Raw genomic sequence first — 57,671 nt, 5'->3', positions numbered from 1 at the left:
TACTATCTGTGGTGCGACCACCGCGCCAAGGACGAAGCGGCGTTGATCACCGAGGTCGCGAACCGCGAACGGCTGCCGGCCATCGACTACTGCGGCGGCGTGTATTCCTCGGAGTGGGGCTTTGCCAAGCTGCTCCACTGGCTGCGCCACAACCCCGACAAGCGCGACCGGTTCGTGACGGCGCTCGAGCACTGCGACATGGTCGCGGCGACGCTGTGTGGAGAGACCGATCCCGAGCACGTGGCGCGCAGCGTCTGCGCCATGGGACACAAATGGCTCTGGAACGCCAAGCTCGGCGGACTGCCCCCCGAAGCATTCCTGGTGCACGTCGATCCGCTGCTTGCCGGGGTGCGCGCCAAACTCGGCGGCCGCTACCTGACCTCGGATCACATTGCCGGCCGATTGAGCCCGGACTGGTCCGTCAAGCTCGGGCTCCGCGCCGGAATTCCGATTCCCGTGGGGGCGTTCGATGCGCACTGGGACGCACTCGGCGCCGGCGTGACCGAGGGCGACGTCGTGAACGTGGTCGGCACGTCCACGTGCATCATCGCCGTTGCCCGCGATACCGGCTGCATTCCGGGATTGTGCGGCGTGGTGCCGGGCTCCGTGGACCCCGGCCTGGTGGGAATCGAGGCGGGTCTCTCGGCCGTGGGCGATATTTTCGAGGCGATCGCGAACCGCGCCGGCAGCCGCGTCCGCGATCTGGCCGCGGGGCTCGACGCGTACCGGCCCGGCCAGACCGGCCTGCTGCGCCTCACGTGGGACAATGGCGATCGAACCGTGTTGGTGAACGCGCGGCTGGGCGGCGTCACGCTCGGCTGGAACCTGCACCACACCGCTGCCGACGAATTGTTCGCGGCCATCGAGGGCACGGCGTTCCACACGCGGGTGATTCTCGAGCGCATGGCCGAGTACGGCGTGCCAATCGAGCGGGTGATTCAGGGCGGCGGCATTCCGCAGAAGAATGCGGTGCTGAATCAGGTATACGCGAACGTGATGAACAAGCCGATGCTCGTGCCGGAGCGGCCGATCACGAGTCTGGGTTCGGCGCTGTTCGCGTTTCTGGCGGCGGGCGTGTTCCCGTCGATCGTCGAGGCGCAGCGCGCGCTCTGTCCACCGTTCCGCGAGGTGAAGCCCGATCCGGCGGCCCGCGCCACGTACGACCGACTGTATGCCATGTGGCACGACCTCTACTTCGCGATGGGCACGCCGGGCTCGGCGCCGATCGCGATGGGCGACGTGCTGCCGGCGTTGCGCGAAATCGCGGCCGCGGAAAAAGCATCAAGAATGGAAGGTTCTTCCGGATGAAACGGATGCTCCCGATACGGAAAACGGCGAACAGATCGTGAGGGCTTCACGGGAAGTCCGGATCCTCGGGCGGGCCGAGTCTTCCCTTGAACCCCCTCGGGCAGTATCCGACGCATCCGCGCAATCCGGAGCATCCGGCCAAGAGCCTTCGTTCTGGATGCTCGCCCACCCAAGTTATTTCTTCTGCCCGTAGTACGCGTCGGGGCCGTGCTTGCGCAGGAAGTGCTTGTCGTGCAGTGAGGCATCGATGGCCTGTGCGTCGGCGTCGAGCGTGACCGTGTGGTACGCCATCCGTGCCACCTCCTCGAGCACCGCCGCCGTCTGCACGGCTGCCTCGACGTTCGGGCCCCAGCAGAAGCTGGCATGACTGGCCACGAGCACGGCCGGCAGACGCAACGGATCGATGTCCACGAAGCGGCGGACGATCGCCATGCCCGTGTTCGTCTCGTATTCCGACACGATCTCGTCGGCAGACAGGTCCTCGGTCAGCGGAACCGGCCCGTGAAAGTAGTCGGCGTGGGTGGTACCGAAGCACGGGATCTCGCGACGCGCCTGGGCCCACGCCGTTGCGAAGTGAGAGTGCGTGTGCACCACCCCGCCGATGCCGTCGAACGCCCGATACAGCACGAGGTGCGTGGCGAGATCGGACGAGGGGCGGAGCTTGCCGTTCACGACGTTTCCACTGAGATCGGTGATCACGAGGTCCGCGGCGGTCATCGCGTCGTACGCGACACCGCTGGGCTTGATGACCACGAGCCCGCGGTCGCGGTCAATGGCGCTGGCGTTGCCAAACGTGAAGGGCGCGAGGCCGAGTGCGCCGAGGGCACGGTTGGCGTCGAGGACGGCGTTGCGGAGAGAGGGAAGCATCGAATCGTGAAAGGGGTGCGTGGTGGAAGTTGACGCCGGTGGGAATGGGCGCAAGCGGTGGGCTACGTGTCCACCTCCGGTGCCACGCGCATCCACCGCGCGATCACCGTGGCCACCGCCAGGTCCACCGACACGTTGGTCACCGTGCGGAGCGCGTCGGGAATGGCGTCCACGGCAAGCAGAATGCCGATCCCTTGGGGGGGAATGCCGGCCACCAGGAACACCGGGAGCTGCGTCCATGCGCCGTTGGGAACCCCCGGCACGCCGAAGCTGGTGAGCACCGAGGTGGCGATGACCGGGAGCATCCGCGTCGCGCCGAGATGGATGCCGTACACCCGGGCGATGAAGATCGCGCCGCCCACCGAGGCGATCGGTGCCGCCACCTTGAGCATGGCCGTCGCAAGCGGAAGCACGAGCCCGCTCGCCTCCGGCGGGAGTGCCAGGTCGTCTTCGGCGGCGCGCATGAGCGACGGGAGACTGGCCAGCGACGACCGCGACCCGAACGCGATGGCCTGCGGGGCCGCGAGCGCGCGTGCGAACCGGCGCAGTGGGGTACCCCCGAGCGTGCCCGCGAGCGCATACGCACCGGCCGTCACCACCAGGCAGAGCAGCGCCACCACCAGCATGTAGCCGCCCAGCGACCGCAGGACGTCCAACCCGATATGCGCGGCCACGGGAAGCACGAGCGCGAACACGCCGATCGGGCCCACGCGGAGCACCCACTGGACGATCACGAGAAGCGCGTCGGACACGGCGCGGCAGAGCCGGACGATCGCCCCGCGATGTTCCGCGTCGATGCGCGTGGTCGCGAAGCCGAACAGCAGCGAGAACACGATCAGCCCGAGCATGGCGCCGTCGGCCGCGGCCTTCACCGGATTCTGTGGGACGATGCTCACGAGGAGCGACGCGAAGGTGGGTTGCGCGGCGGCCGCACCGGCGGCCGCCGGCGGCGTGGGAAGGGCGCCTGCCGGCACGAGCGCCGACAGCAGCACCGGTGCGAGCAGCGCGCAGAGGATGGCGCTGGCCGCGACCACCCCCACGAACATGCCGAACGTCGCGGTCGCCCCGCGCGCCGCGTTCTTGCGCTCGGCCGATGCCGCCGCCGCGACGATCACGTTGGCGACCACGAGGGGCACCACGGTCATCAGAATCGCGTTGATCCAGATCGTTCCGATCGGCGCGGCGATGGCCATGACCTGGTCGGCGACGCCACCCGGGACAGCGGCCGCGAAGAGTCCGGCGATTGTGCCGAGCACCACGGCGATCACCATCTGCACGGACAGCTTTTTCATGCGGAGTCGGAGTTAGAAGGCGGCGCCGAACGCGATCTCGATCACGGGCGTCTGCCGCAGGGATCGCGTGCCGAAGGTAACCGTCACGGGGCCCGGCGCCAGCATGCTGCCTATGGTCAGGCCGCCGCCCGTGATGTACCCGCTGTGGCCGGCTGACGCAGGCCAGCGGTCGAAGACGTTGCCGGCGTTGCCCTGCACCGTCACGAACAGGTTGTCGCGGAGCTCGACGCGCGCTCCACCCTGGACCGCGGCCACGACGGTGCCCTGCGCAGACTGCGGGCTGAGCCCGAGGAAGGGAATGAACTGCGAGGCCCACACCGTCGAGGGTGCGCTGCCCCCCAAGAAGAAGCGGTCGTGCAACGGGAGATCGGTACCCGCCGCGTAGCCGACGTCCACCCGGCCGAGCAGGGCCACGCTGGATCCCGCGGGGAGCACCCCCTGCGCGCCGACGTACTCCCGCACGAACTCGCGGGAGTCGAGCGCGCGTTCGGCCTGGAGTAGCACTTTCCCGCCCGCCGTGGGCGCGAACAACCGATTGTAGGTGTCCAGGGCAAGCTCGCCACCGAACGTGGTATACGAGAGCGGACGGAGTGCGAATAGACTGTCGGCGCCGCGTACCCCGTCGGTGGACCGTCCGTACGTCAGTTCCGCGCCGATGTATCCCGCGTGTCCGAGCACGCGCGCGATCTGCGCCGACACTTCCGAGACGTCGAGCATCGGGGCACCCGGGGCGCCGGCCGGGCGCACATGCGGCAGCGCCGTCCGCGTGAATGTGGCCCGGTAGGTTTGCAGAAAGGTGGCCTCGGGACCGGCTCCGAGGAGAAACCGGCCGTCGTACTGCAACTCGTCGCCCAACCGTGCCGTGAGCATCGCCCTGGAACCGGGGGTGAGCCAGTCGTTGACCGTTGCGCCGACGAGCAGCGCCGCGCCGCGCGGCGTGTCGTAGCGGACGCCCACGCCCACCACGTCGCGGTTGCCTTCGGTGAGATCGAGCAGGAGGTCGTCACCCCCGGCGCGGTGAACGACGCGGAAGCTCACCTCGTCGAACCGGCCCGTGGAATACACCCGCTCCACCGCCGCGGCGATATCGGCTTCGGTCGCCCACGTGCTGTCCTGCAGGCCGACGGCGCTGCGGACCAGCGCGTCGGCGCCGGCGCTCACCTGCGTCCAGCTCAACTGCAAAATGAAGACCGAATCGGGACGAGGGAGCGGAGGCCTGGGCGGGATCACGCCGCGGACGTCGTGCTCCGAATCGGCAATCGCGACGAGAGCCGCGCGTTGGGCGAGTGCCGCAGCCCGCCCGCGTGCAATCCACTCCGCTGCCTGGCCGAAGTCGAGCGACGGAATTCCGTTCACGTCGGGATCGATCACCACGTTGCAGAGCGGACGCTCGACGCGATTCACCGCCTGGACGCGAAACGACACCGTCTGATCCATCACGTCGATGAGCGAATGCAGGCTGTCGGCGGGCGATGGGCGTTCGGAGACGTCCACGCAGATCAGGAGATCCGCGCCCATCGCCCGTGCGTCCTGGGCTGGGATGTTGCGGACCACCGCGCCGTCCACGACCGGCGTTCCGTCCGGAAGCAGCACGGGCGCGAACGCTCCGGGCACCGCGGCGCTGGCCTCGATTGCCTGCGCCAGTGACCCATGGCGCAGCAGGATCGCCTGCCCCGTGTTGAGGTTCGTGACCAGCGCGCCGAACGCCGTGGGGAGGCTGTCGAAATCGGTGATGCCGTGCACCGGCCACGTGTAGCGCTCCAGATGCTCGGCGATTGCCTGCCGCGGCACGACGGATTCCGGAAGCACGATGCGCGCATGTTCCAGCGGAAAGGTGAGCATGTACCGTTCGTTCGCCGCCCGCTCGGCGGGGCTCTGCTGGCGCCGGTCGGTGGGGCGGTGGAACAGATCGTTCCAGTCTTCACGCGTGACCAGGCTGTCGAGTTCCGTGGGGGTGTAACCGGCGGAGTACAGCCCGCCGATGATGGCGCCCATGCTCGTGCCGGTAACGATGTCCACGTGGATGCCGAGCTGCTGCAGTACCTGGAGCACGCCGATGTGCGCGAACCCCTTGGCACTGCCGCCACTCAGCACCAGCCCGACGCGTGGATGCGGGATATCGGGGAGCGGCGTAGCCGTCTGCGCGGCACTCTCCCGTGCGCACAACGCGAGGAGTGCCGACGCGCTTACGCAACGAAGGGTACGGCGGAGATGCACGGCGGACGGGTTACCGGTGTAAGCTGAAGCTTCGGTAGGAGGCCGGCCGGCCGCAAGCGGTTCCCGCGTTCAGGAATCGTCAGGTCGAGCGGAGGAGGTCCACCGGGTCGGCGCGGGTGGCGCGACGCGTCGGGGCGATGCAGGCGGCGAGGGAAGCGGCGATCACGACCGTCTCCGCTGCGGCGAGGGCAAGCGCGCCCAGCCCGCCCGCGGCCTGAAAGGCTCCGAACCCGATGACCAGCGACGCCGTCGCACCCACGGCGGTGCCGCCCAGCACCATTTCCATGGCGTCGCGCACGACGATGCGCAGGAGGTCAGGCGTCTGCGCGCCGAGGGCGGTCCGCATGGCGAACTCGCGCGTGCGGAGCCCGACGGCATGGTTCAGCACGCCGTAGATGCCCACCGCTGAGAGCAGGAGTGCAAACGCGCCGAGCGCGACGAAGAGCAGCGTCGTGAGCCGGTAGATGCGCAGCCCTTCTTCATATTCGGCCCTTGGCGACCGGAATTCCGAGACGATTCCGCCCGCCGGCACCGCGGCCCGAGCGACGTGATAGACGGCAGCGGCCATCTGCCTGGGCGGTCCCGACGTGCGAACGTCGAGGCTCGCGGCCTGGCAGCCGAAGTGTCGCGCCACGGTGAGCAGCGGGGTGTCGTCGCGTGTCGAGTCGGCGTTGCTCACGCGCGGCGCCACCACGCCGACCACCCGCACCCAGGGCGCGTTGGACGCGGCCGGTCCGAGCTTGATCAGTCGTCCCACCGGCGACGAGAGGGGCCACAGCTTCGCGGCCAGCGCCCGGTCCACGATGGCCGCACCCGTGCCGTGCACGTCCCCCGGTTCGAAGTCCCGGCCGGCGACGATCGGGAACTCGAACACGCGGAAGTATTGCGATGTGGTCAGAGTATATCCGATGGACGTCCCCCGCCCCAACGGCAGCTCGATCGGGGTCCCGGGCTCGTCCGACGTCACGATGTTTCGCGTCGGATACGCCGTGCGCGACGCCGCGGCGTACCGGACGCCCGGAATGGCCGTGATCCGAGCGGTCATGTCCTGCCAGAGTTGCTCGTGAGCCGCCACGGAGTCGCACGATTGGCGCGGCATCACGTACCCACCGAGCATGTGGTCGGCGTCATATGAGAATTGGAAACTCGTCTCTTTGTGCAGGATGCCGAGCCAGAACATGGCCACGATCATCACCATCAGGGCGGTCGCGATCTCACCCACAACCACCAGCCGGTACAACCGGCTCTTCCGGCCGGTGCTCGACGATCCGCCATCCTTCATCGCGTCGTTGACGTTGGCCCGCGCCGCGTGCAGGGCCGGAGCGAGACCAGCCACGAGGATGGTCGCCGCCGTGACGAGAATTCCGATCGCAACGATGCGCCAGCTCACGTGTGGCGTGGTGAAGCCCAACTCCTGGATCATCGTGGGGACGTGGCCCTCGGCAAGCTGCACGCCCCAGACGGAGAGTAATACTCCCCACGTGCCACCCAGGCCGGCGAGTAGCGCGCACTCGACGAGCACGTGCCGCACGATGGCCCCGCGGTTCGCGCCCAGTGCCATCCGCACCGCCAACTCCCGTCGCCGGGCGAGTCCGCGGGCAAGCATGAGATTAGCGAGGTTGAGGCAGGCCACGACCAGCACGAGCGTCGTGACGATCGCCGCCAGGACCGCGCCGTCGGCGGGCCGGCCCTTGCCGGGCATCAGCGATTCCAGGCGGTAGTCGAAGTCCAGGCGTTTGCCGTCGTACCGCGAGGCCATCTGGGCGGCGAGCGCGTCCAGTTGTCCCTTCACCCGGGCTTTCGTGTCGCCGGGCTTGAGGCGAACCACGGCGTGGATCAGCGCCGGCCCGTCGGCCGAATGCTCTTGGACCTTCGGCATCGGAAGCCAGAGGTCGGCGCTCACCGGACGATACATCGAGGGCGGCATGACGCCGACCACGGAATAGGTCCGCCCGTCGTACGTGACGTGGAGTGTCGCGAGGTCGCGCGTGCCACCCAGGTCGTCCTGCCACAACTGGTAACCGACCACGACGGCATCCGCGTCAGCGGGGTCATCCCGAGTGGTGTTGAACGTCCGGCCGGCGATCGGTTTGACGCCGAGCACGTTGAACAGACGCGTGCCCGCAATGATGGCCTGTGTCTGGACGAGATGCCCGTTGGCCTCTGCGACGCCGCTGCTGAAGGTGAAGGGGACGATGCTCGCGTAGAGATCGGTACGCTCGCGCGCCCCGAGGTACATCGGTCGTTGGATCCACTGGTGGCTCCGAGTCATACCGTACGGGATGAGCTCGAACAACTGCCCGGGCTTGGCATACGGGACGTACGGGTGGAGAATCGCATCCATCATCGCGAGCATCGTCGTGTTGAGCCCGATGGCGAGGCCGAGCGAGAGCACGGCGATCGCGACGAAGCCGGGAGACCGACGGAGCGAGCGCAGCGCGGCCAGAAGGTCGTGGTGGCCGGCGAAGAGGCGTTCGAGCAGGGGCGTTCGCCGGCGGGTGAACCGGCTCACGTCGCCCTCAACAATTCCACCGGATCGGCCCGCGTCGCCCGAATCGCCGGTCCGAGCGCCGCCATCAGCGACACCACCACCAGGATCCCTTCGGCGGTCACCAGCGCCGTCGCATCCAACGGGCTCACGCTGTACAACAAGCCCTTGATGCTCGCCGCACTCCACATCGCGGCGAATCCGCCCACCGCGGTGCCGCCAATCACCAGGAGAAGCGCCTCGTCGATCACCAGCCGCAGCACGTCGCGCGGCTGGGCGCCGAGCGCGATGCGCATCGCGAACTCGCGGGTGCGCTGAGCGCCCGTGTACGCGAGCGTCCCGTAGACGCCGATCGTGGACAGCAGCAGCGCGAACACACCAATCATCCGGAAGATGAAGGCGATCGCCTCCCGCTGCCGCACCTCCATGCCGAAGTCCTGGGTCCAGGATTGGAAGTGGGGCCCTCCGGTCCCGGGGATCGCGCTCCGCAGGTATCGCAGCACGCCGAGCATCGCCGCCCCCTCGTCGGAATCGGTGCGAAGGACGAGCCGGCGGTCCGCTCTCAATCGGCCAGCTCCGGCCACGTAGATCGTCGGCAGCGGTCCCATGTCCGGGTCGTGTTCGAACCTGAGACTCACGGTGCGCGCCACCCCGATCACGCGGACCCACTGCGCGGTGCTTGGTTCCGAACCGAGCTTCACCATATGCCCGATGGGCGACAGGTGGGGCCAGAGCGCCGCGGCTGTGCTGTCGTCCACGATCGCCACGCCGGCCGAATTCGCATCGCCGGGCTCGAAGTCGCGCCCGCGCACCAGCCGCACACCGAGGAGCGACAGGAGCCCCGGCGACGCCACGGTGTAGCTGCGCATGAACAATTGCTTCGGTTCGCTCCCGCCCACGTCCGAGGTGAGAATCTCCCCGATGGGCGACGTACCGTCCATCCAGGCCGCCGCGCTGACCCCCCGCACCCGGCCCACGCCTCCCAGCACCCCGAAATAGCGGGCGTCCCGCTGGGTCGAATCGTGCACGGCGGGCCATGGATCGCTGATGTTCGCGAACACGACTCGGCTCGGGTCATAACCGAAATCATATCCCCGGACCGCGGATACCGCCCGCAGGAGGAGCGCCGCCCCCATCAGCACGACCAGCGACATCGCCACCTCCGCCACGACGAGCCACCGGTACAGGCGGCCACTCCGGTGCGTAGTCGCGCCGGCGCCGTTCTTCATCGCGCCGTTCACATTGGTGGCCCGAGCACGCAGCACCGCCGCCCATGCGATGAGGAGCACCGTGCCGGCCGACACGAGGATCGCGAACAGCAGCACGCGCCAGCTCAGGTGGGGCGCCAGGCCGCTCAGACCGTTCACGTCGGCCCCCACCTTGTATTCGATGTAATGCATGCCCCAGAGCGACAACAGCACCCCCATCGCTCCTCCGGCCAGCACGAGCACCGCCGCCTCGCCGACCACGACCCGCGCAATGTCCCGCCCCGACGCCCCGATGGCCATGCGCACCGCGATGTCGCGCTGCCGGCTGATCACCCGCGCCACCATCAGATTGGCCACGTTGGCGCAGGCGATGAGGAGAACCACGAACGCAGCCGCCGCGATCGCCTCGTGGATTTCGGTCACCCGGCCCGGCTGCGGGAGCATCGCCTGGACGCCATAGCGGAATGGGTTCCCTCCGTAGACGCCGTACTCCTCTCGGAACGGCTGAGCGATGACCGCGAGCTCGCGTTCCATCTGCGGTTCGCTCACGCCCGGCTTGGTCCGCACCAGCGCGGTCACCCACGGCACGCCCTCCCCCTGGTCCTCGGCCGCGCGCGGTATGGGAAGCCAGATGAGCGTGTTGGTCTCGCCGTAGCCGCTCGCATCCATCTCCGGCGGAAGCACGCCGACCACGGGATAGGTGTCGTCGCCCACGGTCACAGTGAGGGACGTGAGCGGCATGGCGCCGCCGAACACCCGCCGCCAGGTCCCGTATCCGATCACGGCCCCGGCGACCGACGGATGGTCGGCGGCGGCGGACCGGAAGCTCCGGCCAACGACCGGCGACACCCCGAGCACGTCGAAGTAATTCGCGCTGACGAGACGGATCTGGGCCCAGACCGGCTGGCCGTGCGCGATGACCGTGGTCCACTCCGGTGCCGCGACGGCGAACGACTGGAACAGATCGCGATGAGCGCGGAGTGCGACGTACATCTCCCGCAGGTGGCTCCGCCGGTCCAGATCCACGCCGATGCCCTGTAACTGAAACGCATGGACCGGATCGGCTGCCACCACCGGTGGATGCCGAACGGCATCCACGATCGCGTACGTCGTAGTCGTGAGCCCGATGGCGAGCGCCAGCGACGATACCGCCACCATCGTGAACACGGGACTCTTGGCCAGCGCGCGAAACATCGCGCGGTCGGGAAGGAGCGTCATCACGTCCCCCATGGGTCCGGCGCATCGGCGCCGGAGAGCACTGTATCGCTACAACAATACAGTACGGTTCCATCCGCGGACCGTCAAGAAGTCTTCACCCCGTTCACTCCTTTAGCGGACTCCTAACAGGCAGACTCTCCCTGCCGAGCCGCGTCACGGCCCGACCGGTCAACTCCCAGCGTTGAGCCTGCAGTCAGCGGGGCCCGCCGTTCGTCAGTGCACGATCCCCAACGTCCTCATCCAATCCTGGATACCGGGATAGCTTGGATCTAGCTGGTACACCTGCGCCGCCGCCGCCTGCGCTCCCTGCAGATCGCGCATCAATGCCAGCGTCAGCGACAGCTGGTACACCACCTGCGGACTGCGCGGATCGAGCGCCGCCGCTTCGCGAAGATAGAGCGCCGCATCCTGAAGATCCTTGTGCTGCGCGGCGTCGGTTCCGAGGGCGAACGCGGTGTACGGCGACGGCCGGATGGCATAGGCGCGCTTGAGCAGCGGGATCGCATCCGCCGGCCGCTTCATCTCCATCAGCGCGCGACCGGCCAACTCATACGGGAACGCCTGCGTGGGCATGTCGCGAACGAGCCCCCGATATTCGGCGAGCGCCGAATCGGGGAACCCCGCCTTCTCATAGTATTGCCCCACTTCGACCTTGGCTTGCCGCCACGGAAGCCCCGCCGACGCCAGGAATGCCAGACTGTCCACGACCCCCGTCGGATGATACGTGCCGCGGTAGTCCTGGTCCTGCGCCACCGGCACGAACGGCCATCGCGTGGTGAGCGTCTTCACGGTGTGGGCCACGATCCGGTCGTCGAACGGCGTGATGTCCATTCCCGCCACGTAGTCGGCCCACGGCTTCATGCGATCGAGCTGCACCGCGTGCCCCACGAAGTGCGCGCTGTCCAGCCACTGCAGGAACTCGTGCGCGATGAGCGCCTGGCCGGCCTGATTGGGGTGCACGTGCTCGAGAATCAGGTTGTGGCCGATGATCCCCTCCGGCGACTCCGCCCGGAACGCTGCCGCCACGGGTACGAATGTGGCGTGCTCCTCGCGCGCCACGGACCGGATGACGTCGTTGAACGCGCTCGGCGCGCGGAACCTGATCACGTCGAGGTCGCGGGCCCGGACAAACAGACGCCGTGCATCCACCGTGTCGTGCCGAGCATCCGCAGCCTGCGCCGAGTCGTACACCGCATCCGCGCCGCCGGGCACCGCGTTCGCCGGCGAGGCGAACGGGTGCATGTCGTGGTCGTCGCTCACCTGGCTTCCGATGAACGCCGGAATGCCCGCGCGCCGGAACTTGCCAAGGATCCGTTCGAGGTTCCCCCGTAATTGGCGCACGCCCGCCTGATAGGCCGCGCCGCCCAGCGTGATCTCCTGATCGCGGGCGACGGTTTCCATGAAGCTCGCCGCCTGCCCGTTCCCCGCGGGTTGTTTCGCGAACGCCCGACGGACCCGCGCGATGCCGTCCCTCAAGAGCATGAACGTGCGAAAGCGCTCGAGCCACAGGTACGCGCGTACCAGCGCCGGCGACGAGCCCACGGTTTCCGTGGAGCCCACGCCCAGCGCGCCGTAATACTCGTTGTGCCCCAGGAACACGACCACCGCGTCGGGATGCTGTGCGATCACGGCATCGGTCTGATCGAGCACAGCGTAGCTGTTGGTGGCCGGAATCGCGAGGTTGATCACCTCCACGGAGTCGCCGGGCATGACGTCGCGCAGCACGTCCTGCAGCAGGTGGGAGAAGGTGCCCGTGGGCGGCCACGGAAACCCGGCGGCGGTGGATTCACCGAGCACGAACATCCGGAATGCGTGCGCCGGTTTGTGCGCCGCGAACGGCTCGACGATCGGGCTGGGGGGATGCTGCTCGATGCTGAAGTAGCGCCTGGCCAGCGCCGGGTTCGGCAGCAGATAGTCACCCATCTGGCTCGGCGCCTTCACGAACACCGGGATCGCCCCACCGGGCCACGCCGCGCGCAACACCAACTCGACCGCGCCCAGGAAGAGGAAGGGCGAGAGCGCGGTGATCGTCAAAAAGATCCAGTAACGCGCGCGCGTCATCAGAAGATCGAGTAGATGAACGGGGCCAGGGCCGACCCCTGCACGAGCAACAGCAGCGCGCTGGCCAGAATCAGGATCAGGATGATCGGCAGCAGCCAGAGCTTCTTCCGCTGTCGCATGAAGGCCCAGAGTTGTCGCAGGATGTTCAATGAGGCCATCGGGGTCTCCGGGTCAGAACTGACGCTCGAGCGCGCGGTGCCGCTCCTCGACATCGCGCGGCGCGCGCGGCGTCCAGTAGGTCGACGCCGATGGATCGCGGGCGAGGGGGCTGCGGCCGAACGTCCGGCGCACATAGGCGATGGGCGTCAACGCTATAAAATAGACGATCCCGAGCGCGATCGGCGCGGTCACCCGCGAGAGGATGCGGCCGAACCCCATCCACACGCGCTCCACTGGGCCCAGGTGCGACGGCACGGCCACCCCCGCCACCAGCAGTACGAACCCGAGGCCGAACGCCACCTCGGCGCCAAGCGTGCGCTGGCGCCAGGCCAGGAGCACCGACAGCACCGAGAACGCCGCGGCGAGCGTGAACGCGAACTTCATTCCCTGCGCGCGGGTCAATCGAGTTGGAGCGGGCGATGCCATTGGGCAGGATCCTGAACGGGTTGATCGCGCTTGAGTAACACGAACGGGGGCAAGACGAGCGCATCGAGGTCGGTGCGCATGAAACAGTCGTAGGCATCAGCCGGCGTGCAGACGATGGGTTCCCCCCGCACGTTGAACGACGTATTGACCAGCAGCGGACACCCGGTGCGGTCGGCGAACGCGCGCAGCACGGCGTGGAGTCCCGGACTGCGCCCGGCGGTCACGGTCTGGATCCGCGCGGTGTAGTCCAGGTGCGTGACCGCGGGAACGTCGGAGCGCGGCTGATTGAGCCGCTCGATTCCCCACCGGGTGTCGCCCTTCGCCATTGGGATGCGCCGGTCGGTGCGCACCGGTTCGACGAACAACATGTACGGGGACTCGCCGTCCACCTCGAAGTACTCCGCGGCCCGCTCGGCAAGCACGCTCGGGGCGAACGGGCGGAACCCCTCGCGGAACTTCACTTTGAGGTTGATGCGCGCTTGCATCCGGGGATCGCGCGCGTCGGCCAGGATGCTGCGCGCGCCCAGGGCGCGCGGACCGAACTCCATGGCGCCGTCGAACCAGCCGATCACCTGCCCGGCCGCCAGCAGGTCGGCCGCACGGTCCACCGCGCCCTGGCGATCGAGGCGCTGCCACGTGGCGCCGAGCGCGGCCAGGTCCCGCTGGATATCGTCGGCGCCGTACACGGGGCCGAGTAGCGCGCCGCGCATGCCGTCATGTACGCCGTCCACGGCCCGCGGCGCGTCCAGGTACTGATGCCACGCGACGAACGCGGCGCCGAGCGCGCCGCCAGCGTCGCCCGCAGCCGGCTGCACCCATACGCGATCGAAGATCCTGGCGCGCCGGAGCTTGCCGTTGGCCACGGCGTTGAGCGCCACTCCGCCCGCCAGGCAGAGATTCGTCTCTCCGGTGTCGCGCCGCGCGGCGCGGGCCATGCGCAGCACGATCTCCTCGCACACCTCCTGCACCGACCTGGCGAGATCCATCTCGCGCTGCGTGAGCGCCGACTCCGGCGTCCGCGGCGGTCCGTCGACCAACGCCGAGAAGGCGTCGTTCGTCATCGTGAGTCCGTTCACGTAGTTGAAATACCGCTGGTTGAGCGTGAACGACCCGTCGTCGCGCAGGTCGATCAACTCGCGGTAGATCGTATCCACGTACCGGGGTTCGCCGTAGGGGGCGAGCCCCATGAGCTTGTACTCCCCGGAGTTGACCTTGAACCCGGCGTGATACGTGAACGCAGAATAGAGCAGGCCCAGCGAGTCGGGCCAATGCAGTTCCTGACGCAACTCGAGGTCGGCGTCGTGTCCCGCGCCGATGGACGCCGTGGCCCACTCGCCCACCCCATCGATGGTGAGAATGGCGGCGCGGTCGAACGGCGACGGATAGAACGCGCTGGCGGCGTGCGACTCGTGGTGTTCGGTGAACAGGACGCGTCCCTCGTAGTCGTCGAGGCCGCGGCGGATGGTGCGTTCGATGTCGAGCCGGTCGCGCGCCCAGAGCGGCGCCCCGTGGCGGAACGAGGCGAACCCAGCAGGTGCGGTCCAGAGAAAGGTCTCGAACACGCGGTCGAGCTTGAGCAGCGGCTTGTCATAGAACGCGACGGCCTCGAGGTCGCCTGCGCCGACGCCGGCGGCGCTCAGGCAGAAGGCGATCGCCCGCGCCGGAAACGCTTCGTCCCCCTTCTGGCGCGTGAAGCGCTCTTCCTGCGCCGCGGCGACGATCACCCCGTCGCGCAGGATGCACGCGGCGCTATCGTGGTAGAACGCGGAGATGCCCAGGACGAAACGCGGCATGGACCGGGTGCGGGGAGGAGCGCGGGCGGGGGCGGGGGCGGGCCACCGGGGGCGGGACGCCCGACGCAAGGACCCCGGGGCCGCCGTGGAACGTCACGCATAATAGAGCCGCCCCTGCCGCGTCGATAGGCCACGCGAGTGAGGATCAGCAATGGCGAATCGGCTCGCTTGAACCCTCTCCGTGCCCCGGCTAGGTTACGGATCTATCCGCGCGCGTAGCTCAGCTGGATAGAGCGTCGGCCTCCGGAGCCGAAGGTCACAGGTTCGAATCCTGTCGCGCGCGTCACTCCTATCCCATCGCACTGCGGCGCCCGGCGGGTCCCGGGCGCATCCGCGCCGCGGAACGCTCGAGCGGACCACCCCGTCGATTCCGTATCGACGCCGACCCTCCCACTCTCCCCAGCGGTCCGCCGTTCGCCGTCAGCCGCCGTCATGTCATCGCCGCCTTCCTCCCCGGCTCTCGTCAGCATCGCCGAACTCAAGCGCAAGACGCTCCCCGCCCTCCTCGAGATGGCGGAGGAGCTCGAGCTCGCCGATGTGGAGACCCTGCCGCGTCACGACCTGACGTTCCGGATCGAGCAGGCGCTGTTGGCCGGCGGGGCGCTGCTCACCGGACAGGGCGTATTGGAAGTGCTGCCTGAGGGGTACGGCTTCCTGCGCAGCCAGGATTACAATTACCTGGCGGGACCCGACGACATCTACGTGTCGCCGTCGCAGGTCAAGCGATTCGGCCTCCTGACGGGCGACACGGTCCACGGCCAGGTGCGCCCGCCCAAGGAATGGGAGCGCTATCTGGCTCTGCTCAAGGTCGAGTCGGTCAACGGCGACGACCCGGACCTGGCCAAGGAGCGGGTGCCGTTCGACAACCTGCGGCCGCGCTATCCCGAAGGACGGCTGCGCCTGGAGGTGAAGAGCGGCAACCTCAGCATGCGCGTGATGGACCTCATCGCACCCATCGGCAAGGGACAGCGCGGACTCATCGTGTCGCCGCCGCGCGCCGGCAAGACGCTCCTCCTCCAGGAGATCGCCAACGCCATCGCCGAGAACTACCCCGACGTCATCCTCATCGTGCTGCTCATCGACGAGCGCCCCGAAGAGGTCACCGACATGAAGTTCACGGTGCGCGGCGAGGTGATCAGTTCCACGTTCGACGAGGCGCCGCAGCGCCACGTCCAGGTGGCCGACATGGTGATCGAGAAAGCCCGGCGCCTCGTGGAGAGCAAGAAGGACGTGGTGATCCTGCTCGACTCGATCACCCGCCTCGGTCGCGCGCACAACGCCGTCATGCCGCACTCGGGTAAGATCATGTCGGGCGGCGTGGACGTGAACGCGCTGGAGAAGCCCAAGAAATTCTTTGGTGCCGCCCGCAACATCGAGAACGGCGGGTCGCTCACGATCATCGGCACCGCCCTCATCGAGACCGGCTCACGCATGGACGAGGTGATCTTCGAGGAGTTCAAGGGCACAGGCAACATGGAACTCATCCTCGACCGCAAGATCGCCGAGCGACGCATCTACCCCGCCATCGACATCAACCGCTCGGGCACGCGCAAGGAAGAATTGCTGTTCACGACGGAAGAACTGAACCGCGTGACGCTGCTGCGAACGTTCCTCGGCGACATGCCGGAACCCGAGGCGATCGAATTTCTGCTCAAGCAGATGTCGCGCTCCAAGAACAACAAGGAATTCTTCGTGCAGATGGCGCAGGGCGGCTGACGGTGGCCGCCACGGACCGGGGCCGGTGGCTGGCCGTGGACTGGGGCGAGCGGCGCATCGGACTCGCGATCAGCGATCCGACCGGCACGATCGCGTCGCCCGCCGGGCATATCGTGCGCCGCGCCGGCAAGCGCCCGCCGATCGCCGAGCTCATCCGGCGCGGCCAGGCACTGGAAGCCCGTGGCTTCGTGCTCGGCCTGCCGCTCGACGGAGATGGCAACGACACGCCGCGCGCCGTCGAAGTGCGCCGCGTGGGTGACGAATTGGAGAAGCGCACCGGCCTGCCCGTGCGCCTCCTGGACGAACGATTCACCACGGCCGCCGCGCTCCGCGCGGTGCACGAAATGGGCGGCTCCACCCGCGGCCGCAAGGGTGACGTGGACGCCCTGGCTGCCACCGTGCTGCTGCAGCACGCCCTGCGCCATGACGCATAGACGCCTCGCCCACACCGCGGCCGCCCTCGCCGCCGGTCTCGCGCTCGCCGCCTGCGCCACCAACGACGCCTCGACGGCGCGCGTGACCGTGCCCACCGGTGCGTCGGTGCGCGTGGCCGCCGACTCGCTCGCCAACGCCGGCGTGATCCGCTCGGCGCGCTGGTTCCGCGCCTACGCCTGGGTGCTCGGCGGCGACCGGCGCATCAAGGCCGGCACCTACGAACTGCGCCGCGGCGACAGCTGGGGCACCGTGCTCGACATGCTGCGCGCCGGCCGCGGCCTGGTGGCCACCGTGATCATCCCCGAAGGCTTCTCGCTCGCCCAGATCGAACCGCTGCTCGCCGAGAAGCTCGGCACGCCGGAAGACTCCGTGCGCGCCGCCGTGCGCGACACCGCGCTGCTCGCGCGGCTCGACCTGCCCACGCCGACGATCGAGGGGTACCTCTTTCCCGACACATACACGTTCTCAGAAGGCACCACGGCGCGCCAAGCCGTGACCATCATGGAGCGCCGCTTCGAGCACGAGTGGAAGCCGGCGTGGACCGCCCGTCTCGACACGCTCGGCATGTCGCGCAACGACGTGATGACGCTGGCGTCGATCGTGGAGAAGGAAGCCAAGCTGCCCGAGGAGCGCCCGGTGATCGCCGCCGTGTACATGAACCGGCTGCGCGCTGGAATGTTGCTGCAAGCAGATCCCACGGTGCAGTACGTCCTGCCCGAACACGAGAACCGCCTGCTCTACAAGGACCTCAGGGTGAAGTCGCCGTACAACACCTACCGGCACCTCGGCCTGCCGCCGGGACCGATCGCGTCCCCCGGCAGCGCGAGTATCCTCGCCGCGCTCTACCCGGCCCACGTACCCTACAAGTACTTCGTCGCGGCGCCGGATGGCCACCACGAGTTCCGCGTGGACTACAGGGCACACGAAGCGGCCGTGATCGAGATGCGCCGTGAGCGTGACGCGCAGGCCAAGAAGTCCAAGTCGGGCCGCGACACGAGCGCCGCGCGCGCGCCGGGCAGGAAATCGGGTTGACTGTCATGGCCAGCGAATTCGCCGTCGTCTCCCCCAAGGGCGTCCGCCGGTGGGACCGCGGTCATCCCTGGATCTATCGCAGCGACGTCGTCGCCCGGCCCGACGCGCCGGCCGGTGTGCTGGCGGTCCGCGACCAACGCGGCAAGCCGCTGGGTTGGGCGCTGTGGAGTCCCAGATCGGAGATTTCGTTGCGGCTGCTGTCGCGCGATCCTGAGGCGCCGATCGACGCCGGCTGGTGGCGCAAACGCATCGGAGCCGCGATCGAACGGCGGGGGCCGCTGCGCGACTCCGCCAATGCCTACCGGCTGATCCACGCCGAGGGCGACGGCCTGCCGTCGCTCGTCTGCGACCGGTACGACCGCTGGCTCGTGGTGCAGTTCATGAGTGCCGGGCTCGAATCGGCCCGCGCCGACGTGATCGAGGCGCTACGCGTCGTGGTCGCGCCCGACGGCATTCTGGCGCGCAACGACGCTTCGTTGCGCGACAAGGAGGGTCTGCCGCGCGCCGTGGAACTGCTCTACGGCGACGTGCCGCGAGAGATCGAGGTCAGGGAGAACCACGTACGGTACCTGGCCGCGCCGTGGGACGGCCAGAAGACCGGGGCGTTCCTCGATCAACGTGAAAACCGGGCCTCCATCGGTGCCCTGGCACGGGGCCGCGCGCTCGACTGCTTCAGCTACCACGGCTCGTTCGCGCTCCACCTCGCCGGGAGGGCGGAGCGTGTGCTCGCCCTCGACAGCTCGGCCGCCGCGCTCACCCGGGCTCGCCAGAACGCGGCGCTGAACGGATTCACGAACATCGAGTTTCTCGAAGCCAATGCGTTCGATTATCTGAGGACGGCCGAGCGCGGGCACCAGCGATTCGACACGATCGTGCTCGACCCGCCGGCATTCGCCAAGACCAAAGCCGCGTTGGCGGCCGGCATCCGGGGATACAAGGAAGTGAACCTGCGCGCCATGCGCCTGCTCGCGCCGGGCGGGGCGCTATTCACCGCGAGCTGCAGCTTCCACCTGACCAAGCCACGCTTCCTGGAGATGCTCGAAGCCGCGGCGGCTGACTCGGGTCGTCGGCTCGCACTGCGCGAGGTAGTGGGGCAGCCGCTCGACCACCCGGAGATCCTCACCATCCCGGAAACCGGCTACATCAAGGGCGCGATCGTCGAGGCGATGGACTGAACCACGTCAACGACGCTGGCATCCGGGACAGAAATAGGTGGAACGCCCGCCCTGCACGACGCGGCGGATCGCCGTTCCGCAGCGGCGGCATGCCAGGCTCTCGCGGTCGTACACGTTGAGCCGGGCCGCGCCGACCCCGGTACGCCGGGCGCCGGTGGCGCGCGCGATCACGGTGCGAATGGCTGCAATGAGCACCGCCAGCCGCCTCGGCGACAGCGACGACGCGCGCGCCCGGGGACTGATCCGGGCACGCCAGAGCGCTTCCGCCGCGTAGATGTTGCCGAGGCCCGCGATCACGCGCTGGTCGAGCAGTACCGGTTTGATCGGGCCACGCCGCGTGGCCAGTCGCGTGCGCAGGTATCGGGGGGTGAGCGCAACGTCCGCCGGCTCCACGCCCAGGTCCAGCACGAGCGGCGATCCGGCCGCGTGCACATCGAGCGTGGCCAGCGCCCGCGCGTCTTCGAGCACGAGCCGCCGTCCGTCGTCCAGCGTGAAAACCGCGCGGGCAAAGCGGGGCAGCGGCCGGGTAGCCGGCTCCACCAGCCAGTCTCCCGTCATGCGAAAGTGCGCGTGGAGCACCCGGCCGTCGGCCAACCGGATCAATTGATGCTTGCCCCGGCGCTTCACGTCGGCGATGCGGGCGCCCGAAAGTCCGCGTGCGACGGCGGGGTCGATTCGCCGCGTCAGGCTCGGGTGCAGCAGGTCGGCGCGCACGATCGTCCGCCCGCGCAACGCGCGGCGCACCATGCGGACAGCGCGTTCGACTTCGGGAAGTTCGGGCATCGGGCACGGCGGCGGTTGACGGGAGGCCGGTGACCCGGCAAGATGCGCGCGTGCCCAACGGTACTCGATCGCCCGACACCCCGCCACACGGCAGCGACGCGCGCAGCGCCGCCGTACGGCGCGTGCTGGGCACGGTGCTCGTGCTCAACGCGCTGGTGGCGGCCCTGAAGCTGGCGGTGGGCATACGCACCCACGCGTTGGCGGTGCTCGGCGCGACGCTGGAATCCGGGCTCGACCTCTTCAACAACGTCATCGGCATGACACTGGTGGCGATCGCCGCCCGCGGCCCCGATGAGGACCATCCGTACGGCCACGCGAAGTTCGAGACGATCGGCACGGTCGGCATCGTCGGATTCCTCTCGATCTCGTGTTTCGAACTGCTGCGCGAGGGGGTGATGTCGCTGATACGCGCCCGCGGCGCGCACGCCGTGTCGATGGTCGACGTCGGCGTGATGGTGGTCACGCTCTTCGTGAATGCCGGCATCGTGTGGTACGAGCGCGGGCGGAGTCGGGCGCTGGAGAGCACGTTCCTCGCCGCCGATGCGGCGCACACGTCGAGCGACATCTACGTGACCCTGCTCGCCCTCGCGTCGCTCCTCCTCACGCGAGCCGGCGCCTCGCGGGCCGACGCGATCCTGGGCATCGCCGTCGCGTTGCTCATCGCCCGGACGGGCTGGCAGATCCTGCGGCAGTCGGTGCCGATTCTGGTGGACGCCCGAGGCATGGACGCCGCCAAGCTGCGCCGAATCGCCACCGCCATTCCCGGCATTCGCGACGTCCGCACCGTGCGGTCGCGCTCCACGCCGTCCGGGCAGTTGTTCGTGGAGATGACGATCGTCGTCGACGGCGCGTCGAGCGTGGAATCCGCGCACGCGCTTGCCGACGCCCTGGAGCGGGAGGTGGCCCGCGCAGCCGGTCATGCGGAAGTCGTCGTGCACGTGGAGCCAGTTTAGCGAAAGACCCGCTTGCGCGGCGGCACGGCCTATACAACATTTGTGAGTCCACACCCGGGTGCGCATGGCCTCGCGACCGCAGCGCTCTCTTCGATACGAGTACGACCTGTACGTCGAAGAGGAAATCGAGAACTACAAGGAATCGATACAACGTTCGGCCCTGCTCAGTATCGGGGACGAAGCGGTGTCTCGGCTCGGCTCGGGCGACCAGATCCTGCTCACCGAACTGTTGCTCTGCGACGAGGTGAACCGGATCATCTTCAAGCGGTTGCGGCTGCCCGGCTACGACACCTGGCGCCGCAAGCGGCTCAAGCTGGCCAAGGAGTTGCGACGTCCCGAGCACTGGGGGCTGACGGCCGACCACGCCGCCGTGCGCGCCATGGCGCAGACGTCTGAAGGGCGCGTGCTTGTGGCTGGCGCCACGGAAGAGGGATCGGCGCTCTACTTGGCGGCCAACGGGTGCCAGGTCACGGCAGTGCACCGCGAGACGCAGGCCCTGGAGCGCGTACGCGTGGCCGCGAACGAGGCGGGACTCGCCGAGCGCGTGCGCGCTGTGGCCACCGACCTCACGACCTGGAAACCCGACGCGCCCCTCACCGCCGTCATCTGCGCGCCGGCGGCACTGGCCGGGCTCAACATGAAGGACCGGCGGCGGGTCATCGAAGTTCTGCAATCGGCCACCGCGGAAGGCGGAGTGCACCTGATGCAGACCGTCGCCGCGGGCAAGCGGCGCAAGATGCCGTCGCTCGATGAACTGCGGAAACGCTATCGTGGCTGGCTGGTCACGGTGGATGAGCCCGGCGCGGACGGAAGCGTGAATACCTTCATGGCTCGCAAGGAGATCGCGTAAGCGTATCACATTGACACGCAGCGTCTCGTTGTGTGCGTGTCAAGGAGCGACAGGTCGACGCGAGGCGCGACGGCCGGTCGCTCCTTTGTCGTTCAAGTGCAACGACTTGGCTAATGACCGCGGTTGGCACCCGGTCTGCTATGGATGGCATCGTCCGCGCGGCGATATCTGCCGCGCAACCGGGGCGGGCGGCGACCCGTTCTCGCCGCCCCGTCCCGTGTCATCTGAGTGAGCGGCAGTGGTGATTCTATAATGAAAGCGGAACGCAAGACGACCAAGGAACTGGAGCCGGTGGGCATCGTCATCTCGCAGGGGTGGCAGGAGGAGAAGCCCACGGTGTTCAGCGCCTACGTGTGGGGGCCGGCGCCAGAGGACGGCGTGGGCAAGGGCAAGCCGGTGGCGGCGTAGCCAGCAGGGCCGTCGGCGGGGATGGCTCGAGACCCCGGGCCCAGAACCTCGGCCTCCAGAAGATACGGAAACAAGAAAGCCGGCGCTCGCGCGCCGGCTTTCTTGTTTTCCTGCGAAGAGCGCGAACTACTTTCTCTTCTTACGGCCGCCCTTCTTGGCCGGACGACGCTTCGTCGCCTTCTTGGCGGCCTTGCGGCCTTTCTTGGCGCCCTTACGGGCCTTCTTTGCAGCTGCCATGGTCAAATCTCCAATATTGGAGGTTGATCTACTCGACCGATCCCCCGGTGGATCGGCGAGTCAGCGACCGGAAACCGAAGTCTCCGGCCGCCGCTGCATTCGTCTCCGCGGAGACGAATGAAGCTCGTATCCGTCGCGTGATACCGTGCGGCGGATGAAGGGGAACACTGAGCATACGCTGTTTGATTCGAACGACGACTGGAAACGAAAAACGCCACGTGCGGAGCGGCGCGCGGCGGTGACGATCGAATGGATGGCGCGGTGTCGTGCGTGACACGCGGATTGTGATTCTCGCGCGTCGGATGACGAATGCGGAGCACGGTGGGAGACGGCGAGCCCGCCGCGGACGGTGCTGATCGCGGCCTGCGATTGCTGCAGTTGGAGGAACGCTCGTCGCGATGAATCCACCGAGTACCCTCGAGTGCACGTCAATAGTTACTCCGCGCGAATATAGGAACGCGCCAAGTTGCGCGCAATAGTGAGTTTACGGGTCGCGCCGCGCGCTGCACACGGACTTCCATCATCGAATGCGCGAGGCGAGTTTCCATGCGCGCCACGCAACGTGGCGGAAACCACCCACACGAAAATCAGAAGCGAGGCACGCGTGAGAGCGCTGGTCAAGGAAACTGCGGCTCCCGGATTCACAATGAAGAACGTCCCTGAGCCGACGATCAGAGACGATGAAGTGCTCATCCGCGTGCGGGCCGCGGGTGTCTGCGGCACCGACGTGCACATCTACGAATGGGATGCGTGGGCGCAGGGGCGCTGTAAGCCGCCGTTCACAGTCGGCCACGAATTCGCCGGCGAAGTAGCGCGGGTGGGCAAGCTGGTGACCGACGTGCATGTGGGCGACCGGGTGACGGCGGAGGGGCACATCGTGGACGGGCGCTGCCTGCTGTGCCGCACCGGCAACTCCCACGTCTGCCCGTACACCAAGATCATCGGCGTCGATCGCGACGGGTGCTTTGCCGACTACATCGCGATGCCCGCCACCAACGTCTGGCACCTGGACGACGACGTGTCGTTCGACGTCGGCGGCATCCACGACCCGATGGGCAACGCCTTCCACACCGCGCTCACCGCCGACATCCCGGGCGCCACGGTGCTCATCACCGGCTGCGGCCCGATCGGACTGTTCGCGGTGGGCATCTGCAAGGCGGCCGGCGCGTCGCGCATCATCGCCTCCGACGTCAACGAGACACGGCTCGCACTCGCCCGCCGTATGGGGGCGCACGACGTCGTCCACCCGAACGAAGCGGCGGCCGCCGTGCGCGCCGCCACCGAAGGACTTGGCGTGGACGTCGTGCTCGAGATGTCGGGGGTGCCGTCCGCCATCCACCAGGCGTTCGAGCTGGTGCGGGTGGGGGGACGGGTCCAGATGCTCGGCATCCCGTCCAAGCCGATCGAGATCAATCTCGCCACCGAAGTGATTTTCAAGGGAATCACGATCTACGGAGTCGTGGGCCGCCGGATGTACGATACCTGGCATCAGGTCACGCGGTTCCTGCGCTCCGGAATGTTCGACCCGACGCCGGTGATCACACATCGCTTCCCCCTCGAGCAGTTCGACGAGGCGATCAATGCCATCAAGACCGGCGCCGCCGGCAAGGTGATCTTCGAGATCGCATGACGAACCACCGTATGACCGCAGCACAGGCAGACCACACGGCCACGGATCATGGATCGCGGCCGCGAATCCGCATGCGCCAAACGAGGTGACTGGACCATGTCCGTGAATCAGCGATTCGTGAAGCAACTCAGCGGCGCGATCGACCAGCTCAAGGCCGACCGCGTGTACAAGACGCTCAATCATCTCGAATCACCCCAGGCCGCCCGAGTGCGCATGGAAGGCCGCGGCGAGGTGATCATTCTCTCGTCGAACAACTACCTCGGACTGTGCAACGAGCCGGCCGTGGTGCAGGCCGGGATCGACGGGCTCAGGACGTTCGGTGCCGGCACCGGCAGCGTGCGGTTCATCTGCGGGACGTTCACCGTGCACCGCGACCTCGAAGCGGGGCTGGCGCGGTTCGTGGGGTGCGAGGCATCGATGTCGTACGTGAGCGCCTGGAACGCGAACGAGGGACTCACCGCGACGATCGTCGAGGAGGGAGACTTCGTCGTGAGCGACGCCCTCAACCACGCCTCGATCATCGACTCCATCCGTCTCGCCAAGGCGATTACCAAGTGCACGACCGGCGTGTACAAGCACGGCGATCTGGACGACCTGCGCGCCAAGCTCGAAGGGGCCCGGTCGGCCCGCCGGCGGTTGATCTGGACCGACGGCGTGTTCTCGATGGAGGGTTCCATCGCCAGGCTCCCCGAGCTCGTGCAGATGGCGCGCGACCACGACGCCGTGCTCATCGTCGACGATTCACACGCCACGGGAGTGCTCGGCAAGAACGGCCGCGGCAGCGCCGAGCATTTCGGGTTGCTCGGTGAGATCGACATCATCACATCCACGCTGGGTAAGGCCCTCGGCGGGGCAGCGGGCGGATTCACGGCCGGCCCGGCAGCCCTCACCGATTATCTGATCCAGCGATCGCGCCCGCAGCTCTTCTCGAACGCGCTGCCCCCCACCGTGGCGGCCAGCGCCCTGGCCTCGGTGCGGTTCATCGAGCAGCACCCCGACCGCGTGCAGACGCTGCGCGACAACGCCCGCTACTTCCGCGAGCAGATCATCGAGGCTGGTTTCAAGCCGCTGGCCGGTGAGACCCCGATCATCCCGATCATCGTGGGCGAAACCGCAGCCGCGATTCAGATGTCGGACATGCTCCTCGCCGAGGGGGTGTTCGTGACGGGATTCGGCTTCCCGGTGGTGCCCCAGGGGCAGGCCCGGGTCCGTTGCCAGATCTCGGCGGCCCATACGAAGGCGGATCTGGACCAGGCGATCGAGGCATTCAAGCGAGTCGGGAGGAAGTTGAAGCTGGTGTGAGTCGACGAACGGTGGGATGGTGGCGTGCGTCACGCAGTGAACCGTCCTACCGAGCGGCGACGGGGTTCTGTGACCCCAGCCCCCCGGACCTCGTCCGTGTGACGGGAGACCGCCGTGGGCGGCACTCGGACTTCACCTCGAGGAATCGTATGAAAGCGATCCGTTCACTGGCGGCAGCCGTCGCGGTCTTGACGCTGGTGCCCGTAGGCGCCAAGGCCCAGGCCGTTCGCCCGTTCCAGAACTCCTGGTTCTGGGGGCTGAAAGCGGGCAGTACGCTCATGTCGGCACCTAGCCAGTCCAACGTCACCTCCGCGATGGCCGGTATCGACTGGCTGATCACGCGCGACCGCGGCGGTCTGTACGTGTCGTTCGATCAGTCGTTTCTGTCCCAGTCCGCCGTGCTCGCCGACTCGGCGAATCCCACCGACACGCCGAGCCAGGTGAGCCTGAAGAACATGAGGCGGTTCACGATCCTGCTCATGGCCTACCCCGGATCGAGCCTCCGCTACCACCCGTATGCGGGATTGGGCATGACGTACAACCAAGTGGGCTCGGTCACGCCCGCCACGCCCTACACCTCGGCGGACCAGTCGACGTTGGCCCAGAACATCATCCAGCAGTACGAGTCGGTGTTCGCGCCGGCGGTGATGCTCGGAGTGCAGATGCAGTTCCGCAACTCCGGCCTCTTCGTGCAGGGCATGGGATGGCCGGCCAACCAGAATTTCTTCTTGTACAACAGCCGCTCATTCAACGCCTCGATCGAGATCGGGCTCCGCTACAACTTCGGCAGTTCCATCGAAGACGACCGCTGATCGTACCGCATGACGTGAACACGGGCGTGGATCGATACGGTCCACGCCCGTTCTTCTTCGTCCCCTGGAAGGCTCAGGGCTTGCCGCTCGGTTGGCGGTCGAGCACGATCTCGATCACTCGCAGCATATTGCCGCCCAGGATCTTGGTGATGTCGGTGTCGGTGTACCCCCGGTCGATGAGACCCTGTGCGATGTTCGGCAGGTAGGTCACGTCGAGCATATCGGCGGGAAGCAGGCCGTCCACGCCGTCGAAGTCGCTGCCCAGCCCCACATGGTCCACGCCAGCCACCTGGACGATATGATCGATGTGGTCGAGGAGCACGGACAGCGGCGGGCGCGGCAGAGCATGGATGCGCTGATTCGTGAGGCTGTCATATGCGGAGCGCAACTTGGCGGTGTCGGCTCCGGGCTGGCGCATGGCGGCCTCCGCCTCAGCTGCCGTGGTCTTCCGGACGCTGTCTTCGGCAGCGGCAAACGTGGGATCGATGAACGGTGCATTGAAGTTCACGTCCACCACCCCGTCGTTGCGCGCCACGGCGCGCAACATGTCGTCGGTCATGTTGCGGGGGTGCCCGCCCAACGCCCGAGAACTGGAGTGCGACGCGATCACCGGGTCCTTGCTCGTGGCGATCACATCATAGAACGTCGAATCCGACACATGCGAGATGTCGACGAGCATGCCCAGCCGGTTCATCTCGCGCACGACATCCTTGCCGAAGTCGGTGAGCCCGGCGGTGCTCGTGCCGTTCACGCCGATGGATGAGCCGGCCCAGTCGTTGCCGTTGTTCCAGGTGAGGGTCATGTACCGCGCACCCTGGGCGTAGAGCTGGCGCAGCTTGTCCAGCGAGTTCTCGATGGCGTGGCCGCCCTCGACGCCGATGAAGATGGCGACCTTGCCCTCCTTCTTCGCCCGGCGCACGTCGTCCGAGTTGGTGGCGAAGATCAGGGAATCGGGATGGCGGTCCACGAACGCATGGATCGTGTCCATGTACGCTTCCACCCGAACCCAGGACTGGCCGGGCTTGACCAGGGGGTACTTCGCATCGATGAATGCCGACAGGAACTGCGCGGTGATGCCCGATTCGACGAGCCGCGGCAGATCGGTGTCGCCTTTCGTCTTTCCGTAACCAGGCTGGTGGCGGACGTCGGCGTCGTAGCCGTCGTCGAGCATGCGGCTGGGAAGGTCGTTGTGCGTGTCGATGACCACGGCGTTGCGATAGACCTTGGCGGCGCGGGCGGACACGGGCGGAACGGTGACGGCGGATGACGGCATATGGGAAGACTCCGGCCGGCCGCAGGCCGTGCAGGCGAGGGCGAGGGCGAGGGCGAGGGCGACGATGGCCGCGGGGGCATGGCGGCGCACGGGCTTGGGGGGAAGGGGGATCACGGCGAGTAGCGCCGTCGCGGAAAGTTGGGCGGGGTGCGCGACACGAAGGGATCGCCGGCCACGGCGAAGCGCAAGAGCCAGTCGGCGGCGCGGCGAATGCCGATGCGCGGCGTCACCACCACCTCGCCGTCGGCTACCGGAGCGCTGGCGCGGATAACGAGTGGCGAGCGCTGCAGGGAGCACGCGTTGTGTCGCCCGTCTATGCCCAGCGCGTCGCAGAGCTTGGCCGGCCCATTGGTGAGGTCCACATCCCGCCGGGGATGGCCCCGCCGGTCCCGCATCAGCGCCAGACCCGCCACCGGCGACACGGCGCGGATGAGCACGGCGCTGGGCAGTCCGCGCGCACGCGTGACCGCATTGACGCACCAGTGCATGCCGTAGATGAAGTACACGTACGCCGATCCCGGCGGCCCGTACAGTGGCGCGGTGCGCGCCGTGAGCCCGGCGGCCGCATGGCACGCGGCATCGTGTTCACCGAGGTAGGCCTCGGTCTCCACGATGCGCCCGCTGGCCACGCCGTCGGCGGTCCGGCATTCGAGTATGGCGCCGAGTAGATCGCGTGCGACCAATTCCGTGCCGCGCGCGAAGAAGCGGGCCGGGAGCACGGCCCCATGGCGCGAGCGCCGCGCGGGAAGCGCGGCGCTCGTCGTCATGCCTCGGCCGTCTCGGTCGTCGCGGGCTTCCGGCCGCGCCGAGCACGCGGCTTCTTGGCCGGAGATTCGGCCGCCGTCTCCGGCGCTCCGCTCTCGATCTTGGCGGCTTTGGGTCGACCACGCGTCTTCTTGGCCATCGGCTTCGCCTCTGCGATAGCGGAAGTCGCCACCACGGCGGCCGAAGGCGCCGTTTCCACGACCCCGAAGCTGAGCAGGTTGGGAGGCAGTTCGCCGGTCTTTCCGCCGCGGCCACGAGCGCCGCCGCCACGGGGTCCCAGCCCAAGCCGCAGGCCGGGGACTGCCGGGGGCTTGGCCGGCGTCGCCGTGACCTCGGCCGCCGCCAGCTGTTCAGCCACGGGCGCCGCCGATACGGCGCGCGATACGTCGTAGTCGTCGCCGTGGCGGCGCAGATCGATCATGTCCGCGTCGTGCGCGTCCTGAAGGATGCGCGCGAAGTTGCGCTCGCCCAGGCTCTCGCTGTCGCGGCCGAGCAGCTCGTGTGCGCGTTGGCGCACGGCGCTGGCCTGCACGGTCTCTACACCCGTGGTGAGCGTCTCGACGGCGCGGCGTACAAGGTCGAACGCTTCGTTGCGCGTCAGTCTTTCGCCGACCGTGCCCACGCTCTGGCCGCTCCGGCGCGCGGGGCGCGCGGCCTCGGGGACCGGCTCTACCGTCGCCGCCACTTCGCTGCCCGCACTGAGTTCGAGTTGCGGTGCTTCGGCGCTGCGTCCCCCGCGGCCGCGCCCGCGTCCGCCGCGGCGGCCGCGGCGGCCACCGCGCTCCTCGGCCGGTGCCTCGCTGCGCTCGGCGGCCGGCTGGACGGGGGCGTGACCCGCCTCGCCCGATGGCATACCCACTTCGAGCTGTCCGTTCTCGAGCTTCGTGAGGCTGAGCAGCCCGCGGGCGGCGGCATCCTGCACGAACTTGGAAAACTTGGAGTGGCCGGTGTTCTTCTCGTCGAACGTGTTGTCGATGTCCTGCATCACCTGCTTGAGGCGGTCGGAGCGCATGACGTCGCCATTGCGCTTCATCCGGCCGATGGCCTCGCTGACCAACTCCCATGGATCGTACTTGCGGGACGTCTCCTCTTCGCTGGCTTTCACGAGGCCGGCCAGCGCGTTGTAGCTGTAGTATTCGTCGCAGTTCATCACGAGCAGGTCACTCGACGACTCGCGGATGCCCACGCCGATCACGTACTTGCCGTACTCCTTGAGCTTGATGACGAGACTCGAGAAGTCGGAGTCGCCCGAGAGGAGAATGAAGGTGCCGATCTCGAGGCGCGTGAATACGAGTTCGAGCGCGTCGATCGCCAACCGGATGTCGGTGGCATTCTTCTTGGCAGAGCCGTACGCCGGCGCGAAGATGAGATCGATGGACGCTTCGGTGAGCGGGACGATGTACTGCGGATACCGGCGCCAATCGGCGTAGGCGCGCTGGACGGCCACCTTGCCCTTGATGATGTCGGAGCCGAGCAGGTTGCGGAGTTCGTTCCCGAGGTCGGAGCGAATCCCCATCGTCACATTGTCGAAGTCGATGAGGAGGGCCGCGTTTGGCGCGTGCATCGGCACGGCGGCCATCGGGTGCGCGGAAGCGACCGTGGCTTGCGGGCCGCGGTGGATGAGGGCGCCGTGCGAGCGAGTCGGCTCACGGCGCTGATTACGAGGGTTCATGCCCTTTCCTAAGTCGAGTCCCAGGGACTCGTAGCGGTGGTCGGTTCGACCGCCGAGTGCGCGGGGCAGATCGTCTGCGAAGTTGGAGCGCGGACGATCGTCACCGGGCAGCGCCCGTCGATCGGCACGCGACCCGCCGGGCGCCCACCTGCGGAGCGGCGCTGCGGAGAGTCTCGGTTCGGAGGGCGCGCCCGGAGGCGGCGCTCTCCCGGCAGGCGTACGGCTGCCGTGCTGCCGCCCGGTCCGCAGGACCGCGCCATCGCATCTGTTGCGACGTACGCGGAGGGCCGAGCGCCAAGCATTTAATGTATCGCTGAACTGGTTGGGAGGAAAGTGAGCCCGGGTGGTTGGGGGGTTCGCCCGCCTGTATGTTTGGTTCGAAACCGCCGCGCATGACGCGCGTACGGACGGAGGGTTCGTGACGCGATTTGGGTTTCGCAACCGGCTGTTTGTCATCCTCCTGTCGTTCGCCCTCGTGCCCTCGGCGGTACTGGCGGCCGGCTGGTTCGCGACCAGCCAATACGTGTTCTCTCTGGTCGGGGCCAGCACGGCCTGGGATAGCACGGCCGCCACCGGCGCGCGCGCCTTCCAAGCCATGCGGGGCCTACCTCTCACCCCTGCCCAGGAGGGAGCCATCAACGCCCATGAAAAGCGTCTCCACGACAACCTCGTGCAGTCCAAGCGCGCCGCCTTCGTGTACCAGCGCGCCGTCTACGTGGCCGCCGGGGTGCTCCTCCTGGCGCTGGGTGTGTTGGGGCTGGGCGCGTCGCGGGTGGCCGGGCACCTGAGCCGGCAGCTCAGCCGCCCCCTGCTGGAACTGGTGGGATGGACGGGGCGCATCGGACGCGGAGAACCGCTTCCCGAACGTTCGTCCACGCGTGGGGCGCCGGAGTTCGAGACACTCCGCACGCGGATGCGGACGATGTCCGATGAACTGGCGCTCGGCCGGACGCGCGCGCTCGAAGCGGAGCGGGCATCGGCCCTGCGCGATGCAGCCCGCCAGGCGGCGCACGAACTGAAGAATCCGTTGACTCCCATCCGGTTCGCCGTCGCCCGGCTGAAGCGCGAGGCGCCGTCGGCGCTTGCGGAGACCGTCGAGGTGCTGGCCACGGAAACGGCTCGGTTGGAGGCGTTGGCGAGGAATTTCTCGCAATTCGGCAAACTGCCCGAGGGGCCGCGGTCGCGGGTGGACGTGGGGGAGTTGGTGCGGTACACGGCGCGGGCATCGGTGCCCGAATCGATGCCGCTCACCGTGCACGTGGACGAGGACCTCCCGATGGTGTGGGGACACCACGACGCACTGCAGCGCGCGGTGAGCAACGTGGTGTTGAATGCGGTGGAGGCCTGCCGTGAGGCCGGACATGGCGCGATCGCTGTACAGGTGGGCCGTGCCGAGTGCGACGGGCGGGATGCCGTGTCGCTCGCCGTGACCGACACCGGCCCCGGCATCGCCCCGGAACGGGTGGCGCGAATGTGGGAGCCATACGTGACGTACAAGGCAGGCGGGACGGGCCTCGGTATGGCGATTGCACGCCAGACCGTACTGGCCCACGATGGGAAGGTGTTTGCCGAGAGCGCGCCAGGCGCGGGGACGACCATTCGGTTCGTCCTCCCCGTGGGCGCGGAGGAACCTGGGGCGCAGCCGCCCGCCGCCAACTTGACGAGGGAAGAAGCATGAGATTGGAAGACATGTTCGTTGCCATCGCCGGCGTGGCCCTCACGGCCTATATCTTTCGCGGCATCTTCAGCCTGATCGCGCGGTACCTGGACGCCAGGGCACGGCCGGTCATGGGTTCCGAGACCGAGCAGCGGATCGCGCGGATCGAGCAGGCCGTGGACGCGATCGCGGTGGAGGTCGAACGCATTTCCGAAGGGCAGCGCTTCACCACGCGTCTGTTGTCCGATCGCGCGGCCCCCTCCGTCCATCCTCCGTCCAAACCCGGGGTACCATCATGACGGCGTCCATTCTTGCCCAGCAAGTCATACTGCCTCCCGGCATACCCGACAACGCCATCCCGATCGTCGGCATCGTGTTCGGCACGATCATGATCATGGTGATCGCGACGCCGATCATCCGGGCCGTGATCCGGGCCGTGGAGCGTCGCACCACGCCGCCGACCGCGGAGACCCTGCCACCGGATCTCGACGCACGGCTGGATCGTATCGAACAGGCCGTGGATTCGATCGCCGTGGAAATCGAGCGGGTGGCCGAATCGCAGCGCTTTCTGACCAAGCTCCAGACCGAACAGCGCTCGCTCGGCGCGCCCCAGCAGCCGCCCCGCTGAGGAGCGCGGCCACTGATGCCCAGCGTGCTGATCATCGACGACGAGCCCAACATCAGGCGGATGGTTGGCGCTTTGCTCGCTTCCGAAGGGTTTGAAGTGCGCGAGGCCGCGGATGGCGCCACCGGCGTACTGCGGGCCGCCGAGAGTGAGCCAGACGCGGTGCTCCTCGATCTCATGATTCCCGGGGAGATGGACGGCATGGCCGTGCTGGCCAAGCTGCGCGAGACGACGCCCGACACGCCGGTAGTGATGATGAGCGGTAAGGCCGGGCTCACCGACGCCGTGAAGGCCACCAAGCTCGGCGCTTTCAACTTTCTGGAAAAACCTCTGAGCCCCGAAGGCGTGCTGCTCGCGCTCTCCTCGGCCATCGAACTGCGACGCGCCCGACGCGAAGCCAAGGCGTTGCGCGCCGAGGTGGGACTGGGCGGCGAGATGGTGGGCCGGAGCCAGGCCATGGAGCGCGTGCGTGAGATGATCGCGCGCGTGGCGGCCACCGACGCCCGCGTGCTCATCACGGGTGAATCGGGCACGGGCAAGGAGTTGGTGGCCGCGGCCATCCACGAGGGAAGCCCGCGGCGGGACCGGGCGTTCGTGCGGGTGAATTGCGCCGCCATTCCCCGGGACCTCGTGGAGAGCGAGATGTTCGGCCACGAGAAGGGCGCGTTCACCGGAGCGTCGGACCGCCGCATCGGACGGTTCGAGTTGGCGCACGGCGGCACCCTGCTGCTCGATGAGGTTGGGGATCTGGGACAGGAAGCGCAGGCCAAGTTGCTCCGCGCCATCGAAGCCAAGGAGATCGAGCGCGTGGGCGGCGGGAGCCCCATCCGCGTGGATGTGCGCATCCTGGCGGCGACCAACAAGGATCTCTCGCGCGCCGTGGCCGAGGGCGCGTTTCGCGAGGACTTGCTGTTCCGCCTCAACGTGATCCCGTTGTTCGTGCCGCCGCTGCGTGAACGCCCCGACGACATCCCACTGCTCGTGGCGCACTTCTCGGTGCTCCACCGTGGCCGCACCGGTCATCCGGCACCGCGATGGACCGACGACGCGATCGCGTTGCTCACGCGCTACCGGTGGCCCGGCAACGTGCGCGAGTTGGCCAACGTGGTGGAGCGACTCGCCATTCTGCAGGCCGGACGCCAGGTGACCGCAGCGGACGTGCAGCGCGTGGTGGCCATCGGCCGTGGCGAAGGTGCCGTGGATACGCCGCCGTTTCCCGACCCCGCCCAGCTCACCCGGCCGCTGAGCGACACGCTCGACGAATACGAGCGCACGCTGATCTCGCGGGCGCTGTCGATGGCCGGAGGAAACGTGGCCGAAGCGGCGCGCCGACTGCAGACCGACCGCCCGAATCTGTATCGGCGGATGCGGCGGCTGGGGATCGGGCATGACGCGGGATAGGGGTGCCGCCGTTCCGGCACGGGGGGTGCGTATCGCGGACTCGACCCACGACATTAGGAGCATGCTCATGCGTCGCACCACGCTCACGCTGGCGCTCATCCTTGTTCCGCTCCTATTGCACGCCCAGCAGCGCGACTCCACGCTCCACCGGCGGGCGCTTCCGCGCGACATCGCGCAGCGGGTCGTGCGCCTGTACAACGCGAGCGGCACGCTGCGCGCCCAGGGCCCGTTCGACGTCGATTCCGGCCGGAAGATCGGTGGCGCCCTGGCGGTGCTGGACGGACCGTTGACCATCGCCGGCCACGTGGCCGGCGACGTCGTGGTCATCAACGGGAACGTGACGGTGACCGAGACGGCCCGGATCGACGGCGACCTCTTGGTCGTGGGCGGTGAAGTGGCGGGCCGCGCTCGTGGGTACGTGGGCGGTGAGATTCGCATCTACCGCGACGAGCTGCGCTACGTGCGCCGGGACGACCGCATCGCGGTCGCTGACTCGGGCGGCGAGGAGGACGCGTGGTGGCGACGGTTCGAACCCCGTCGCGACGCGAGTGGCAGCAAGTTCCAGGTGGCGAGCGCCGGCGTCTACAACCGCGTGGAAGGGCTGGCGGTGAATCTCGGGCCGCAGGTGTTCTACGACTTCGGCAACGGAAGCGCACAACTGGACGGGTACGCGGTGCTCCGCACGGCGAGCAGCTTCCGGTCGAGAGCCAACGACGTGGGGCACAACCTGCATGGCGAACTGAAGCTCGGAACCGCCCGCGGCGTCCTGATTGGTGCGGGCGCATACAACCTGGTGGCACCGGTGGAGTCGTGGGGACTGTCGAGCCTCGAGACCGGACTGGCGGCCGCCCTCTTTCGGCGGGACTACCGCGACTATTACGAACAACACGGGGGAGGCCTGACCGCCGGGGTATTCCAGGGTCTCAACAATCGGTTCACCCTGTCGTATGCCGACGAACATTGGACGCCGCGCACCGCCAACAACGCATGGACCCTGTTCCGATCGAACGTCGCGTGGCGCCCCAATCCGGTGGAGGACGCCGCCCACCTGCACCTGCTGGACGCGACACTCGAACTAGACACGCGCACCGACGTGGAGAACCCGTGGGCGGGCTGGTATCTGATGGCCCAACTCGAGCACGGGGTCGGACACATGGATTCGCTCGGCATAACCGACGCGACCCGCGCCTACCCCAACGGCCGAGTGAATTACAACCGCGCGTTCGTGGACGCGCGGCGGTACAACCGCATCTCACGCGGCGCGCAACTCAATCTGCGCGTCGTCGCGGGCGGCTGGATCAGCGGCGATCCGCTGCCGCTCGAGCGCCGGCTGTCCGTGGACGGCTACGCGGCCCTCCCGGGATTCGCATTCCGCAGCCCGCAGGGCGGCGAAGACGTATCTACGTGCACGTACGGCACGATTCCTTCGGGTTACCCCGCGCAGTGCGATCGGATCGCGCTGGCTCAGGCCGAATACCGCAGCGATCTCCATGTGCGCCTGTTCGACTGGGACGAGGACAGTTGGCTCCGCCCGCATTTCCGCGCCGATGGGGCCTGGGTGGTGTTCCTCGACGCGGGGCGCGGATGGCTGGTGGGCGACCGCGGGGGCCCGATGACCTATCGGTCGGGCGAGATGCCCGCGCTGTCGACGTTCCGCAGCGATCTCGGCGCGGGGTTGGACTTTGACGTGTTCGGCATCTACGTGGCCAAGGCGCTCTCGACGGCGGGGCTGCCGGCGCGCGTGTTCGTCCGCTTCCAACATCGCTTCTAGCGCGTGCGCGCCCCCGTCCGGCTCCTCCTCGCGTCCCTGCTGGCGTTCGCCGCGCCGGCCCTCGCGCAGCGCGATGCCGGCGTGCACGTGTCCATCCAACCGGACCACGGATCCTTGGCCCCGATGGTCTCGGCGTCCGGCGTGCTCGATGACCCGCAGTTCCAGGAGCTGATGAAGAACGGGTTTCCCGTCCAGCTGCACTTCCGGCTGGAACTGTGGCGCACCGGCGGACTGTTCAACGAACTGGAGCGGTCCACGTCCTGGGACATGTTCGTGCAGTATGACCCCGACCCGTATCAGTCGGCGTACCGCGTTCTTCGTCGCAACGGCAAATTGCGCGAAGATTTCGGAGCGCTCCCCTCGCTCGCCTCGGCGCAGGCCATCCTCGCGCGTCCGTACCGCGTGTCGCTGGCGCCGGCCCGGGCCGGCACGAAGTACTACTACAACGTGGTGCTCGATGTCGAGTCGCTGAGCGCCAGCGATCTGAGCGAACTGCAGCGCTGGCTGCACGGCGACCTGCAACCCGCGGTACGGGGACGGGCCAATCCGCTGTCGGCGTTGAAGAATGGCATCGGACGCCTGTTGTCGCGCGTGCTCGGCGGCGCCAAGCGCAGTTACGAGGCCACGTCCCCCACCTTCGTCGCGCCCCGCCGGTAGCGCCTAGGCGCCTCACGCCGGCAGACTGGCCCCGCGGTGCTCGAGCCGCTCGAGTTGGTGCAGCACGGCATCGCCGTAGAAGGTACGGATGTAATGCGCCTGGATCGGCGTGAGCCGCCGCACGGCCCAGCTCAGATGCACGAAATGCGGCTCCATGGGGCGGGTGTGCGGATGCATGCCGATTTCTTCCGGCATGCGATTGCCCTTGCGTGTGTTGCAGGGGCTGCACGCCGCCACCACGTTGGTCCACTCGTTCGTGCCGCCTCGCGACAACGGAATGAGGTGGTCCCGGGTGAGCGATTCGCGCGGCTTGAGTTCAGTCACGTGCCGACCGCAGTACTGGCACCGGTAGTGATCGCGCGCGAACAGGAACGTGTTGGTCACCTGCCGGCGGAAGCGCCGTGGCACGTGGATGAACTTGGTGAGACGAATGACGACCGGGCGCGGCATCGTCAGCCGTTCGGACCGCACAACGCGGTCGGTCTCGGCCTCGACGATCTCGGCCTTGCCGTCGATCACCAACCGCAGCGCCCGTTTGAGCGGCACCATGGTGAGCGGTTCGAACGAGGCGTTGAGCGCCAGACAGCCGACGATCACCCGTGCCTCCCGGACCGGGCGCGACCCCCCAGCCGGCACCGCCGCCTACACATGCGCCACCCCCGCAACGGCGGGCTCCGGCACCATGGTCAGCCAGCCGTGCCGGTCGGAAATCCGCCCGTGCACGGTGTCGAGATAGTCCTGCTGCAGCATTGCCGTGATCGGCCCCCGCTTGCCGTCGGCGATCGGCACGCGGTCGACGCTGCGGATGGGTGTGACCTCCACCGCCGTGCCGCAGAAGAACAGCTCGTCGGCCACGTACAGGAACTCGCGCGGCAGCAGCTGCTCGCGCACCTCGATGCCTCGATCGTGCGCGAACTGCAGAAGCGCGTCGCGGGTGATCCCCGGCAGGATCGCGGCGCCGAGCGGCGCCGTGTAGAGCACGCCGTCGCGCACCGCGAACAGGTTCTCGCCGCTCCCCTCCGACACGAACCCGAAGGAGTCGAGCATGATGCCTTCGGCGTAGTTGTCGGCCTTGGCCTCCATCTTGGACAGCTGGGAATTCAGGTAGTTTCCGCCGGCCTTTGCCATCGTCGGGAACGTGTCGGGCGCCGCCCGGCGCCAGCTCGACACGCGGGTATCCACGCCGGTCTCGAGCCCGTCCTGACCGAGGTACGGGCCCCAGTGCCATGCGATGATGAATACCTCGGTTGGCGCTGTGTTGGAGTGCACGCCCATCTGTTCGCCCGTCCTGATGACCACGGGTCGGATGTAGCACTCCCGGAGGTCGTTGGCCGCGACGGTATCGAGGCACGCCTGCACCAACTCGTCCAACGAGTACTTGATGGGGATCCGATAGATCTTGCAGGAGTCGATGAGCCGCCGCATGTGCTCGCGGGCACGGAACACGGCCCCGCCGCCCGGCGTCTCGTAGGCGCGCATCCCCTCGAAGACGCTCGATCCGTACTGGACGACGTGGCTGATCACGTGGATCGTCGCGTCCTCCCAGTTCACGAGTCGACCGTCGCGCCAGATCTTGGACGTGCGGCCGCTCTTCGGCTGCGCCATGGGCTTGCTCCTTGAAAGCAGGGTATTATCAATCTTAAGTGGGGAGCCGCGCCCCCCGCCAGCGGATGTTCCCCGCTACTCGCGCCCAGCCTGCCATTGCTGCAGCAGGTTGGCGGTGTGCTGGACACGGCCGGCCAGCGCCGGGTCGCCGTGCGCCACGGCCCCGTTCTGCACGAGGACCTTGCCCGCGACGGCCACGAGCGATGCCGGCACCCCATTCAACGCGAACACGATCGCGCTCTCGACGTCGTGCGTTGGCCCGAACCGCCCGTCGAGTGGGAAGGCCGCCAGGTCCGCCGCCTTGCCCGGCTCCAGCGACCCCACCTCGGCGTCGAGGCCGAGGGCGCGGGCACCGTCGATCGTGGCCAGCCGCAGGGCCCGCGCCGCCGGCATCACGTCGGGGCGCCGCACGCGCGCACGCTGCTGCAACGCGGCCAGCCGGGCCTCGCCGAGGATGTCCATGCGATTGTTGGCGGCCACCGAATCGGACCCCAGCCCCACCGAGACGCCGGCGCTGAGGAAGTCCGTGAGCGGGGCCACACCATGACCCAGCTTGGCATTGGACGCTGGACAGTGGGCCACGGAACTCCCCGACGCGGCGATCGCGTGCACATCCACGGCATCGGCGTGCACGCAATGGATGAGGAGCGGTTGAGCGTCGAGCACGCGGAGGCCGCGCAGCAATTGGATGGGACTGCGAGCGCGTCCCTCGACGCGGATGCCGCGCTTGATGAGTGCGTCGGCGAACTCCCCCCGTCCCTCGACCACCAACTGCTGTTCGGCTTCGCTCTCCGCGATGTGAATGGCCATCGGCAATCCGGCCTGGCTGGCGTACCGCGCCACCGCAGCGAACAGCCGGTCGCTGACCGTATACGGAGCGTGCGGGGACACGCCGACGCTCACCAGCGGCGTTTGCCGTCTCTGCAGTGCGGCCACCCTGGCTTTGAGTTCCTCCAGGACCTCATCGCACGCCACGGGCGCGGGCCCGAACACCTCCTGGTACACGATGCCGCGCACGCCGCGTTCGAGCATCGCGTCGAACGCCGCCCCCGACTCGCAGGTGTCGCCGTACGTGGTGATCCCAGCGGCCAGGCCTTCGTCGATCCCGAACCGCGCCCCGTCCACCAGCATGTCGCGGGTCAGGACTTCGCGGCGGGCGAGGGTGAGACGGAGGATCCACGACCGGAAGTCGAGGTCCTCCAGGAACCCGCGCATCGACGTCAGCTCGAGATGGCAATGAGCATTTACTAATCCCGGCAGGAGAGCGGCGTCGCCCAGGTCCACGTCGTCGCCCGCCGGCGCGCCGGCGCGCCGGCCGACGTACACGATGCGGCCGTCGGCCACGGCCACCGTGCCGTCGCGCACGGGTGGCATGGTGATCGGGAGCACCCACGCCGCGTGGTACCGCCTCACCACAGTCGGCCGCCGCCGCCCGGCTTCCGTTTGGGTGGGATGTAGAACGGATTCGTCGTGTCCGGGATGGTCAGCTTCCGGGGCACCAATACCGCGGGCGTCGTATCGGGCTTGAGCACGATGCCGTGGGCGGTATGTACGTCGCACGGCCGCGTGGGTTCCGTGCCCGCGATGTAGACCTCGGACATGACGTCGGCCGGCGGGCAATACTGAGTGCGCAGCATGTTGGTGGTGAAGTCGATGTCCCGCGACACGATCCCTTCGGGCCGCGGCCAATCGGGCGGGGCCGGTTTGCGACGATACACCTCGTTCATGAACGCCGTCCAGGCAGGCGCCGCGAGCAGCCCACCCTGGGCGTTCGCCTTGATCTTGGCCGGTTTGTCGAGCCCGATCCAGAGCCCCGCCACCAGATCCGACGTGTAGCCGATGAACCAGACGTCCGCACCGTCGTTGGTCGTGCCCGTCTTGCCGCCGGCCGGCAAGTGGAAGTACTGCCCCACCGACCCCGCCGCCGACCCCTGGGTCACGACGTCCTTCATCATGTCCACCATGATCCACGCCTGTTGCGGCGTGAGGATGGTCGTGAGCTGCGGCGCCTGCTGCCAGAGCACTTTGCCCGCGGCGTTTTCGACGCGCGTGATGCCGATCGGCGCGGCGCGGGTGCCCAGCGTGGCGAAGGTGCTATAGGCAGCGATCAACTCAAGGGGATAGACGTCGGCGGCCCCGATGTGGATGGAGGGATAGGGCGGGATCGGCGTCGTGATGCCGAATTTTCGCGCCTCGTCGATCACGTTCTGTTCGCCAAGCTCCATGCCGATGCGGATGGCCGGCACATTGCGCGACTGGTAGAACGCGCGCCGCATGGTCATGCGACCTTCGAATTTGAGGTCGAAGTTCTGCGGCGTCCAATCCGTCCCGTCCACCTGCGGCACGGCGAGCGGCTCGTCATCCACCAGATACGAGGGCGGCATCCCCGCCTGCACGGCCGTGGAATACACGATCGGCTTGAACGTCGACCCCGGCTGGCGCAGCGCTTGGGTGGCGCGATTGAACTTGGAATCGTCGAAATCGCGCCCGCCGACCATGGCGAGCACCGCCCCGGTGCGCGGATCCATGGCCACGAACGCCCCCTGCAGATACGGCGAGTTCGCGTCGGTCCGCGCCTCCCCCTCGCCCGCGCGCGCCAGGTACTGCTCGAACGTGGGATGCCGGTACGGCCCGTAGCGCCCCGCCTCGATCGCCCGCAGCTGCGTTTCCAGTGCGCGTTCGGCGGCCGACTGGAGTTCCAGGTCAAGGGTGGTGTAGACCTTGAGCCCCTGCTCGTAGAGGCGCTGGCCGAACCGGGCATCGAGTTGCTGCCGCACCCACTCGATGAAGTAGGGAGCGATGTCCCCCGATTCGGCTCGCCCGGCCAGATCGAGCGGATAGGCCCGCGCCATGCTGGCGTCGGCGGCGTCCACGAGCCCATCCTGTTGCATCAACTCGATGATGGTATTGCGCCGCTGCACCGCCCGATCGGGAAAACGCCTCGGGTCATATCGGCTCGGCGCCTTGGGCAGGGCGGCGAGCGTCGCCGCTTCGGCAAGGTTCAGGTCGCGCACCGACTTGCCGAAGTACCGCTGCGAGGCGGTCTCCACACCGTGGGCGCCGTTGCCCAGGTAGATCTGGTTCAGGTACAACTCCAGGATCTTGTCCTTGGAGTAGTGGCGTTCGATGGCCAGCGCGACCTTGGTCTCCTTGAGCTTGCGGATGAGCGACTTCTCGCGGGTGATCCGTTCGGGAAACACGTTGCGCGCCAGTTGCATCGTGATCGTGGAGAAGCCCTGCGCGTAACCGCCGCTCCGCAGGTTGCGCAGCCCGGCCCCCACCATGCGGATGAAGTCGATGCCGTGGTGCGAGTAGAATCGCTTGTCCTCGGTGGCGAGGAAGGCATCCCGCACGACCATCGGAATATCGGCCAATTTGACGAGCGTGCGGCGCTCCAATCCCAGTTCGGTGATGAACTGGCCGTCGGCGGCGTACACCTTGGACGTCTGGCGCGGTGTGTAGGCCTCGAGCACGCTCACCGACGGGCAGCGGCCGGCGTCGCACACCAGCGCCCAGCTGGACGTCGCGACCCCGGCCGCGAAGCACGTCGCGAACACGCCGGCGATCAGGGCGCGGCGGGTCAGCACCGGGTGCCGTTTGCGGAAGCGTTGAAGTGGCAGCTGCACGATGGGCAGGAAGCTAACGGCTGGGCGCGCCGCGCACCAACGCGGCGCGTGTGACTTTGTCTCTATACGCCTCTATAATTGGGGATGCCTTCGCACCCCCTGCTCGACGAGCTCCAGTGGCGCGGGCTCCTCTACCAGCACACCGACGGTCTGGCCGACGCGTTGCACGCGGGCGTCGTCTCCGGCTACGCGGGGTTTGACCCCACGGCGGCCAGCCTCCACGTGGGCAATCTGATCCCCGTGATGGGGCTCGTGCACCTGCAGCGAGCCGGCCACCGGCCGGTGGTACTCGTGGGCGGGGGCACCGGCCTCATCGGCGACCCCAGCGGCCGGTCGACCGAACGGCAGCTCGCGTCGGCGGCCGAGGTCGAGGCGAATGCCCGCGCCATCCGAGACCAGCTGGCGCGGTTCATGGATTTCGAGGGCCGGCACGCCGCGATCATGCGCAACAACGCCGACTGGCTCACCAAGCTCGGCGCCATCGAGTTCATGCGCGACGTGGGCAAGCATTTCACGGTGAACTACATGCTCCAGAAGGAGTCGGTGAAGACCCGCCTCGAGGGCGGCATCTCGTACACCGAGTTCTCGTACATGCTGCTCCAGGCTTACGACTTCCTGGAGTTGTGGCGCCGCGACGGCGTCACCCTGCAGCTCGGCGGCAGCGACCAGTGGGGAAACATCACGGCCGGCATCGAACTCATTCACCGCGCGGAGGGCACCGGCGCACACGGGCACGCCCTCACCCTGCCGCTCGTGACCACCGCCGGCGGCGCCAAGTTCGGCAAGAGCGAGACGGGCGCCGTGTGGCTCGACGCCCGCCTCACCTCTCCCTACCGTTTCTACCAGTACTGGATCAACACCGACGACCGCGACGCGGGGAAATACCTGCGCTACTTCACCCTGCTGTCGCGCGACGAGATCGAGGCGTTCGATCGCGCCGTGGCCGAGCATCCGGAACAGCGGAACGCGCAGCGCGCGCTGGCACGCGAGATGACACGCCGCCTGCATGGCGAGGCGGCGCTCGCCGCCGCTGAAGAGGTGTCGGGGTTCTATTTCGGCGGGCTGGATCCGGCGTCGCTATCGGCGGGTGCGCTGGCGCAGTTGAGCACCGACGCGCCCTTCACCCAGGTGCGGGAGGCCGACGTGGCGGGCGAGACGCCCGGGCAGCTCGACGTGTGCAAGCTGCTCACCGCGGCAGGCATCGCCAGCTCCAACGGCGCCGCGCGGCGGTTGCTCGAGCAGGGCGGCGTATCAGTGAACAAGCGCAAACTGGCCGCGTCGGAGCGCTATGTCGACACGATCGGCGTGCTGCTGACCGGCCGCCACGTGATCCTGGGCAAGGGCAAGCGTGAGTACGCGCTGGTGCGCATCCTGGTCTGACCACCGGTTAGTGGGCGCCGATCACGTCGAGCGCGCGCGTGACGTCGTCGTCGCTGTTGAAGGCGTGGATGGCCAGGCGCATGGCGCCCTCGCGCTGCGAGTGCGCGATGCCGGCCTCGCGCAGCCGCTGGCTCGTGGCCTCCGGGTCGGGAGGGGCCACGCACACGATACCGGCGCGATGGGCCGGATCGGCGGGCGTCACCAACCCCATGTCCGGGCGGCGACCGGCCCACGCCACCACGCGGTCGGCCAGCCGCCGCACGTGGGCGGCGACCGCCTCGGGGCCCAACTCGAGCAGCAACTCGAGACTCGCATTCATGCCCGCAAAATCCTGAAACGGGACGGTGACGAACTCGAACCGACGCGCGTCGTCGCGCCAGGTCATGTCGTAGTCGAGCAAATTGCGGAAGTCATCGGAGCCCTTTACCGCCATCCAGCTCACGAACGGAGGGTCGAGGTGCGGCACGAGGTCCTGTCGCACATAGGTGAACCCGGCCCCCCACGGCGAGAGCAGCCACTTCTGGGCGCCACACGCGAGAATCGCCGGCTGTACCTCGCGCACATCCAACGGAACCACGCCCAGCCCCTGGATGGCATCCACCACCAGGTGCACGCCGCGCTCGCGGCAGCGGCGGCCCAGCGCCGCCAGATCCACGCGGTAGCCCGTGGCGAACCCGACCCACGAGACCGCCACGACTTTCACGGCCGGATCGTCGACCGCATCTATAAGTCTCTGCTCATCACACACGCCGTCGCGTAGCGGGATCACCCGCACCGTGGCCCCTCGCTTCGGCGCCAGCGCCAGCCACGGATACATATTGGCCGGGAACTCACCGTCGGGCACCACCACGACGTCGCCGGGCCCAAGCGGCAGCGCCGCGGCGGCCATGTTGATGCCGTAGCTCGTGTTCACGGCGAGCGCGATCTCCTCCTGGGTGGAGTGGATCAGCCGCGCGACCAGCGCGCGGGACCGGGCCAGCGTCTCGAACAGGAGCGGGTCCGGCATCCGATGCGGCTCGTGCCGCAGATCGGTGAAGGCCCCGACCGCCCGCACGGTGCGCCGCGGCAGCGGCCCTGTGGAGGCGCTGTTCAGGAACACCGCGCCCGCCGCATCCATCCACGGAAATTCCTGGGCGCGCAGCGCCGCGACGTCGTAGCTCATGTCTGGGGAACCTCCGCCGCGCGGCCCGCCGTCGCGAGGCCTCGCGGATCGAGGGCGTCGCGCAGGGCGTCGCCCAACAGGTTGAATGCCAGCACGGTGATGGCGATCGCCACCCCCGGCGCTACCGACGTCCAGGGCGCATGGCTGAGCTGTGCCAGGTCGCGACCGTCGGCGATCATGGCGCCCCAACTCGGCGTCGGCGGCTGCACGCCCAGCCCGAGAAACGACAGTGACGACTCGGCCATGATCGCGGCCGCGATGCCCAATGTGGCCGCGATCACCACCGGCGCGATCACGTTCGGGAGCACGTGGCGCACGATCACCCGCCCGTCGGGCGCACCCAGCGCCCGCGACGCCTGCACGAACTCCAGTTCGCGCACCACCAGCACCTGCCCGCGCACCAACCGCGCCATCGCCGCCCACCCTACGAAACCGATGGTGAGAAACACGATCGCCAACGACGGCTGCAGCGCCGCCACCAGCGCGATCAGCAGGAGCAGCGTCGGAAAGGCCAGTGTCACGTCGGCCAGCCGCATCACCATCTCATCCACCCACCGGCCGTAGTAGCCGGCGGCGAGCCCCAGCGCGAGCCCCAGCGACAGGGCAATGACCTGCGACCCCACGCCCACGGAGAGCGAGATGCGCGCCCCGTACACGAGCCGGGCCCATACGTCGCGCCCCTGCACGTCGGTACCCAGCCAGTGCGAGCCGCTCGGCGGCAGCAGTTGCGCGCGCAGATCGATCGCCAGCGGGTCGTGTCGGGCCACCAACGGCGCCGCAACGGCAGCGAACGCGAGGAGCGCGATCACGCCCACCGCGAACCAGGCACGCGGATCACGACGCAGGACGGCGCGCGGACGCGTGCTCACGATGGGTCGCCCAGTGCGGCTGGCGTGCCGGGCCGCTGGTGCTTCCAGCGGCGGTGATGCCAGAAGTATTGCTCCGGGACGCGGCGTACCCACCGCTCGAGCACGGCCGTATAGGCCGCCACCATGGCGTCGACGTCGGCGTCACGGTCGCCCGTGCGCACCGTGTGCACCGGCTCGAAGCTGATCGCGAACCGTCCGCTCGGCTGGCGGATGGCCGCACCGAACACCATCGGCGTGTCCAGACGCAGGGCGAACACCGCCGGACCACGCGGAGTCTTGGCCATGCGTCCGAAAAAGGGCACCCAGGTGGACGCGAGTCCCACGGCACCCTGGTCGAACAGGAACGCCACGGCCCGTCCGGCCCGCAGCGCGCGCGGCACCTGCCGCACCGCGTCGGCGTCGTGCACCACGTGCATTCCGATACGCTCGCGCGTGCGCGTGAGATAGGCGTCGAACAACGGGTTCTGCATGCCGCGGGCCACCGCATCGAGCGGCACGCCGCGGGCGGCAAGATATGCCCCGCCCAGCTCCCAGTTCCCGATGTGGCCGGTGAGCAGGATGAGGCCACGCCCATGCGCGCGCGCCGCGTCGACCGCCGCCCAATTGTCGACGCGCTCGAACAGGCCAAGCACCTGCTCGCGGGAATACGATGGCAGCACGGCCGTTTCGATGAACGTGCGCCCGAGGCTCTCGTACGCGCCCCGCGCCACGGCGGCCACGCGCGCCGCGTTCCATTCGGGAAATGCCGCCCGGAGCTGGCGCTCCACCACGGGACGGCGCATGCCGAGTGGCCGGTAGCCGAGCGCGCCGAGCCGGGCACCCACGGCGCTGGCGCGCCGGAACCCCAGCAGATCGAGCGTACCCACGGCACCCCGCAGCGCGGCATACTGGGCGCGGTGCGACAGGGTAGGCTGGCGGATCGCCGCGTCGGTCATTCGTCGGCGGCGACGACCAGGCCGACCGGCGTGGACGCGCGTTCGTCGCGGAACTGCAGCGAGTGGAGGCGGTGGTACGCGCCCTGCAGGGCCAGCAGTTCCGCGTGCGTGCCGCGCTCCACGATGCGTCCGCGGTCGAGTACCAGGATCTGGCTGGCGTGGGTGATCGTCGACAGCCGATGCGCGATGACGAATACCGTACGGCCGGCGAGCAGGCGGTCGATCGCTTCCTGCACCAACCGCTCGGACTCGGTATCCAGCGCCGAGGTCGCTTCGTCGAGAATCAGGACGGGCGGGTCGGTGAGCAGCGCGCGCGCGATCGCGATGCGCTGCCGCTGACCACCGGAGAGCCGCGTTCCGCGCTCGCCGAGGACCGTGGCGTACCCCTGTGGCAGCTCGGTGATGAAACCGTGGGCGTTGGCGGCTCGGGCCGCCGCCTCGACCTCGGCATCGGTGTAACGGTCCCCGGCGCCGTAGGCGATGTTGCGCCGCACCGTATCGTTGAACAGCACGGTATCCTGGCTCACGATGCCCGTCAGCGTGCGCAGCGACCGGAGCGTGATCGCGCGCGTGTCCGCGCCGTCGAGCAGGATGCGTCCACTCCCCGGCTCGTAGAAGCGCGGGATGAGGTCCACGAGTGTGCTCTTTCCCGCCCCACTTGGCCCCACGAGCGCGACAATCGCGCCCTTGTGCGCCGAGAAGCTGATGTCGGTGAGCACCGGCTCGTGGTCGTAGGCGAACGTGACGTGCTCGAACGTGATGCGGTCGCGGAACTCGAGCACCTGTACGGTGCCCTTGTCGGTCGCCAGTTCGGTGGGTTGGTCGAGCACGCCGAACAGGCGCTCGGCGGCTGCCATGGACTGCTGCGCCGTGGTCGGCATCTGCGACAGTTGCTTGAGCGGCGGGAGCAGCTGCATCACCATGATCATGAAGGTGATGAGCGTTGCGCCGTCGATCGACGGACTGGGCGCCAGGGCTGCCCTGGCGCCGATCCAGAGAATGACCACGGCCACGCACGTACCGATGACCTCGGTGAGCGGTTGCGACAGCACCGCCGTACGTGCGACCCGCACCATGCCGGTGGCGTACCGATGGTTGGCCTCGGTGAACCGCATGTCCTCATATGGCTCGGCGCCGAACGATTTGACGAGCCGGATGCCGCTCACGACTTCCTGGAGCACGCTCGTGATCTCGCCGTAGTCGTTCCGCAGCCGGCGGTAGGAGTGGCGCAGCTTCCGGAGGATCGGTTGCAGCGCCAGGGTGAGCAGCGGGGCGACCACCAGCGACAGCACCGTGAGTTTCACGGAGATCGCGAGGAGGAACACCACCATGGCAACGATCGTCGCTGCGTTCTGGATGCTCTTGGTGACGATCTCCGTGATCAGCGCCTTGGTCTGCTCGGTGTCGGAGAGAACCTTGGAGATCACCTGCCCCGTTTTCGTCCGCTGGAAGTATCCGAGGGGCAGCCGCTGCAGGTGATTGAACACCCGATCGCGGAGGTCACGGGTGACCAGCTCCTGCAGCGATGCCCCCCACTGCCCGGCCAGCCACACGAACCCGTTCTTCACGACGACCACCACGACGATCACGGCCATCATCGCTTCCAGCGACGACAGCGGCCGGCTGGGATCGAGGAACGCACCGAGCAGCCAATTCTGCAGTGGCGCCAACCGGCTCGTCGGCAGGATGTACTGCGGTTTGCCGAAGATCGCGTTCAGGAATGGGATCAGCAGCGTGAGTGAGAACGCGCTCAGCGCCGCCGCGACCACGCTGGCCCCGATAGTTCCCGCCATGCGCCACCAGTGCGGGCGCAAGAAACCGAGGAGTCGCCGGTACAGGGACATCAGCGGCGCGGCGTGAGCAGGGACACCGGCAGGATGCACTCTTCGGGCGTCACGCCGCCGTGTAGGAACGAGCCGCGGTAGCGGCTCTGGTACTCGCGAAGCTTGGTGGGATACACGAAGAAGCAGTCGCCGGTGGCGAGCAGCGTGTTGGCCCCGAGGCCGCGCCGAGGCAACTTGAGCGCGTCCTCGCGCCGGAAGAGCAGCGCCTGTTCCGGATGCTCGGCGCGCAGATCCTCGCCGAATTTGTAGCGCAGGTGTGGCGTCGCGTCTCGCTTGGCGAACACCGTGGCCGGCGTGTTGCAGTGGATGGATCCGTGATCGCTGGTCAGCAGCACCTTGAGCCCACGGCGCGCCGCCTCTTTGAGCACGGCGAGAAGTGGCGACCGGAGGAACCACTGGTGCGTGAGTTGGCGCAGCGCAATCTCGTCGCGGGCCACTTCATAGAGGATCGCCGACTCGGACCGGCCATGCGTGAGCAGGTCGATGAAGTTGAACACGAAGGCGCTGATCCCGTCCGGCCCGACGGCGTTCGACAGCCGGCGTTCCAGGTCGTTGGCGTCGAGCGTCGTGTTGATCTTCTCGTAGCGCACCGGCACGGGCTTGTGCAGGTCGTTCAGGTGCGCCTCGAGCAACTCGCGCTCGTGCGCATTGAGCGACTCGTCGTCACGCTCGCCCCACCACTGCGGAAACCGGGCCTCGATCTCAACAGGAAACAGCCCGCTGAACAACGCATTCCGCGCGAACGGCGTCGCCGTCGGGAGCACCGAGAAGTAGTGGGTCGTCTCGACCTCGAACAACTGGGCGATGATCGGCTCGATCACCTTCCACTGATCCAACCGCAGGCAGTCCACGACCACATAGAGCACGCCGCGATCGCGCTCCAGTACCGGCAGCACGAACTCCGAGACGATGTCGATGCTCAGCGGCGGGCGGTCGCCGTCTAGCTGGGTCAGCCAGTCGGGATAGGCGCGCTGCATATAATGCGCGAACTCACGCCTGAAGTCGGGATACAGCCCGCGCAGCGAATCGTAGAGCCCGGCCTCCCCGGCCGCGGCAAGATCCAGATCCCACTGCGTGAGTTCCAGGTACCGGTCGATCCAGCCCCTCCAGTCGAGCACGCGCAACGACTCCGTCTGCAGCTCGCGGAATCGGTCCACGAACCGGCGGGCGAGAGCCTGGTGCCTGATGCGCGGTCCCTCGACGAGCCGCGTGACCAGCGCATACACCTGCCGCGGCGTCACCGGCTTGACCAGGTATTCGGTCATGTCGGCGCCGAGCGCTTCGTTGAGCGTCTCGTCCTCTTCGCTCTTGGTGACCATCACGATGGCCACGTTGGGATCGATTTCGCGGAGCTCGCGGTAGGCCTCGATGCCGCGCTTGCCCGGCATCTGCTCATCAAGCAAGACAAGATCGAATGTCCGGCGCCGCACCATCTCCGCGGCGTCGTCTGCGTTGCTCGCCGTCTCAACGTGAAACCCTTTGTCCCGCAAGAACATGCGGTGCGGTTCCAGCAGCTCCGCCTCGTCGTCCACCCAGAGGACGGATTTCGCCTGGTGCGCCATGTGTGCGGAATGTAGCCGTCCGAAAATGAGCGAGCAACGGAGTCATCATCGTCGCTGGCAATGCCGGTGATCACGCCGCAGATTGACCCCGTGCTCGCCGCCCTTCCCCCTTACGCCGTCATCCCGCCGGCCTTTCCCTATCCCGCGCTCGCCGCCCTGGCCGGGCGTGCACCGCTCGGCGGGGCGCGCGAAGCAATCCTGGCCTGTTTCATGGGGGCGCGTCTGGCCCGCGATGCCATGGACACAACGGGTGGCGCGGTTCCACCGTCGTTGCGTCAGGCCCGCGCCCAGGGGGCGCGGGCCTGGCTCAACGCGCTGGCCGTGCCGGCTGGCGTCAGGGCGACGGTGGCCAAACTCATTGACGCGAGCACCACGGACGACCCCGCGAGTATGCGAGCCCCGCTCATGTCGGTGATCGCCGTCACCGCGAGTTACCTCGATTCGGCATCACGTTCAGAACTGGATCGTCTGGCGCAAGCTCTTGCGGGATAACGCTATGCTGCTTGCTCGCCTCGCCGAGTGACCCTTACCGTCTCGCATGGCTCTGAGCACGGACATTTCACCCATCTCGCAATTGATGTCGCGCGTCGACGCCACGGCCGACGGCGCTCCGGCGCTCGACACGGTGCCGAGCGGCTTTCCGAGCATCGACCGGATGCTGGGAGGCGGGTTCCGCCGCGGTGATCTGCTGGTGCTAGGGGGCGACGTCGCGAGCGGCAAGTCCGCGCTCGCGTTGGCGATCGCCCTGCGCGCCGCGCAGCAGGGCACGAGCACGGTGTTGTTCAACGGCGAGATGACATCGCAGCGCGTCATGGAACGCGCGCTTGCGATCGAAGGCCGCGTACGGATCGACGATCTGCGCCAGGGCGCGCTGGACGAGCGCAGCCGCGCCGCGGTCGGCGCCGCGGCCGTACGGCTTCGCGATGCGCTGCCGGCTCTCGATCCGCTTCCGGCGGGCGGCGCCGCCGCGCTCGCCGCCGCCCTCGAGTCCCGCCCCGAAGCCGAGCTGGTAGTGGTGGACCCGCTCGAGTCACTTGTCATGGGCGCTCGCGATCGCGACGAGGACATGGCTCAGGCGGTGCTCGACCTCAAAGCGCTCGCGCTCCGGCTGAATATCGCCCTACTCACGACCGCACAACTTCCGGGCCTCGTCCCGCGCGAAGACCGGCGCCCCCATCTCGACGACTTCGGCGCTCTGGGCGCGGTCAAGCATCACGCGGACGTGGTCCTGGCGCTCTTCCGCGAAGCGATGTACGACCCGCGGCGCGAGATCGAAGGCGCCACCGAACTTCTGGTGCGCAAGAACCGTAACGGCGGTACCGGGTACATCGACCTGTACTTCTACGCGCAGTGGATGCGGTTCGAAGACATGTTGGATCCCGATCGGTAGGCAGCCAGCCGCATGGTGAGTCGTCGGTCCCTCTTCGCGTTGTTCCTCATCGGCACGCTGGCGGGCTGTGCCACGATGGCGCCGCTGGGACCGGAGGGCATAGCGCGTCTCGAGCACAACCGTGCCGGGAATCCGAACAGTGCCCCAGCCAACCGCGCGCTCGGCATCGCGTACTACGAGGTCCACCAGTACGCGCAGTCCCGGCAGGCACTTGAGCGGGCAGCCACACTCGACCCCGAAGACGGCACGACACAGCTCTTTCTCGGTATGACTGCCGAGGCACAGAACGATCTACCCGCTGCCCGCGCGGCATACTCGTCGTACGTGCAATACGGCCGCACGCCGCGGTTGCGGCACTTGCTCGAGGACCACCTCGCGGCGCTCCGCTACAAGGAGCTGGCGCTCGCCGCCAGACAGCAGGTGGCCCACGAGACGGCGTTGGCGTCGGTGCCGGGACCGCCGACCACGGTGGCGGTGCTGCCCCTGTCGTTCACCGGCAGTGACACGACGCTGCGTCCGCTGGGCCGCGGCCTTGCCGAACTGCTCACCACCGACCTCGCGCGATCGTCCAGGCTCACCGTGGTCGAGCGCGAGCGTGTGCAGGCGCTGATCGACGAGGTCGACCTGCAGCAATCGAGAACGACCGACACATCGTCGCGAGTGCGCACCGGCAGAATCCTGCGCGCGGGTAGCCTCGTGGCCGGCGGCATTCAACAAACGGGCAGCGACATCCGCGTGGACGCACCGATCCTGAACGTGAACAGCGATCAGGTCATCGCCTCGCCAACGGATCGCCGGCCACTCGACCAGCTGTTCACCGTGGAGCAGGACATCGCCTTCGGCATCTTCAAGGCGCTGGGGATCACGCTCACCACCGCCGAACGCGACGCCATCGAGCGGCGTCCCACCAAGTCGCTGGCCGCGTTTCTCGCCTTCAGCGAGGGGCTGACGTACCAGGACGAGGGGCAGTTCGACGACGCGAGCCGGCTGTTCGACCAGGCGCTGCGACTGGATCCGGGCTTCGGCGCGGCGTCGGAGCACGCCCGACGGGCGCGGGCGGCGGCGCAGGGCGCGCAGGTCACGTCGTCCACCGTGGAGGCGGGCCTGCGCGGCACGGGTGAAGGGCGCATCGTCGACGGCGCCTCGCAGGGCCTGGTCGTGAGCGACGCGACCAGCGGGCTCGCGAATACCGCGGTCGCCACGGCCAGCGACCTCAATCCTTCCATGGCCAGCGCGGCCACGAGCGGCGGCGGCATGACCACCACCCAGATCCCGCAGAAGAGCAACCCCGCGGCCACGGGCACGGGAACCGACAACATCGCCAACAACACGGCGATCATCACGATCGTCATTCTCATCCCACACGTGTGAGGACCCGGGCCTTGCGGCCGATCCTCCCCTTGCCCGTGCTTCTCGCGCTCGCTCTGCTGGGCACCGCGACGGTGTTGCCGGCTCAATCCGTAGTCGACGCCAGTGCGCGGGTGGGGCCGCAGTTCATGACGTACGACATCAAGTCGCCCATTGGTCAGAAGATCTCGGAGTACGCGCTGCCGGTGTACGTCTTGATTCCGGCGACCGGGTCGCTGTCGTTCGATGTCGGCGCGGCGTGGGCCCGCGTCACGGTGGCGAGCGCCAATGGCAACGGCAGCCCGGAAACGAGCGAGCTGTCGGGACTCACGGACACGCAGATACGGGCCAACTACTCCATCGGCACCGATTTCATCGTGCTCACCGCGGGCTTGAATCTGCCCACCGGCACGTCGACGGTTCTCCCCGACCAGCTGGCGGCGGCGACGCGTATCGCCAGCGACTTCCTGCTGTTTCCAATTACCGGGTTCGGCACGGGAGCCGGCGGCACCGGCGGCGTTGCCCTAGCGCGGCACCTGGGCGACTGGAACGTGGGCGTCGGCGCAGCCGTCCGGCACTCGGTGGCGTACGATCCGTTCGAGGACACCACTGGCGCCAAACTGCACTTCCAACCGGGCGACGAATACCGCGCGCGCGTGGGAGTGGATCGGCCGTACGGCACCGGACGCATCTCCTTCGGGCTCACGTATTCCAGGTTCGGCAACGATCGGGCCGGCGAATCGGTGTATAACACCGGCGATCGCTACGTGGCGCAGGCCTCGGTCACCAATTCCGTGAGCAATGCCGACATTGTAGTGGCGGGCTGGGACCTGTTTCGCGCCGCCGGCGCGCTTGCCAACCAGACGCGTACCGGGCGGGAGAACATCGCCGACGTCGGCGTGGCTGTCGGCTTCCACACGGCCAGCGGATGGAGCATCGAGCCGAGCCTCGAAGGACGCATATGGACGCAAGCGGCTGCGTCCATCTCCGCCAGCTACATGGGCACCGCGGGCGTGCGGCTCAACTACAACGCCGGCGGCTACGCGATCACCCCGTTCGTGGGTTACACGGCCGGCAGCGTTGGCGGCGTAACCGCAACGTCACCGGCCAGCGCCATCGCCGCCGCCTCGAGCATGACGGGGCTACGCGCCATGCTCACCATCCAGTTCGGCGGCTTCTAGACCCGACCAGTTCGGCCCCTCGATCACGCGCTGGGGCGTCTCCGGACCGTGTGGTTTTCACCTCGTGCTGGGCGCCGCGGCGTTGGCCGCCCCGCCGGCGCGGGCTATATTGGCAATCAGTCCTCTCTCGTCGCTCTTTCCACCTGCGAGTTGCCGATGGCCGGCCACAGTAAATGGAAGCAGATCAAGCACTACAAGGCGGCCACCGACGCCAAGCGTGGGGCGCTGTTCACGAAGCTCATCCGTGAAATCACCATCGCGGCCAAGCAGGGGGGCGGCGATCCGGGCGGAAACGCGCGGCTTCGCACGGCGATCGAAACCGCGCGCCAGAACTCCATGCCCAAGGAGAACATCGAGCGGGCCGTGAAGAAGGGCACGGGCGAACTCGAGGGCGTGGACTACCAGGAACTGATGTACGAGGGCTACGGGCCGGGCGGCGTCGCGATCATGATCTCCGCCCTCACCGACAACCCCACGCGCACCGTGGCCGACGTCCGGCACAAGATGTCGCGCGGCGGCGGGAACATCGGCTCCCAGAACTCGGTGGCCTGGATGTTCGCCAAGAAGGGCCAGCTCACCATTGACGCGACGAAATACGGTGAGGACAAGGCGCTCGAGGCCGCCCTCGACGCTGGCGCGGAGGACTTCGCGCGCGACGGGGACGTGTACGTCGTGACCACCGAGCCAACGGCATTCCACGGCGTGAAGGAAGCCGTCGAGGCCAGAGGCATCGAGGTCGCCGAGTCGGAGCCCGTGGTGATGGTGCCCCAGAACACGGTGAAGGTCGAGGGCAGGACCGCCGAGCAGTTGCTCAAGCTCCTCGAAGAACTCGAAGACATGGACGACGTGCAGAAGGTCTGGGCCAACTTCGACATCGACGTCGCCGACCTGGCGAACGCGGGATAATGGTCGTCCTCGGCATCGACCCCGGCACGGCGCAGACCGGCTACGGGGTCGTGCGCGGCGACGGCACGCGTCCCCCAACGCTCGTGGAGTGCGGCGTGTTGCGCACGAAGGCCAGGGATCCCCTGCCGGCCAGGCTGCGCGAGATCTACGAAGGGATCATCGAGTTGCTGGACCGGCACCACCCCGATGCGATGGCCGTGGAAGATGTGTTCTACGCCCGCAACGTGCGCACCACGATCGTGCTTGGCCACGCGCGGGGGGTCGTGCTCCTGGCCGGCGAGCAGCGCGCCGTGGCGATCCACGAATTCCCGCCCGCCGAGATCAAGAAGGCCGTCGTGGGACGAGGCGGCGCCACCAAGGAACAGGTGCAATTCATGGTGACCCGTCTGCTGCGACTGGCGGCGCCGCCTCAGCCCAACGATGCCGCCGATGGCGTGGCGGCCGCCCTGGCGTGCATCATGGGCGCCCGCGTGGCGAGCCTCACGGCGCTGTCGGACGCGCGTTCGTGATCGCCCAGCTCAGGGGCACGTTGGCCGCCAAAGCGCTCGACCGCATCACCGTGATGACCCCGGGCGGGGTCGGCTACGAGTTGCTCATTCCGCTGGCCGTGTTCGAGACGTTGCCCAAGCTCGGCGACCCCGTGCAGTTGCACACGCAACTCGTGGTGCGCGACGACGGCTGGCTGCTGTTCGGCTTCGGCTCGCCATTCGAGCGGCGGGTATTCCAGCTGCTGCTCACCGCCAATGGCGTGGGGCCAGCTCTCGCCCTCGCGCTGGTATCGCACCTGACCGCCGAACGCCTGGTGCACGCGCTGCGTGACAAGGACACGTCGACGCTGCAGAGCGTGCCGCGCGTCGGTCGCAAGAAGGCCGAGCGCATCGTGCTCGATCTGGCGGACAAGCTGGACGACCTCGAGGTGGACGACACGGCACCCCGCCCTGCGGGCGCCGCTTCGGAGGACGCCATCCGCGCGCTCGTTTCGCTGGGCTACGCCCCGGGCGACGCCGACAAGGCCGTGCGCGCCGCACTCGAGGATGGCGGCCGCGGAATGCCGGCCCACGATCTGATCCGCCGCGCCCTGGCCTCCGTGGCCGAGCGCTAGCCTCCAACACTCTTTCCCGGAGCCCCCAGGTGCGAGCAGCCCAGCGCACGGCGACGTTCACGGAGTCGGTCATCCGCGAGATGACGCGCGTCGCCAATCTGTACGGAGCGGTGAACCTCTCCCAGGGCTTTCCCGACTTCCCGATGCCGGCATCGATGAAGGACGCGGCGTGCGCCGCGATCCGCGGCGACATCAACCAGTACGCCATCACGTGGGGCAGCCCACCCTTACGGTTGGCGATCGCCGAGAAGTACCGCCGCTGGTACAGCATGGACCTGGACACGGAGCGCGAGATCACGGTGACCTGCGGCGCCACCGAAGCGATGGCCGGTGTGTTCATGGCGCTCATCGATCCGGGCGACGAAGTGGTCGTCATCGAGCCGTACTACGAGAACTACGGGCCCGATGCGATCCTGGCCGGCGCCAAGCCGGTGTTCGTGCCCCTCGAGCGTCCTGACTGGACACTCGACCCCGACCGTCTGCGCGCGGCCTTCAGCCCGCGCACCAAGGCGATCGTCGTCAATACGCCGCACAACCCGACGGGGCGCGTGTTGACGCGCGCCGAGATGGACCTGATCGCCGAGTTGTGCATCGAATACGACGCCTGGGCGATCACCGACGAGATCTACGAACACATCCGCTACGCGGGCGATCACCACGTGTTGGCGACGTGGCCCGGCATGCGCGAACGCACGATCACGATCTCGGGCCTGTCCAAGACGTTCAGCTGCACCGGCTGGCGGTTGGGGTACGCGATCGCGCCCCCCGAGCAGACGAGCGCCATTCGCAAGGTGCACGACTTCCTCACCGTGGGGGCGCCGGCGCCGCTCCAGGCGGCAGGGGCGGTCGGGATGCGCTTCGATGCGCAGTACTTCAACCACATGGCGCAGGAATACCGCGAGCGGCGTGACCTGATCGTACCGGCACTGCGCGAGTCGGGGTTCAAATTCACCGTGCCCGAGGGGGCGTACTACATTCTCGCCGAGTTCTCCGACATCAGCGGCGACGACGACGTCACGTTCGCCAAGTGGATGGCCAAGGAGATCGGCGTGGCAACGGTGCCGGGGTCGAGTTTCTACCACGACCCAGCCGACGGTCGGAACCTCGTGCGGTTCGCGTTCTGCAAGAAGCTGGAGACGTTGGAGCGGGCGGTCGAACGGCTGGGGCGGATGAAGGAATGGAAGGAGGCCTGACAGCCTGCATACTCCCGTGCCGAGCCCTCACGGATTCGGGTTCCATTCGGTATATTGCCTGGCAGCACACCCCGGTGTCAGCAGGCGCCGGCGGGACTACTTTCTCCTACCGCATGTCACGCGCCGAAATCACCACGCCCGACGCGCTCCCCGAGGAATCCGTCGTCGAACTGTCGCTGCGCCCGCAGCGGCTCGCCGAGTTCATCGGTCAGACGAAGGTCAAGGAGAGCCTGCGCATCTGGATCGACGCCGCGCTCGCGCGGCGCGAGCCCCTGGACCACGCGCTGTTCTTCGGCCCACCTGGCCTGGGCAAGACGACGCTGGCCGAGTTGATCGCGCGCGAACTAGGGGTGAACGTGCGCACGACTTCTGGCCCGGCGCTCGAGAAGCCCGGGGATCTCGTCGGCACGCTCACGAACCTGCGCGCCGGCGACATCCTGTTCATCGACGAGATCCACCGCCTGCGTCCGATCATCGAGGAATTCCTCTATCCGGCGATGGAGGACTTCAAGATCGACATCCGCCTTTCCGAAGGGCCCAAGGCGCAGACGATCACGATGCCGATCGAGCGGTTCACGCTCGTCGGTGCCACGACGCGGTTCGGCATGCTCACGCCGCCCATGCGCGCCCGGTTCGGCATCATCGAACGGCTGAACTTCTACCCCCCCGAGGATCTCGAGCAGATCGTGTTCCGGTCGGCCGACGTGCTCCGGGTGGCGATCGATGCCGACGGCGCCCGTGAGATCGCCCGTCGCTCGCGCGGCACGCCGCGCGTGGCCAACCGGCTCCTGCGCCGGGTGCGCGACTACGCCCAGGTGCGCGCTGACGGCGCGATCACGCGCGAAGTCGCCGGCGAGCTGCTGCGCATGATCGACGTGGACGAGTTCGGGCTCGACGACATGGATGCCCGTATCCTCAAGACGATCATCGAGAAGTTCGATGGTGGACCGGTGGGACTGGGCAGCGTCGGCACCGCGGTGGGTGAGGACGAGAACACGATCGAGGAAGTGTACGAGCCGTTCCTGGTGCAGAACGGATTCCTGCAGCTCACGTCTCGCGGCCGTGTGGCAACGCCCAAGGCGTATGCGCATTTCGGATACGCGAGGCCTGCCGGGGAGCAGAGAAACCTGCTCTGACACCCGGACGGCGGCGACCGTGCGCTGTTTACCTTCCTCAATGCCTCCCGGCACGCGAACCTCGGACTACGACTTTCCGCTCGCCCCCGGGCTCATCGCGCAATCGGCGATCGAGCCGCGCGATGCGTCGCGCCTGATGATCGTGGACCGCGCGGCCGGTACGATCGCGCACGGCCTGTTCTCCGACCTGGCCTCGCTGGTCCCGGCCGGCGACCTACTGGTGCTCAATACCACGCGTGTGC

The 57,671-nt window shown here is 68.2% G+C and carries 50 protein-coding genes and 1 tRNA gene (2 of these 51 running past the window's edge); 29 read left to right on the top strand and 22 right to left on the bottom strand.

The window, feature by feature from the left end:
• Window positions 1–1,308: the 3' portion of a ribulokinase gene (locus VNF92_11165; GenBank protein ID HVA58442.1), read on the top strand. 294 nt of this gene lie to the left of the window's left edge; 1,308 of the gene's 1,602 nt are visible here — the last part of the coding sequence; its start codon lies beyond the left edge, outside the window; it ends in the stop codon at window positions 1,306–1,308.
• A 174-nt stretch (window positions 1,309–1,482) separates the two neighbouring features.
• Here VNF92_11165 and araD read toward each other — a convergent pair whose 3' ends face one another.
• From araD to VNF92_11120, 9 genes are all read right to left on the bottom strand, one after another.
• A complete protein-coding gene (araD, locus tag VNF92_11160) occupies window positions 1,483–2,175 on the bottom strand; it encodes an L-ribulose-5-phosphate 4-epimerase AraD (protein HVA58441.1) in 693 nt (230 codons plus the stop codon).
• Window positions 2,176–2,237: 62 nt separating this feature from the next.
• A complete protein-coding gene (locus tag VNF92_11155; GenBank protein ID HVA58440.1) occupies window positions 2,238–3,467 on the bottom strand; it encodes a dicarboxylate/amino acid:cation symporter in 1,230 nt (409 codons plus the stop codon).
• Between the two features lie 12 nt (window positions 3,468–3,479).
• Window positions 3,480–5,684: a patatin-like phospholipase family protein gene (locus VNF92_11150; protein ID HVA58439.1), complete on the bottom strand. Its 2,205-nt coding sequence runs from the start codon at window positions 5,682–5,684 to the stop codon at window positions 3,480–3,482.
• Window positions 5,685–5,763: 79 nt separating this feature from the next.
• Window positions 5,764–8,196 (bottom strand): ABC transporter permease, encoded by a 2,433-nt coding sequence (locus VNF92_11145; GenBank protein HVA58438.1) that lies wholly within the window; start codon window positions 8,194–8,196, stop codon window positions 5,764–5,766.
• Window positions 8,193–10,598 carry an FtsX-like permease family protein gene (locus tag VNF92_11140; protein ID HVA58437.1) on the bottom strand — a complete coding sequence of 802 codons (2,406 nt, stop codon included), beginning with the start codon at window positions 10,596–10,598 and terminating at the stop codon, window positions 8,193–8,195. The genes VNF92_11145 and VNF92_11140 overlap by 4 nt, the downstream gene beginning before the upstream one ends.
• 213 nt (window positions 10,599–10,811) lie before the next feature.
• Window positions 10,812–12,659, bottom strand: a complete 1,848-nt coding sequence (locus VNF92_11135; protein HVA58436.1) for a GDSL-type esterase/lipase family protein — start codon at window positions 12,657–12,659, stop codon at window positions 10,812–10,814.
• On the bottom strand, window positions 12,659–12,817 hold the full coding sequence (locus VNF92_11130) for a DUF5989 family protein (GenBank protein ID HVA58435.1): 159 nt from the start codon (window positions 12,815–12,817) through the stop codon (window positions 12,659–12,661). The genes VNF92_11135 and VNF92_11130 overlap by 1 nt, the downstream gene beginning before the upstream one ends.
• Before the next feature lie 13 nt (window positions 12,818–12,830).
• Window positions 12,831–13,220, bottom strand: a complete 390-nt coding sequence (locus VNF92_11125) for an SxtJ family membrane protein (GenBank protein HVA58434.1) — start codon at window positions 13,218–13,220, stop codon at window positions 12,831–12,833.
• Window positions 13,217–15,037, bottom strand: a complete 1,821-nt coding sequence (locus VNF92_11120) for a carbamoyltransferase (GenBank protein ID HVA58433.1) — start codon at window positions 15,035–15,037, stop codon at window positions 13,217–13,219. The genes VNF92_11125 and VNF92_11120 overlap by 4 nt, the downstream gene beginning before the upstream one ends.
• A 209-nt stretch (window positions 15,038–15,246) precedes the next feature.
• Between VNF92_11120 and VNF92_11115 the strand changes: the two genes are divergently transcribed.
• From VNF92_11115 to VNF92_11095, 5 genes are all read left to right on the top strand, one after another.
• A tRNA-Arg gene (locus tag VNF92_11115) sits at window positions 15,247–15,320 on the top strand.
• A 149-nt stretch (window positions 15,321–15,469) separates the two neighbouring features.
• Entirely contained in the window at window positions 15,470–16,753 is a 1,284-nt protein-coding gene (gene rho, locus VNF92_11110) for a transcription termination factor Rho (protein ID HVA58432.1), read from the top strand.
• A 2-nt stretch (window positions 16,754–16,755) separates the two neighbouring features.
• A complete protein-coding gene (gene ruvX / locus VNF92_11105; GenBank protein ID HVA58431.1) occupies window positions 16,756–17,187 on the top strand; it encodes a Holliday junction resolvase RuvX in 432 nt (143 codons plus the stop codon).
• Complete coding sequence (gene mltG, locus VNF92_11100) at window positions 17,177–18,220, top strand: endolytic transglycosylase MltG (protein HVA58430.1); 1,044 nt, start codon at window positions 17,177–17,179, stop codon at window positions 18,218–18,220. The genes ruvX and mltG overlap by 11 nt, the downstream gene beginning before the upstream one ends.
• 5 nt (window positions 18,221–18,225) lie before the next feature.
• Window positions 18,226–19,395: a class I SAM-dependent rRNA methyltransferase gene (locus VNF92_11095; protein ID HVA58429.1), complete on the top strand. Its 1,170-nt coding sequence runs from the start codon at window positions 18,226–18,228 to the stop codon at window positions 19,393–19,395.
• Window positions 19,396–19,401: 6 nt separating this feature from the next.
• Here the strand turns inward: VNF92_11095 and mutM are convergent, their stop codons facing one another.
• The gene (gene mutM / locus VNF92_11090; protein HVA58428.1) at window positions 19,402–20,178 is read right to left on the bottom strand and encodes a bifunctional DNA-formamidopyrimidine glycosylase/DNA-(apurinic or apyrimidinic site) lyase; all 777 of its coding nucleotides are present in this window, start codon (window positions 20,176–20,178) and stop codon (window positions 19,402–19,404) included.
• Between the two features lie 29 nt (window positions 20,179–20,207).
• Between mutM and VNF92_11085 the strand changes: the two genes are divergently transcribed.
• The 6 genes from VNF92_11085 to VNF92_11060 all read left to right on the top strand — a co-directional run bounded on the left by VNF92_11085 (window position 20,208) and on the right by VNF92_11060 (window position 26,370).
• A complete protein-coding gene (locus VNF92_11085) occupies window positions 20,208–21,131 on the top strand; it encodes a cation diffusion facilitator family transporter (protein HVA58427.1) in 924 nt (307 codons plus the stop codon).
• 64 nt (window positions 21,132–21,195) lie between these two features.
• Window positions 21,196–21,981 (top strand): hypothetical protein, encoded by a 786-nt coding sequence (locus VNF92_11080; protein ID HVA58426.1) that lies wholly within the window; start codon window positions 21,196–21,198, stop codon window positions 21,979–21,981.
• Window positions 21,982–22,233: 252 nt separating this feature from the next.
• Window positions 22,234–22,389, top strand: coding sequence for a hypothetical protein (locus tag VNF92_11075; GenBank protein HVA58425.1), 156 nt, complete (start codon window positions 22,234–22,236; stop codon window positions 22,387–22,389).
• 799 nt (window positions 22,390–23,188) lie between these two features.
• Window positions 23,189–24,256, top strand: coding sequence for an L-threonine 3-dehydrogenase (tdh, locus tag VNF92_11070; protein HVA58424.1), 1,068 nt, complete (start codon window positions 23,189–23,191; stop codon window positions 24,254–24,256).
• A gap of 96 nt (window positions 24,257–24,352) precedes the next feature.
• Window positions 24,353–25,558 (top strand): glycine C-acetyltransferase, encoded by a 1,206-nt coding sequence (locus VNF92_11065; protein HVA58423.1) that lies wholly within the window; start codon window positions 24,353–24,355, stop codon window positions 25,556–25,558.
• Window positions 25,559–25,707: 149 nt separating this feature from the next.
• A complete protein-coding gene (locus tag VNF92_11060; GenBank protein ID HVA58422.1) occupies window positions 25,708–26,370 on the top strand; it encodes a hypothetical protein in 663 nt (220 codons plus the stop codon).
• Window positions 26,371–26,443: 73 nt separating this feature from the next.
• Here VNF92_11060 and VNF92_11055 read toward each other — a convergent pair whose 3' ends face one another.
• The 3 genes from VNF92_11055 to VNF92_11045 are packed head-to-tail and all read right to left on the bottom strand — an operon-like array spanning window position 26,444 to window position 30,080.
• A complete protein-coding gene (locus VNF92_11055; protein ID HVA58421.1) occupies window positions 26,444–27,757 on the bottom strand; it encodes a dipeptidase in 1,314 nt (437 codons plus the stop codon).
• Window positions 27,754–28,410, bottom strand: coding sequence for a DNA-3-methyladenine glycosylase (locus tag VNF92_11050; GenBank protein HVA58420.1), 657 nt, complete (start codon window positions 28,408–28,410; stop codon window positions 27,754–27,756). The genes VNF92_11055 and VNF92_11050 overlap by 4 nt, the downstream gene beginning before the upstream one ends.
• The gene (locus tag VNF92_11045; GenBank protein ID HVA58419.1) at window positions 28,407–30,080 is read right to left on the bottom strand and encodes an NYN domain-containing protein; all 1,674 of its coding nucleotides are present in this window, start codon (window positions 30,078–30,080) and stop codon (window positions 28,407–28,409) included. The genes VNF92_11050 and VNF92_11045 overlap by 4 nt, the downstream gene beginning before the upstream one ends.
• A 418-nt stretch (window positions 30,081–30,498) precedes the next feature.
• Here VNF92_11045 and VNF92_11040 point away from each other — a divergent pair, with 418 nt between their 5' ends.
• The 6 genes from VNF92_11040 (at window position 30,499) to VNF92_11015 (ending at window position 36,191) form a co-directional block, all read left to right on the top strand.
• Window positions 30,499–31,758: a HAMP domain-containing sensor histidine kinase gene (locus tag VNF92_11040; GenBank protein ID HVA58418.1), complete on the top strand. Its 1,260-nt coding sequence runs from the start codon at window positions 30,499–30,501 to the stop codon at window positions 31,756–31,758.
• Window positions 31,755–32,036 (top strand): hypothetical protein, encoded by a 282-nt coding sequence (locus VNF92_11035; GenBank protein HVA58417.1) that lies wholly within the window; start codon window positions 31,755–31,757, stop codon window positions 32,034–32,036. Before VNF92_11040 ends, VNF92_11035 begins: the two co-directional genes overlap by 4 nt.
• Window positions 32,033–32,365 carry a hypothetical protein gene (locus VNF92_11030; GenBank protein HVA58416.1) on the top strand — a complete coding sequence of 111 codons (333 nt, stop codon included), beginning with the start codon at window positions 32,033–32,035 and terminating at the stop codon, window positions 32,363–32,365. Before VNF92_11035 ends, VNF92_11030 begins: the two co-directional genes overlap by 4 nt.
• 15 nt (window positions 32,366–32,380) lie before the next feature.
• Window positions 32,381–33,763, top strand: coding sequence for a sigma-54 dependent transcriptional regulator (locus VNF92_11025; GenBank protein HVA58415.1), 1,383 nt, complete (start codon window positions 32,381–32,383; stop codon window positions 33,761–33,763).
• Between the two features lie 67 nt (window positions 33,764–33,830).
• On the top strand, window positions 33,831–35,534 hold the full coding sequence (locus VNF92_11020) for a hypothetical protein (GenBank protein HVA58414.1): 1,704 nt from the start codon (window positions 33,831–33,833) through the stop codon (window positions 35,532–35,534).
• 3 nt (window positions 35,535–35,537) lie between these two features.
• Window positions 35,538–36,191, top strand: coding sequence for a hypothetical protein (locus VNF92_11015; GenBank protein ID HVA58413.1), 654 nt, complete (start codon window positions 35,538–35,540; stop codon window positions 36,189–36,191).
• Between the two features lie 12 nt (window positions 36,192–36,203).
• On the opposite strand, the gene VNF92_11010 is transcribed toward VNF92_11015, so the two are convergent.
• The 4 genes from VNF92_11010 to VNF92_10995 all read right to left on the bottom strand — a co-directional run bounded on the left by VNF92_11010 (window position 36,204) and on the right by VNF92_10995 (window position 41,422).
• Window positions 36,204–36,788, bottom strand: coding sequence for an HNH endonuclease (locus VNF92_11010; GenBank protein ID HVA58412.1), 585 nt, complete (start codon window positions 36,786–36,788; stop codon window positions 36,204–36,206).
• 45 nt (window positions 36,789–36,833) lie between these two features.
• Window positions 36,834–37,796, bottom strand: coding sequence for a branched-chain amino acid transaminase (locus VNF92_11005; protein ID HVA58411.1), 963 nt, complete (start codon window positions 37,794–37,796; stop codon window positions 36,834–36,836).
• 75 nt (window positions 37,797–37,871) lie between these two features.
• Complete coding sequence (locus tag VNF92_11000; GenBank protein ID HVA58410.1) at window positions 37,872–39,209, bottom strand: amidohydrolase family protein; 1,338 nt, start codon at window positions 39,207–39,209, stop codon at window positions 37,872–37,874.
• A complete protein-coding gene (locus VNF92_10995) occupies window positions 39,206–41,422 on the bottom strand; it encodes a PBP1A family penicillin-binding protein (GenBank protein HVA58409.1) in 2,217 nt (738 codons plus the stop codon). The genes VNF92_11000 and VNF92_10995 overlap by 4 nt, the downstream gene beginning before the upstream one ends.
• An 84-nt stretch (window positions 41,423–41,506) precedes the next feature.
• On the opposite strand from VNF92_10995, the gene tyrS reads away from it, so the two are divergent.
• Window positions 41,507–42,802, top strand: coding sequence for a tyrosine--tRNA ligase (gene tyrS, locus VNF92_10990; GenBank protein HVA58408.1), 1,296 nt, complete (start codon window positions 41,507–41,509; stop codon window positions 42,800–42,802).
• Window positions 42,803–42,809: 7 nt separating this feature from the next.
• Here the strand turns inward: tyrS and VNF92_10985 are convergent, their stop codons facing one another.
• Genes VNF92_10985 through VNF92_10965 form a run of 5 tightly spaced genes read right to left on the bottom strand, consistent with a single transcriptional unit; the run spans window position 42,810 to window position 49,174 of the window.
• Window positions 42,810–43,964 carry an aminotransferase class V-fold PLP-dependent enzyme gene (locus VNF92_10985; protein HVA58407.1) on the bottom strand — a complete coding sequence of 385 codons (1,155 nt, stop codon included), beginning with the start codon at window positions 43,962–43,964 and terminating at the stop codon, window positions 42,810–42,812.
• On the bottom strand, window positions 43,961–44,833 hold the full coding sequence (locus tag VNF92_10980) for an ABC transporter permease (protein ID HVA58406.1): 873 nt from the start codon (window positions 44,831–44,833) through the stop codon (window positions 43,961–43,963). The genes VNF92_10985 and VNF92_10980 overlap by 4 nt, the downstream gene beginning before the upstream one ends.
• Window positions 44,830–45,768, bottom strand: a complete 939-nt coding sequence (locus tag VNF92_10975) for a lysophospholipid acyltransferase family protein (GenBank protein ID HVA58405.1) — start codon at window positions 45,766–45,768, stop codon at window positions 44,830–44,832. The genes VNF92_10980 and VNF92_10975 overlap by 4 nt, the downstream gene beginning before the upstream one ends.
• On the bottom strand, window positions 45,765–47,561 hold the full coding sequence (locus tag VNF92_10970; protein ID HVA58404.1) for an ABC transporter transmembrane domain-containing protein: 1,797 nt from the start codon (window positions 47,559–47,561) through the stop codon (window positions 45,765–45,767). Before VNF92_10970 ends, VNF92_10975 begins: the two co-directional genes overlap by 4 nt.
• A 50-nt stretch (window positions 47,562–47,611) precedes the next feature.
• Entirely contained in the window at window positions 47,612–49,174 is a 1,563-nt protein-coding gene (locus VNF92_10965; protein HVA58403.1) for a response regulator, read from the bottom strand.
• A 60-nt stretch (window positions 49,175–49,234) separates the two neighbouring features.
• Here VNF92_10965 and VNF92_10960 point away from each other — a divergent pair, with 60 nt between their 5' ends.
• The 10 genes from VNF92_10960 to queA all read left to right on the top strand — a co-directional run.
• A complete protein-coding gene (locus tag VNF92_10960; GenBank protein HVA58402.1) occupies window positions 49,235–49,666 on the top strand; it encodes a hypothetical protein in 432 nt (143 codons plus the stop codon).
• 46 nt (window positions 49,667–49,712) lie between these two features.
• A complete protein-coding gene (locus VNF92_10955; GenBank protein HVA58401.1) occupies window positions 49,713–50,564 on the top strand; it encodes a DnaB-like helicase C-terminal domain-containing protein in 852 nt (283 codons plus the stop codon).
• 12 nt (window positions 50,565–50,576) lie between these two features.
• On the top strand, window positions 50,577–51,935 hold the full coding sequence (locus VNF92_10950; GenBank protein HVA58400.1) for a CsgG/HfaB family protein: 1,359 nt from the start codon (window positions 50,577–50,579) through the stop codon (window positions 51,933–51,935).
• Between the two features lie 29 nt (window positions 51,936–51,964).
• On the top strand, window positions 51,965–53,092 hold the full coding sequence (locus VNF92_10945; GenBank protein ID HVA58399.1) for a hypothetical protein: 1,128 nt from the start codon (window positions 51,965–51,967) through the stop codon (window positions 53,090–53,092).
• 156 nt (window positions 53,093–53,248) lie between these two features.
• Window positions 53,249–53,998: a YebC/PmpR family DNA-binding transcriptional regulator gene (locus VNF92_10940; GenBank protein ID HVA58398.1), complete on the top strand. Its 750-nt coding sequence runs from the start codon at window positions 53,249–53,251 to the stop codon at window positions 53,996–53,998.
• Window positions 53,998–54,507: a crossover junction endodeoxyribonuclease RuvC gene (gene ruvC, locus VNF92_10935; protein ID HVA58397.1), complete on the top strand. Its 510-nt coding sequence runs from the start codon at window positions 53,998–54,000 to the stop codon at window positions 54,505–54,507. Before VNF92_10940 ends, ruvC begins: the two co-directional genes overlap by 1 nt.
• Window positions 54,504–55,100, top strand: coding sequence for a Holliday junction branch migration protein RuvA (gene ruvA, locus VNF92_10930; GenBank protein ID HVA58396.1), 597 nt, complete (start codon window positions 54,504–54,506; stop codon window positions 55,098–55,100). The genes ruvC and ruvA overlap by 4 nt, the downstream gene beginning before the upstream one ends.
• Window positions 55,101–55,129: 29 nt before the next feature.
• A complete protein-coding gene (locus tag VNF92_10925) occupies window positions 55,130–56,293 on the top strand; it encodes an aminotransferase class I/II-fold pyridoxal phosphate-dependent enzyme (GenBank protein HVA58395.1) in 1,164 nt (387 codons plus the stop codon).
• Window positions 56,294–56,406: 113 nt separating this feature from the next.
• Window positions 56,407–57,429, top strand: coding sequence for a Holliday junction branch migration DNA helicase RuvB (gene ruvB / locus VNF92_10920; protein ID HVA58394.1), 1,023 nt, complete (start codon window positions 56,407–56,409; stop codon window positions 57,427–57,429).
• Window positions 57,430–57,469: 40 nt separating this feature from the next.
• Window positions 57,470–57,671, top strand: the 5' end (the start) of a protein-coding gene (queA, locus tag VNF92_10915) for a tRNA preQ1(34) S-adenosylmethionine ribosyltransferase-isomerase QueA (protein HVA58393.1). The gene runs 836 nt beyond the window's last position; 202 of the gene's 1,038 nt are visible here — the first part of the coding sequence; the start codon lies at window positions 57,470–57,472; the stop codon falls past the right edge of the window.

It is taken from the genome of Gemmatimonadaceae bacterium (assembly GCA_035533015.1).
Classification (GTDB): domain Bacteria; phylum Gemmatimonadota; class Gemmatimonadetes; order Gemmatimonadales; family Gemmatimonadaceae; genus JAGWRI01.
This window is presented reverse-complemented; position numbering and strand designations above follow the sequence as displayed.

Bases quoted from the DNA above. Each gene is read 5' to 3' on its own strand.
- VNF92_11060 (HVA58422.1), top strand. From the start codon at position 25,708: ATGAAAGCGATCCGTTCACTGGCGGCAGCCGTCGCGGTCTTGACGCTG.
- VNF92_10985 (HVA58407.1), bottom strand. From the start codon at position 43,964: ATGAGCTACGACGTCGCGGCGCTGCGCGCCCAGGAATTTCCGTGGATG.
- mltG (HVA58430.1), top strand. From the start codon at position 17,177: ATGACGCATAGACGCCTCGCCCACACCGCGGCCGCCCTCGCCGCCGGT.
- VNF92_11030 (HVA58416.1), top strand. From the start codon at position 32,033: ATGACGGCGTCCATTCTTGCCCAGCAAGTCATACTGCCTCCCGGCATA.
- VNF92_11035 (HVA58417.1), top strand. From the start codon at position 31,755: ATGAGATTGGAAGACATGTTCGTTGCCATCGCCGGCGTGGCCCTCACG.
- VNF92_11140 (HVA58437.1), bottom strand. From the start codon at position 10,598: ATGACGCTCCTTCCCGACCGCGCGATGTTTCGCGCGCTGGCCAAGAGT.
- VNF92_11025 (HVA58415.1), top strand. From the start codon at position 32,381: ATGCCCAGCGTGCTGATCATCGACGACGAGCCCAACATCAGGCGGATG.
- araD (HVA58441.1), bottom strand. From the start codon at position 2,175: ATGCTTCCCTCTCTCCGCAACGCCGTCCTCGACGCCAACCGTGCCCTC.
- VNF92_10955 (HVA58401.1), top strand. From the start codon at position 49,713: ATGGCTCTGAGCACGGACATTTCACCCATCTCGCAATTGATGTCGCGC.
- tyrS (HVA58408.1), top strand. From the start codon at position 41,507: ATGCCTTCGCACCCCCTGCTCGACGAGCTCCAGTGGCGCGGGCTCCTC.
- VNF92_10970 (HVA58404.1), bottom strand. From the start codon at position 47,561: ATGGCGGGAACTATCGGGGCCAGCGTGGTCGCGGCGGCGCTGAGCGCG.
- VNF92_10960 (HVA58402.1), top strand. From the start codon at position 49,235: ATGCCGGTGATCACGCCGCAGATTGACCCCGTGCTCGCCGCCCTTCCC.
- VNF92_11095 (HVA58429.1), top strand. From the start codon at position 18,226: ATGGCCAGCGAATTCGCCGTCGTCTCCCCCAAGGGCGTCCGCCGGTGG.
- mutM (HVA58428.1), bottom strand. From the start codon at position 20,178: ATGCCCGAACTTCCCGAAGTCGAACGCGCTGTCCGCATGGTGCGCCGC.
- VNF92_11065 (HVA58423.1), top strand. From the start codon at position 24,353: ATGTCCGTGAATCAGCGATTCGTGAAGCAACTCAGCGGCGCGATCGAC.
- VNF92_11135 (HVA58436.1), bottom strand. From the start codon at position 12,659: ATGACGCGCGCGCGTTACTGGATCTTTTTGACGATCACCGCGCTCTCG.
- VNF92_11050 (HVA58420.1), bottom strand. From the start codon at position 28,410: ATGACGACGAGCGCCGCGCTTCCCGCGCGGCGCTCGCGCCATGGGGCC.
- VNF92_10940 (HVA58398.1), top strand. From the start codon at position 53,249: ATGGCCGGCCACAGTAAATGGAAGCAGATCAAGCACTACAAGGCGGCC.
- VNF92_10950 (HVA58400.1), top strand. From the start codon at position 50,577: ATGGTGAGTCGTCGGTCCCTCTTCGCGTTGTTCCTCATCGGCACGCTG.
- VNF92_10965 (HVA58403.1), bottom strand. From the start codon at position 49,174: ATGGCGCACCAGGCGAAATCCGTCCTCTGGGTGGACGACGAGGCGGAG.
- VNF92_11075 (HVA58425.1), top strand. From the start codon at position 22,234: ATGAAAGCGGAACGCAAGACGACCAAGGAACTGGAGCCGGTGGGCATC.
- VNF92_10975 (HVA58405.1), bottom strand. From the start codon at position 45,768: ATGACCGACGCGGCGATCCGCCAGCCTACCCTGTCGCACCGCGCCCAG.
- VNF92_11020 (HVA58414.1), top strand. From the start codon at position 33,831: ATGCGTCGCACCACGCTCACGCTGGCGCTCATCCTTGTTCCGCTCCTA.
- ruvB (HVA58394.1), top strand. From the start codon at position 56,407: ATGTCACGCGCCGAAATCACCACGCCCGACGCGCTCCCCGAGGAATCC.
- VNF92_11005 (HVA58411.1), bottom strand. From the start codon at position 37,796: ATGGCGCAGCCGAAGAGCGGCCGCACGTCCAAGATCTGGCGCGACGGT.
- VNF92_11045 (HVA58419.1), bottom strand. From the start codon at position 30,080: ATGAACCCTCGTAATCAGCGCCGTGAGCCGACTCGCTCGCACGGCGCC.
- VNF92_11130 (HVA58435.1), bottom strand. From the start codon at position 12,817: ATGGCCTCATTGAACATCCTGCGACAACTCTGGGCCTTCATGCGACAG.
- VNF92_11080 (HVA58426.1), top strand. From the start codon at position 21,196: ATGGCCTCGCGACCGCAGCGCTCTCTTCGATACGAGTACGACCTGTAC.
- rho (HVA58432.1), top strand. From the start codon at position 15,470: ATGTCATCGCCGCCTTCCTCCCCGGCTCTCGTCAGCATCGCCGAACTC.
- VNF92_11120 (HVA58433.1), bottom strand. From the start codon at position 15,037: ATGCCGCGTTTCGTCCTGGGCATCTCCGCGTTCTACCACGATAGCGCC.
- VNF92_11155 (HVA58440.1), bottom strand. From the start codon at position 3,467: ATGAAAAAGCTGTCCGTGCAGATGGTGATCGCCGTGGTGCTCGGCACA.
- ruvC (HVA58397.1), top strand. From the start codon at position 53,998: ATGGTCGTCCTCGGCATCGACCCCGGCACGGCGCAGACCGGCTACGGG.